The sequence below is a fragment of the Verrucosispora sp. WMMA2121 genome (assembly GCF_027460185.1).
GTDB classification, from domain to species: Bacteria; Actinomycetota; Actinomycetes; order Mycobacteriales; family Micromonosporaceae; genus Micromonospora; species Micromonospora palythoicola.
In genome coordinates, this window is the sequence record NZ_JAPZBH010000006.1 from 3,907,847 (window position 1) to 3,963,746 (window position 55,900).

Consider the following 55,900-nt stretch of genomic DNA (forward strand, 5'->3'; position numbering starts at 1 on the left):
GGGCCAGGCTGAGGCGGATGCGCCGGCCGTCCCGGGCGACGACGAAGTCCCGCAGGTCCCGGTCGAAGCCGTCGAAGAGGTCACCGAGGTCGCTGGCCGGGTCGGCGTCGGACACCTGGAACCCGGCGTACTCCAGCGCGGCCCGGACGTCGGCGGCCGCCGCGGCGGCGGCCCCCTCCACGTCGGCGAAGAGGTCGACGTCCTCGGTGGGGCGGGTGACCAGTCCGTACGCGGCCCAGGCCACCCCGCCGCCGAGCACGAAACGGTGCGGCCCGGCGACGGTCAGCGCGACCCGGGCCACCTCCCGGTAGAACTCGTGGGGGTGCGCGTCGGGGGAAGCCCCGGTCACGCCGACCGGAGACCCGGGTGTCGGCTCTCCCACGCCAGCCGTACGCCCCGGGGCAGATTGAGCAGTCGCCACACCCGGCGCAGCGTCCGTCCGTCGACCAGCCGACGCAGGTCCTCGGCGTTCGTGGTCTCGCGCAGCACGTTCTCGTACAGCCAGAGCAACTGGTCGGGGTCGGCGAGGTCGAACGCCCGGTCGGCGCACCACATCAGTCGCACCGGCAGTTCCACCACCCCTCGGGTGGGCCCGCGCAGCTCGGCGAGGGTCCGGGCCACCACGGCGGGCCGGCCGGGTCGGGCCAGGTGCGCCACGCCGGTCGTGGTGGGGGAGACCGCCTGCATGGTGTCAGGGTAACCCCAGATCGGTTCGATCCGAACTGATGACCTGGTTTGTGGTGGGGTGCGGTTGGGGTGGGTTGCGGTTGGGGGTGTGGCCCGCCGTGCCCGGCTCCGGGCGGTCAGGCTTGATCCCTGCGCCGGGCACGGCGGGCCACACCCCCGTCGTCCGTGAGCTGCCCGCCCCACCCCGGACTTCCCCGTTGATCATGAGGTTGGCGGCGTTTTTGATCTCTAGAACTGCCGCTACCTCATGGTCAACGCTGTCGGTGCTGTCGGTGCTGTCGGTGCTGTGGGGTGTGGGGCGTTGCGGGGGTTGGGCGTGGTGCCCGGCTCCGGGGGTGGTCGGGCTTGGCCGCTGCGCCGGGCGGTCAGCTTTGGTCCGTGCGCCGGGCGCGGCGGGCTCGCATCGTTCCTTGTCGTGCGGGCGGGGTCAGCCATGGGTGTGGATCTTGGTGCGATTGTGCCCTTGGGTGGGCGTTGTCGGACCAAGATTGCGGGGTGTCGGGGGGTTTGGGGTGGGTGTCGGGTTCCGGGGGTCCGCTCGGGGTGGAATGGGTGCGGGGTCGGGGACGTTGGACATCCCTGAACGGCCGAGGAAGACACCGCCCGCCCAGGCGGGTGCTGGCCCCCGGGAATGATGGCGGGTCGGCGGTCGTTGGACATGGTCCCGGCGATGCGAAGCGGCGGATACGCCCCGCGTGCTGGATGACTTTCCCCCTTTCTTTGAGCGCCTTTCTGGTGCTTGCGTGCGCCTGACCGATCCCCCTTGGTGTGGGTGTGCGTCGACCCCCGAATGGAGCTTTGTGATGAACACGATGCTGCGTAAGAGCGTGTTGGGTATCGCGGGTCTGGCCTTCACCGGTGGTCTGTTCGCCGGTCCGGTGGCCGCCCACGCCGACATCACCCCGGTCACCACCGCCCCGGTCGCGGCGGTGCAGGCCGACAAGCCCGACACCAGCAAGCTGCTGCCGCACGGCACCCCGTCCAACCAGTCGCACGTCGACCTGAACGACGAGCAGATCAGCAATGTGAAGGCGATCATCGCGGCGACGAAGAAGGCCGGCATGGACGAGCGTGCCGCGGTGGTGTCGATCGCGACCGCGTTGCAGGAGTCGAAGCTGGAGAACCTGGGTCACCTGGGTGACCGCAACGACCACGACTCGCAGGGCCTGTTCCAGCAGCGCCCCTCCTCCGGGTGGGGCACGGTGGAGCAGATCACCGACCCCGAGTACTCCACCCTGGCCTTCCTGAAGGGTTTGAAGCAGGTCGACGGCTGGCAGGACATGCCGCTGACCCAGGCCGCGCAGACCGTGCAGGTCTCGGCCTACCCCGACCACTACGCCCAGTGGGAACAGCAGGCCGCCGACCTCGTCGCCCAGCACTGGACCAGCTGACCACCACGAACATTCCTCCACAGGGGGAGCAACACCCCGCCGGCCGACACCCGAACCCGGGTGCCGGCCGGCGGGGTCCGCGGAGACCATCGGCTCCCTACTGTGGCGGCGGTCACGGCAGGGGTAGGAAGAAGCGGAGCGGGTAACCTGTTGACTCGGGTGTCGGTGTGTCAAGTGTCCCCGGGCCTCACCTAAATTGCCGTCGCGGAATACCGTTCGGCTGGAGCCGCGTCGCGCCACTCGCCGAGAGGCGACCTGCACACCGGCACCCTCGTCGCCCCCGGCCCGTTTCTCGGGCCGGGGGCGACGTCGTGTGTGGTTCCGGTAGGTGGGTCGCCGATCCCGGCCCGCTGTCCTAAGGTCGAGACCGGAGGTGTCGAGCGTGGGGCTGCGGGACAGGTTGCTGGGCTGGCCGGTCTACCGGCAGCTCACCGGCACCGACCCGTTGGGTCGGGGTGCCGCGGCGTGTTCGAGCCGCAGTGCCGAGTTGACCGCCCGCACGCAGGACGCCGACCGGGTCGCCCGTTCCGTCTGCCCGTACTGTGCCGTCGGCTGCGGTCAGCGGGTCTTCGTCACCGACGAGCGGGTCACGCAGATCGAGGGTGACCCGGACAGCCCCATCTCCCGGGGCCGGCTCTGCCCGAAGGGTGCCGCCAGCCGGAGCCTGGTCACCAGCCCGCTGCGCCAGACCACGGTGCGCTACCGGCGGCCGTACGGCACCGAGTGGGAGGACCTGGACCTCGACACCGCGCTCGACATGATCGCCGACCGGGTGCTCGCGGCGCGCGCCGACACGTGGGAGGACGTCGACGCCGAGGGCCGGCCGTTGAACCGCACCCTGGGGATCGCCAGTCTGGGCGGGGCCACCCTGGACAACGAGGAGAACTACCTCATCAAGAAGCTGTTCACCGCGATGGGGGCGCTTCAGATCGAGAACCAGGCCCGGATTTGACACTCCGCCACCGTCCCCGGTCTGGGGGCCAGCTTCGGTCGCGGTGGCGCGACGGACTTCCAGCAGGACGTGGCGAACGCCGACGTCATCGTCATCCAGGGTTCCAACATGGCCGAGGCCCATCCGGTGGGCTTCCAGTGGGTGATGGAGGCGAAACGGCGCGGGGCCAAGGTCTTCCACGTCGATCCGCGGTTCACCCGGACCAGTGCGGTCGCCGACGTGTACCTGCCGATCCGGGCGGGCACCGACATCGCGTTGCTGGGCGCGGTGGTGAACCACATCCTCAGCAACGAGTTGGATTTCCGGGAGTACGTGCTGGCGTACACCAACGCGGCGACGATCGTCAGTGACGACTTCGTCGACGCCGAGGACGCCGACGGGCTCTTCTCCGGCTTCGACCCGGCGACCGCCAGCTACGTGCAGGACAGCTGGCAGTACGCGGGCCACGAGCGGGACTCCGGCAGCGGGCACACGGCCCGGGAGCGGGAGACCGCAGCCGGGCTGCGCCACGAGTCGCACGGTGCTCCGGTCGCCCGGCAGGTGCAGCGGGACGAGACGCTGCAACACCCGCGCTGCGTGTACCAGATCCTCAAGCGGCACTTCGCCCGCTACACCCCGGAGATGGTGGAACGGGTCTGTGGCGTACCTCGGGAGAATTTCCTGGAGCTGGCCCGGGCCTGGACGGAGAACTCCGGGCGGGAGCGCACCGGCTGCCTGATCTACTCGGTCGGCTGGACCCAGCACACGGTCGGCGTGCAGTACATCCGCACCGGGGCGATCATCCAGCTGCTGCTGGGCAACGTGGGTCGGCCCGGCGGTGGGGTGCTGGCGCTGCGCGGGCACGCCAGCATCCAGGGATCCACCGACATCCCGACCCTGTTCAACCTGCTGCCGGGCTACCTGCCGATGCCGCACCATGCCCGGCATCCCGATTTCGACGCCTGGACGGACAGCATCCGGCACCCGGGTCAGAAGGGTTTCTGGGGCGGCGCCCGCGCCTTTGCCGCCAGCCTGCTCAAGGCGTACTGGGGGGACGCGGCCACTGCGGAGAACGACTTCTGCTACGGGTACCTGCCCCGGCTGACCGGTGACCACGGCACCTACCAGCAGGTGCTCAACATGATCGACGGCAAGGTGAAGGGCTACTTCCTGCTCGGCCAGAACCCGGCGGTCGGTTCGGCGCACGGTCGGGCCCAGCGGCTGGGTATGGCGAATCTGGACTGGCTCGTCGTCCGCGACCTGTTCATGATCGAGAGCGCGACGTTCTGGCAGCGCGGCCCGGAGGTCGCCACCGGTGAGATCGTGCCCGAGCAGTGCGCCACCGAGGTGTTCTTCCTGCCGGCTGCCTCGCACGTGGAGAAGGAGGGCACCTTCACCCAGACCCAGCGGCTGCTGCAGTGGCGGGAGAAGGCCGTCGACCCGCCCGGCGACGCCCGCTCCGAGCTGTGGTTCTTCTACCACCTGGGGCGCCGGATCCGGGCGAAGCTGGCCGGCTCTGCCCTGCCGCGCGACCGGGCGCTGCTCGATCTGACCTGGGACTATCCCACCCACGGCCGGCACGCCGAGCCGGACGCCGAGGCGGTGCTGCGGGAGATCAACGGGTACGACACGGCGACCGGCCGTCCGCTGTCGGCGTTCACGCAGGCCCGTGCGGACGGGACGACCGCGATCGGCTGCTGGATCTACACCGGCGTGTACGCCGACGGGGTCAACCAGGCGGCCCGCCGCCGGCCCGGACACGAACAGGACTGGGTGGCCGCCGAGTGGGGGTGGGCGTGGCCGGCGAACCGGCGGCTGCTCTACAACCGGGCCTCCGCCGACCCGCAGGGCCGCCCGTGGAGCGAGCGGAAGCGGTACGTGTGGTGGGACGCCGAGGCCGGCCGGTGGACCGGCCGTGACGTGCCGGACTTCGAGGCGACGAAACCGCCGTCGTACCGGCCGCCGGAGGGCGCCACGGGATCGGCGGCGCTGGCCGGTGACGATCCGTTCATCATGCAGTCCGACGGTAAGGGCTGGCTGTACGCGCCCAGCGGGGTGCTGGACGGGCCGCTGCCGACGCACTACGAGCCGGCCGAGTCGCCGGTGCGCAACCCGCTCTACGGCCAGCAGGCCAACCCGACGCGCAAGCGGTACGCCCATCCGGTGAACTCGACGAACCCGAGTCCACCACAGCAGCACGACCACGTCTTCCCGTACGTGTTCACGGTCAGCCGGCTCACCGAGCACCACACCGCCGGTGGGATGAGCCGGACCGTCGCGCCGCTGGCGGAACTGCAGCCGGAGATGTTCGTGGAGGTCTCCCCGGAGTTGGCGGCGCTGGCCGGGCTGACCCACCTCGGCTGGGCGCATCTGATCACCGCCCGGGCGGCGATCGAGGCCCGGGTGCTGGTCACCGATCGGCTGGTGCCGCTGGCCGTCGACGGTCGGGTGATCCACCAGCTGTGGCTGCCGTACCACTTCGGCTTCGAGGGGCTGGTCACCGGAGACTCGGCAAACGACCTGTTCGGCATCACCCTGGACCCGAACGTGCTGATCCAGGAGAGCAAGATCGGCACCTGTGACGTGCGGCCGGGGCGCCGGCCCACCGGGGCGGCGCTGCGAGACCTGGTGCAGGATTACCGCACCAGGGCCGGCATCGTGCCGGGTGCCGCACCGCCGGCGGTCACCCCCGGCGTACCGGTCGAGCCACCCGGGCCCACCGGCGACGGAGAGGGGAACCGCTGATGGCCGACCCGCCGCACCGGGCCGCCGCACCACCACGGTCGTCGCTGCCGAACACCGACCCGGCGGCCGCGGCCGGCTGGGTCGATGCCCCACCGCGGATGGGTTTCTTCACCGACACCAGCGTCTGCATCGGCTGCAAGGCGTGCGAGGTGGCCTGCAAGGAGTGGAACGGGGTACCGACCTCCGGGCTGGACCTGCTCGGCATGTCCTACGACAACACCGGCGCGCTGACGGCGAATTCGTGGCGACACGTGGCTTTCGTCGAACAGCCCCGACCGGCCGGTCACGGCACCGCGTCGTTCGCCGGGAACCCCACCGGCGACCCGGCCAGTGCGACCTCCGCCGCCCGCTCGGCCGACACCACGAACCCGACCGGAACCGAACCGGGTGTGCTGCCCGGCGAACCGCCGGCCGCCGCCCGGATGACCGAGTTCCTCGGCATGCCGGCGGCCGGTCCACCCGGACGCACCGGCAGCGCCGAAGGGCGCAGCGACTTCCGCTGGCTGATGATGTCGGACGTGTGCAAGCACTGCACCCGGGCCGGCTGCCTCGACGTCTGCCCGACCGGCGCGCTGTTCCGCACCGAGTTCGGCACCGTGGTGGTGCAGGAGGACATCTGCAACGGCTGCGGCTACTGCGTGTCGGCCTGCCCGTACGGGGTGATCGACCGGCGGGTGGACGACGGTCGGGTGTGGAAGTGCACGCTCTGTTACGACCGGATCGGCGCGGGCCTGACCCCCGCCTGCGCGCAGGCCTGCCCGACCGAGTCCATCCAGTACGGTCCCCTGGACGAGCTGCGGGAGCGGGCCGCCGCCCGGGTCGCCACGCTGCGGGAACGGGGGGAGACGCAGGCACGGCTCTACGGCCACGACCCGGACGACGGCGTCGGCGGCGACGGCGCGTTCTTCCTGCTGCTCGACGAGCCGGAGGTGTACGGCCTGCCGCCGGATCCGCAGGTCACCACCCGGGACCTGCCGGCGATGTGGCGCCGGGCGGGGCTGGCCGCGCTGGCCATGACGGTGGCGGCCGTCGGTGCGTTCCTCGGCGGTCGACGGTGAACCCGCACCGGCCGGCGGTCGGCGACAGATTCCGCCGCTTCCGGGCCGGCCGCCGTGGCGGTGAGGAACTGACCGTGCCGCCGGCGGAGTTCACCTCCTACTACGGCCGGCCGATCCTGAAACCGCCGGTGTGGACGTGGGAGATCGCCGCCTACCTGTTCACCGGTGGGCTGGCCGCCGGCTCGTCGCTGCTCGCGGCGGGTGGGCAGCTGACCGGGCGCGCCGAGGTTCGCCGCGCCGGCCGGTTCGCCGCGCTGGCCGCCGTCACCGCCAGCGCCGGCCTGCTGGTCAAGGACCTGGGCCGACCGGATCGGTTTCACCACATGCTGCGGGTGGCCAAGCCGACCTCACCGATGTCGGTGGGCACCTGGATCCTCACCGGCTACGGTCCGGCCGCCGGACTCGCCGCGGTCGCCGAGGTGGCGCCGCTGCTGCCCACCCGGGGTCCGCTGGGGTTGGCCCGGCGGGCGTTGCCGCCGGTCGGGCGGGTCGCCGGGCTGGCCGCCGCGGTGACCGCGCCGGCCTTGGGCACGTACACGGCGGTGCTGCTGGCCGACACGGCCGTGCCGTCCTGGCACGAGGCGTACCCCGACCTGCCGTTCGTCTTCGCGGGCAGCGCGTTGGCCAGCGGCGCGGGAGTGGGTCTGCTGGCCGTGCCGCCGGCGCAGGCCGGTCCGGCGCGCCGGCTGGCGGTGGCCGGCGCCGGGCTGGAACTGTTCGGCGCGCACCGGGTGGAGAATCGCCTCGGTCTGCTGGGTGAGCCGTACCGGACGGGTCGGGCCGGTCGGCTGCTGCGTGCCGGACGGGCACTGACCGTGGCCGGGGTGGCCGGGGCGGTGCTGGGCCGGCGTAGCCGACTGGTCTCGGCCGTCTCCGGTGCCGCGCTGCTGGCCGCCTCGGTGGCCACCCGCTTCGGGGTGTTCCACGCCGGTGTCGCCTCGGCCCGCGATCCGAAGTACACGGTGCTGCCACAGCGGGCCCGGCTCGACCGGCGGGCGGCCGAACCCGACCGGTGAGCGTGGTGTCGGCGCGGCCGCACGCCCGCCGCCGCACTGTGATCCAATGGCCGGTGGAGGCGTTCAGGCGGCTGGTGCCCCTCCCGGTCTTCAAAACCGGTGTGGTCCGGGATCCGGGCCAGGCGGGTTCGATTCCCGTCCGTCTCCGCCAGGCTGCGAGGAGATGAACCGATGAGCGACGGCGGCGCCGACCCGCGGCGCCGGGTGCCGCGTACCGACGTGTTGCTGGCCGAGCCGTCGCTGGTCGCGGCCGCCGTCGCGGTCGGCCGCGACCGGGTGCGCAGCGCGGTGCGGCAGGCGCAGGACCGGGCCCGCCGGGGGGAGATCGACCCGACCGGGGTACGCGACGCCGCGTTGGCCGCGTTGCCGCCGCCGGTGCCCCGGGTGGTGCTCAACGCCACCGGGGTGGTGTTGCACACCAATCTCGGGCGGGCCGCTCTCTCCGAGGCCGCGCTGGCCGCGGTGACCGCCGCCGCCGGGTACACCGACGTGGAGTTGGACCTGGGCACCGGGCGGCGCGCCCGTCGTGGGCGGGACGCGTTGGCCGCGCTCGCCGCCGCCGTACCCGCCGCCGAGGCGGTGCACGTGGTCAACAACGGTGCCGCCGCGCTGGTGCTGGCGGCCACCGCGCTCGCCGCCGACGCCGAGATCGTGGTCAGCCGGGGCGAACTGGTGGAGATCGGCGACGGCTTCCGGCTGCCCGACCTGCTCACCAGCACCGGCGCCCGGCTGCGGGAGGTGGGCACCACCAACCGGACCGCCCTCGCCGACTATGCCGCCGCCGTCGGGCCGCGTACCGGTTTCGTGTTGAAGGTGCACCCGTCCAACTTCCGGGTCACCGGTTTCACCTCGGCCGTGCCGGTACGGCGGTTGGCCGGGCTCGGTGTGCCGGTGGTCGCCGACATCGGCTCCGGGCTGCTGGTGCCCGACCCGCTGCTGCCGGACGAACCGGATGCCGCGAGCACCCTGCGGGCCGGGGCGGCGTTGGTCACCGCCAGCGGTGACAAGCTGCTGGGTGGTCCGCAGGCCGGGCTGCTGCTCGGCGCCGCCGACCTGGTCGAGCGGCTGCGTCGGCACCCCCTGGCGCGGGCGGTGCGGGTGGACAAGCTGACCCTGGCCGCCCTCGCGGGCACCCTCGGTGACCAGGACACCCCCACCCGTCGGGCGTTGCACGCCGACCCGGTGGTGCTGCGTCAGCGGACCGAACGGCTGCGCGACGCGCTCACGGCCGAGGGTCGCAAGGGTGAGGTGGTCCCGTCGGTGGCGGTGGTCGGCGGCGGCGGCGCACCCGGCGTCGAACTCGACTCGTGGGCGCTGAGCCTGCCCGAGCGGTACGCGGGCCCGCTGCGGGTCGGCGACCCACCGGTACTGGGTCGGGTGGTCCGTGGCCGGCTGCTGCTGGACCTGCGCTGCGTGCCCGAGCGGGCCGACGGGTTGCTGCGCGCGGCGGTGCTGGCCGTGTCGGGAGACGACTGACCATGCTGGTGGTGGCCACCGCCGGGCATGTCGACCACGGCAAGTCGACGCTGGTGCGGGCGCTGACCGGGATGGAACCGGACCGCTGGGCGGAGGAACGCCGCCGGGGCATGACCATCGACCTCGGGTTCGCCTGGACGGCGCTGCCGTCGGGTCGTACCGTCGCGTTCGTCGACGTGCCGGGGCACGAGCGGTTCGTGCCGAACATGCTGGCCGGGGTGGGTCCGGTGCCGGCCGCCGTGGTGGTGGTCGCGGCCGACGAGGGTTGGATGCCGCAGTCCGCCGAGCACCTGGCCGCCCTGGACGCGCTCGGCGTCGGGTACGGCCTGCTGGTGGTGACCCGGGTGGACCTGGCCGATCCGGCGGCGGCCCTGGCCCGGGCCCGGTCGGAGCTGGCGGGGACCTCGCTCGCCGGGGTCGAGGCGGTGCCGGTCAGTGCCGTGACCGGTGCCGGCCTGCCCGCGCTGCGGGCCGCGCTGGACCGGTTGGCCGACCGGATGCCGGCCCCGGTGCCCGACGCCCCGGTCCGCCTCTGGGTGGACCGCTGTTTCACGGTGCGGGGCAGCGGCACCGTCGTGACCGGCACCCTGGGCGCCGGGCGGCTGCGCGTCGGTGACCAACTGGAGTTGGCCGGCAGCGGCGAACCGGTGCGGATCCGGGGCCTGCATCGGCTCGGTGTCGCCTGCGACGAGGCGGTGCCGGTGGCCCGGGTGGCGGTGAACCTGCGGGGGGTGGCCCGCGACCGGATCAGCCGCGGCGACGCGCTGCTCACCCCGGGTCGGTTCCGCCCCACCGACCTGGTCGACGTACGCCTGGCCGGTGTCGCGGTGACCGAGCTGCCGGTGACGCTGACGCTGCACGTCGGTTCGGCCGCGGTGCCGGTGCGGATCCGTCCGCTGGGGTCGGACACGGCCCGGCTGCGGCTGAGCCGCCCGCTGCCGCTGCTGGTGGGGGACCGGGCGTTGCTGCGTGATCCGGGCCGCCGGTACGTCGCCGGGGCGGTCACCGTGCTCGACGTGTTGCCGCCGCCGTTGGCTCGTCGGGGTGCCGCGGCGGCCCGGGCGGCGGTGCTGGCCACCCTGGACGGTCGTCCCGATCTCGCCGGTGAGCTGGGCCGCCGCGGCCTGGCCCGGGTCGGCGACCTGGTCCGGGCGGGGGTGCCGGTGACCCGGTCGCCGGTGGCGGGTGACTGGCTGGCCGATCCGGATCACTGGCGGCGGTTGGGCGATCGGCTCGCGGTGGCCGTGGCCGAGCACGCCGCCGCGCATCCGCTGGCGGCGGGTGTCCCGGTCGAGCAGCTCCGCCGGCGCCTCGACCTGCCCGACCGGTTGCTTGTCGAGGCGCTGGTCCGGCCGCCGCTGCGGCTGGTCGCCGGTCGGGTGGTGGGACCCGGCACGGCGGCGCTGCCCGAGCCGGTGGCCCGCGCGTTGGCCCTGGTGAGCGAGGACTACGCGGCCCACCCGTTTCGCGCCCCCGACGCCGCGCGGCTCACCGCCGTCGGGTTGGGTGCCCGGGAGATCGGTGCGGCGGTGCGGGCCGGGGCGCTGCTGCGACTGACCGGTAACGTGCTGCTGCCGCCCGGCGCGCCGCAGCAGGCGGTGCGGGTGCTGACCGGGCTGCCGCAGCCGTTCACCCTCAGCGCCGCCCGGCAGGCGCTCGACACGACCCGCCGGGTGGCGGTTCCGTTGCTGGAGTTGCTGGACCAGCGGGGCCTGACCCGGCGACTGCCGGATGACGCCCGGGTGGTGGTGGATTGAGCGCATCGTCGCCCCGGAACCGGAGCCGGCACCTACCGTGACGGCATGGACCCCTCGGCGGTCTGGCGGGACCGGCAGCACCGGTGGCGGATCGAGGCGTACCGGGCGCCGGACCTGCGGTTCGCCGTCTACGCGACGAACGGCACCACCGAGTCCGCGCCGCTGTGGCTGTTCGGCATGTCGGCGTTGGCGCGGTGGCTGATGAGCCACAAGATCTCCCTCGACGATCTGGAGGTCGACTGAACGCTCCCTCCTGCGGGGGACATATATCGCCAAAACGCCCGATCGCGTCTGGTGGCGCGTACGGTGCCGACTGTGAAGGACCGAGGCATCCGGAAGTTCCTCGCGGTGCTCGCCGGCCTCGCCGTGATCTACTTCGGCACCACCGGCCGGTCGCCGGAGGAGGGGCGCGGCCTCTCCGGCGGGTTGGTGGTGCTGGCGTTGCTGGCGTCGCTGCTGGTGTGGTACCTGACCAGGCCCGGCGGCGACGCGGCGAAGTGACGACGCTCAGCGGGTGGCGGCGGCGCGGGTGATCTGCCCGGCCGACTCCTCACCGAGGGCGACCCGGACCAGTGCCGAGGCGAGCCGACCGAAGTCGACGTCGTCGACGAGCCGGGCCAACCGGTCCGTGGTGGCCGGCAGACCGAGCCGTCGCGCTCCGGCCACCGCCCGCCGGTCGGCGTACGGGCGCAGCTCCGGCCAGACCGACTGCACCTCGCGCAGGAAGATGTCCGCCCCGGTGGGTCCGATGCCGGGGAACTCGGTGAGCAGCCGGCGCAGCTGCCTCGGCTCGCCGGCCGCCTCCCGGTGCATCCGCCGCAGGTCGCCGTGCCAGCGGTCCAGGCAGAGCCGGGCGCCGGAGCCGAGCATCGTGGCGGTCCGCTCGTCGTAGCGGCGGTAGTGGCCGCGACCCAGTGCGTCGACCCGTTGCTGCCAGCTGGCGGCCTCCATGGCCTGCGGGGTGCGGTAGCCGGCCGCGAAGAGTTCCCGGGCCGCCGCCACCCCCACCTGCGCCCGGATCCGGGTGCTCAGCAGCGTGACCAGCACCAGCAGCTGATACAGCGGCGCCGGTCGGTCGGCCAGCGCGATGCCGGCCTCCTCGGCGTACGTACGGCGGGTCAGCAGGGTCCGCGCCAGCGCCCGTTGGTCGCCCATCCGCGGGGTGTACCCACCGGCGGCACGGTTAGCCCTCGCCGGGCTGACCGCGCCGGATTGCCGCCGACGGGGACGGGTAAGCCGCGGGTGAACGCGGCAGCTTGCCGCGTACCGGCGAAGGGAGAGCACCGTGACGAACCCGCAGCAGCAGGAACTGCGGCGCAACGCCCTCGGTGACACCAGCCAGGACAACAAGGGCCCCGATCCGGTGGGCCATCCCCGTAACCGTGGCTCGTCGCCGGGTGACACCGGCCGCAAGGTGCCGCACGGCCAGGTGTCGCCGTACGGTCCGAGCGGACCGGTCGCCGAGGACGACAGCGACCGGTAGCTGGACGCACTAGCTCGACGGCCGCAGCCGGTTCCAGGTGGCTGCGGCCGTCAGCCCGAAGGCGAGGTGCGGGCCGAGGTCGGCGAGCCAGTCGACGCGGCGCCAGGTGCGCGGATCGGTGACGCCGAGCAGGGTCAGCGATCCGTCCGTCAGTGTCATCACGCCTCCGCCGAGCAGGACGGCAGCCCGCAGCAGCGGCTGTCGGCGGCCCCGGGTCAGCAGGGCGAAGCCGGTGGCGGCGGCGGCACCGACGGCGTAGCCCATCAGCGCACCGAGGCCGCTGCGCCGGTTGTCCGCCTGTTGCGGTGAGCCCAGGGACAGATGGCTGATGCGGGCCACCTTCCCGGCGCTGCGCTCCGGCGTCTGGCTGGCCGGTCGGGCCCGGGCCGTCATGTCCAGGTAGGTCGCGATGTTGAGTGCGGTGGTGCCGACGGCCCCGGCGATGAGGCCGTCGGTCAGGTCGGTCGCCCTCACTTCTTCGGATCTCCGGGCTCGCGGTTGCCCTTGGGCCCGTAGGTCCGCTCGCCCCGCACGACGCCGCGCCGGCCCCGGTCCTCCCGCAGGATCCGGTTCGCCGCCTCGTCGGCCTTCTGGTCCGGGGTGTGTCGGCCCGAGCCGTCGATGGCGTTGCGGAGGCGGGCACGCTGCTTGTCGTAGGCGTTGCTGCCGGGTCGCGGTCCGGGCATGACTGTCTCCTTTGTTCGGCGCCTCGTCGTCGCGGCCTCGGTAGACCCGTTGGGTCGTGGCCGTGGCGTCGGCTCGCCGCCGGTGGCGGACGCGGCCCGTCTACCCGCCTGAACCGCCGTCAACCGTGCCGGCCGGTCATCGGGGCGGGCGTACCACCGCGACCGGACAGTGACTGTGGTGCAGCAGTGACTGGCTCACCGAACCCAGCAGCAGTCCGGTCACCTCACCCCGCCCCTGTCCACCGACCACCATCAGTTGCGCCTGGCGGGAGGCGTCGGTGAGCACCCGTGCGGCGCGACCCCGCACCGAGCTGCGGGTGATCTGCACCTCGGGGTACCGCTCGGTCAGCCCGGCGATGGACTCCGCCACCGCTCGGTCCTCGTCGGCCCGTAACTCGGACTCGTCGTACACCAGCGGCTGCATGTCACCCGGACCGGTGGACACCGGATGCCGGTAGGCGTGCAGCGCGAGCACCGCGGTATCGCGCAGCGCGGCCTCCTGGACGGCGAACTCCACGGCCCGGCGGGACAGTTCCGACCCGTCCACCCCGACCACCACGGCACCGTCGGCGCGCGAGGTGCCGCGCGCCACCAGCACCGGACAGTCGGCGTACGCGGCCAGCTTCACCGCGACCGAGCCGAGCACCAGCGCCGCGAACCCACCGCCGCCGCGGTCACCGACCACCACCATCGTCGCGGTGGACGCCTCGGCGAGCAGCACGGCCGTGGCCTCACCGTCGACGAGCTCGCCGGTGACCCGGAGCCCGGGAGCGGTCGCCTCGGCCTCGTCGACGGCGGTGGCGACCAGTTGCTCCGCGCGCGCTCGCAGCCCGCCGTCGGGGGCGCCCTGCGTGGCCGGACGGACGGGGGAGTGCAGCGTCGGCCAGATGAAGGCGTGTACCACCCGCAGCGGTCGGCCGCGGTGGGCAGCCGCCGTGGCGGCAAGTCGGAGCGCGGCGCGGGCGGACTCGGAGCCGTCCACGCCGACCACCACCGCCGCACCGCTGTCCGGGGTCACCGTCGCCTCCCGTGCTCGGTCGTCATCGGGACCGGTCCCGGTCAGTATCGCCGTCTCCCGGCGGCCGGCGGGGCGATACCGCCGAGGCGGTCGGCCGGGTGACCATGCGTGGATCCACCTCCGTATGATGCTTGCCCCAGAGCAAGTATTTTCGGAGGATGGTCATGGCGGATGCCCCCACAGGGATTTCCCGCGCCCTGCGTGAGGCCCCGCCCGACCGCGTGGTCGAAGCCGCCGACCTGGCCATCCGGTCGGCGCTCGGTGCGTCGGGCACCGCCGTCTACCTCGCCGACTACCGGATCAGCGGGTTGTGGCCGGTGCTCGACTCGCGCCCGGGCGGCGCGGCCGGCTCGGACGTCCAGGGTACGGTGCGGCGCTGCTTCAGCAGCCAGCAGCCGGTCCGGGAGTCCGGTGAGGACGGGCGGTGCCGCATCCACCTGCCGCTGACGGTGTGGGGCGAGCGGCTCGGCGTGCTCATGGTCGAGCTGACCGGCGAACCGACGGAGACGGTGGTGCGCGCGGCGGTCGACATGGCCGGGGATCTGGCCATGTCGCTGCGGGCGGCCGACCGGGAGACCGACCGCTACCGGCGGGTCCGGCGGCGGGAGCGGCTGAGCATGGCGGCGGAGCTGCAGTGGGAACTGCTGCCAGGGCGCAGCGTCAGCCACGACTCCTTCCACCTGGCGGGTCAGCTCGAACCGGCGTACACGGTGGGTGGTGACCACTTCGACTGGTCCCTGGACGAGGGGCGGCTCACCGTCACGGTGCTCAACGGCGACGGTATCGGCCTCGCCGCCGCGCTGTTGACGGCGGTGACGGTGAACGCGATGCGCAACGCCCGCCGCTCCGGTGGCGGCCTGGTGGAACAGGCCGAGCTGGCCTCCGACACGGTCTACTACCAGCATCGGGGCGATCGGCACGTGGCCACGCTGCTGCTCGAACTGGACTGTGCCAGCGGCCGGGTGCGGGCGGTGGACGCAGGCTCGCCGCATCTGGTGCGGGTGCGGGGCGGTGCGGTGTCCCGGGTCGCCCTGGAACAGCAGCTACCGCTGGGCATGTTCGGCGAGACCCGGTACGACCTCCAGGAGTTCGACCTCGACCCGGGGGACCGGTTGTTCGTCGTCTCCGACGGGGTGTGGGCGGCGGATCCGAGCGGCCGGGAGACGTACGGCGAGCGGGCGATGGCCCGGGCGATGCGGGCCACACGGTTACAGCCGCCGACCGAGGCGGTTGGTACGGTGATGCGCGAGTTGCAGAGCTTCCACGCGGACGCCGATCTGCGGGACGACGCGGTTGTCGTCTGTCTGGACTGGCGTGGCTCGGCCGGCCGGGATCTGGGTTGACCTACCGTGGGGCGGGTCGGTGTGGACAGCGGAACGATCGCAGGGGACATCGGGTGGAGCGACCGGATCTCAGCGCGGCGATGGACACGGCCGCCGAGGCGCTGGTGGGCGTGCTCGACTCGGCCGTGCACCGGCACCGGCTCGCGGTGTCGCCGACCCAGCTACGGGTGCTGTCCCTGCTCAGCGTCCGCCCGGAGACGAATGTCAACGGGCTGGCCGAGCTGCTGGACGTGGTGCCCTCCTCGGCCAGCCGGCTCTGTGACCGGCTGGAGGCGATCGGGCTGGTGCGCCGTACGGTCGACCCGCGGGATCGTCGGGAGGTGCGCCTTGCCCCGACCGCCGCCGCCGAGGCGCTGCTGGCGGAGGTGCGCTCACGCCGGCACGAGGCGGTACGGGCCGTCCTCGAACGGATGCCGGTCCGGGGACGGCAGGAGCTGCTCTGGGCACTTGTGGCCTTCGGGCGGGCGGCGACTGCGCAGGGCGCGGGCACCCGTAGCACCTGACCCTAGTATCCTAGGACGTTTTACGCGAAGTGACGCCAGTCACACTGCATCGATCGACGACCGACCCGCCACCTCTGGGCAGCGGAAGCATCACGACAGCCCGCTATAGTGGCAGCGCATCCGACCGGCCGGTGATCATCGACGATGGACGGCCGGGGCAGGAATCACAGGGGGCGCCGGCAGCAGCCGGCTGGATACGCGTACGACGCCGCGCGGCGGACCAGGGCCGCGGTGCCCGAGCGCGTCGCGGAGGAGGTTCGGTGTCGGGTCGGGCGGAGCGACCGCAGGCCCGCGGCGGCGATGGCCGGACATCCGACGACCGGGTGCTCACCTGGCCGAACCTGATCAGCTTCGTCCGCCTGCTGGGTGTGCCCCTGTTCCTCTTCCTGTTCCTGGTGGCTCGCGCCGACGTCGCCGCGATCGTGGTGCTGGCCGTCGGCGGCACCAGCGACTGGGTGGACGGCTGGATCGCCCGGCGGCTGGGACAGGTCAGCCGGCTCGGCGAACTGCTCGACCCGCTCGCCGACCGGCTCTACATCCTCGCCACCCTCATCGCGTTCACCGCCCGTGAGGTGGTGCCGTGGCAGTTCACCGCCGCACTGCTGGCGCGGGAGCTGCTGCTGCTGGGCTCGCTCGGCGTGCTGCGGCGACACGGCTACGGGCCGCCGCCGGTGCACTACGTCGGTAAGACGGCCACCTTCCTGTTGCTGGCCGCCTTTCCGATCCTGCTGCTGGCCGCGGTGGTTCCGGCGGCCGCGGCGACCGCCGGCGCGATCGGCTGGGCGTTGGCGTGGTGGGGTCTGGTGCTCTACTGGATCGCCGGTGTGCTGTACGTGATCCAGGCCCGGCAGTTGGTGCGGGCGGTACGCGAGCGGCAGGAAACGGTCGCATGAGCGCGCGGCGGCGAGCGGTCCATCGACTCAGCGCCCTGCTGCCGCACGGGGGAGGGCCGTCATGAGCGACGATCCCGGTCAGAGCCGGCGTGGGCCGAGGGGCTTCACCCCGGACTTTCTCACCGAGTTGTTCCGTAATCCCTTGGATCCGGGCTACGCCGACGCGGCGGCCCGACGGGCGAAGACCGGCCGTCCGGCCCGGTCGGGCTGGTCGGTGGGGCCGATCGGCCTGGTGGTGGTCGTGCTGCTCGGGTTCCTGTTCGCGGTGGCCTACCGGCAGACAGTGGCCGAGGAGCCGGGTCGTGCGCAGGCCCGCTCGGGCCTGGTGGCGCAGATCAAGCAGCGGCAGGGTGAGACCGACGCGCTGTCGACGCGGGCCGAGGAACTGCGCGAGGAGGTCAACCGGCAGCGGGAGGCCGCGTTGGGGGGTTCCCACGCGGCCCGGTTGCGGGAGCTGGAGGCGAGCACCGGCCTGGGGCGAGTGCGCGGTGACGGTGTGGTGGTGGAGTTGGCGGACGCGCCGGCTGGTCAGGACGCGCTCAGCGGCACCGACGCCGGTCCGGCCCAGGTGATCTACCTTGATCTGCAGAGCGTGGCGAACGACCTGTGGGGGGCCGGTGCCGAGGCGATCGCGATCAACGGGCAACGGTTGACGTCGACGTCGACGATCCGTTCCGCGGGTCAGGCGATCCTTGTCGACTTCCGTCCGGTGACCGGGCCGTACGAGGTGAGTGCGATCGGGCCGGACGGCATGCGTGAGCGGTACGAGGCCAGCGGGAGCGCGTTGACGATGCGCCAGGTGGCGAAGGTGACGGGGGTCTCCTTCGCGGTGCGCGACGCCGACGACCTCACGCTGCCCGCTGCTCCGGAGCCACGGCTACGCTACGCGGAGCCCGCGGTGAGTCCGAGCGTGTCGTCGTCGGGCGCAGACGAGTCGTCCGGCTCGGGTACGTCCCCCAGTCCCTCCGGAGGTGGTCGATGATCGCGGTGCTGGCCCTGTTGGCCGGTGTGCTGCTCGGGCTGTGGCTTGATCCCACGGTGCCGGCGGCGTTGCAGCCGTACCTGCCGATCGCGGTGGTGGCCGCGTTGGACGCGGTGTTCGGTGGGGTTCGGGCGAAGCTTGACCGCATCTTCGACGACAAGCAGTTCGTGGTGTCGTTCATCTCGAACGTGCTGGTGGCCGCGCTGATCGTGTATCTGGGTGACCAGTTGGGGGTGGGCGGTCAGTTGTCCACCGGTGTGGTGGTCGTGTTGGGGGTTCGAATCTTCGGCAACGTGGCGGCGATCCGTCGGCACCTGTTCCGGGCGTAGGTTTGTGGCGTGAATGACGAGCACACGCAGACGGGTACGGGGTGGCCGCAGCCGGCGGAGCCGGCGCGGCCGGACGGCCCGGCGGGAGAGCCGGATCCGCGTCCGGAGGCGCCGGATCCGGACGAGTTGAGTCCGTTGTCGCCGCAGGGTCACCCGGCGGAGGACGAGGAGCCGTCGGCCGCGCCGGACGGGTCGGGCTCGGCGGGCGCCGCCGAGCCGGCTGCGGCGGTGCCGCCGTGGCGGCGGTTGAGTTCCGCCGCGGTGATGATCGTGATGTTGCTGGGGCTGCTGGGGTTCACCCTGGCGGTGCAGCTGAAGATGACGACGACGGATTCGTCGTTGGCGGCGGCGCGGCAGGAGGATCTGGTCCGGATCCTGTACGACCTGGAGGCGCGGGAGATCCGGTTGCGGCAGGACATCGCCGCGTTGGAGGACAGCCAGCGGCAGTTGCGTTCGGGTGAGCAGGGGCGTCAGGCCGCGTTGGAGGAGGCGACCCGGCGGGCGGACGAGTTGGGCATTCTGGCGGGCACGTTGCCGGCGCGGGGTCCGGGTCTGACGGTGCGGTTCCAGGCGGGGACGAAGCCGATCTCGGCGGCGCGGGTGCTGGACGCGGTGCAGGAGCTGCGGGGCGCCGGTGCGGAGGCGATGCAGATCTCCGGTGGTGACCGGGCGACGGTGCGGATCGTGGCGTCGACGTATTTCCTGAACGGGGAGGGCGGGTCGTTGATCGTGGACGGGCGTCCGTTGACGGGGCCGTTCACGATCACGGTGCTGGGTGACCCGGCGACGATGCGTACGGCGCTCAACATTCCTGGTGGGGTGGTCGCGTCGGTGGCCGGTGACGGCGGTAACGTGATCGTTGAGGAGCGTGAGGTTGCCGAGGTCTCGGCACTGCACGATCCCCGCCCGATGGAACATGCCCGTCCGGTCTCCTGAAGGTCGGCGGGCGGCACCGGTTGGTCCGGTGTCGCGATGGATGAGGACGCTGCTGGTGATTCCTGAGGATCTGCGTTACACCGCCGAGCACGAGTGGGTGGCTGCCGCGGACGGTGGCGCCGTTCGGGTGGGCATCACCCATTTCGCGCAGGATGCTCTTGGCGACATCGTGTATGTGCAGTTGCCGGAGGCGGGGGCGGCGGTGGCGGCCGGTGAGTCGTTGGGTGAGATCGAGTCGACCAAGAGTGTGTCGGAGCTCTACGCCCCGGTGGCTGGGACGGTGTCGGCGCGCAACGAGGCGTTGGTCGACACGCCCGAGGTGATCAACAGTGATCCGTACGGCGCGGGCTGGTTGGTGGAGATCGCGGTGTCGGATCCGGCGGCGGTGGACGCGTTGTTGAGTGCGGACGCGTATCGCGAGTTGACGGAGAGCTGAGCTTCCTTGCTGTGCGGGCGGGGCGGTGTCTGCCGCGCGTCCGGTTGCCCTGTTTTTCGGCGCTGGCTAGGCTCGCCCAGTCGACCGAGAACCCATTAGTTGAGCGTCGCGGACAGCCTTTCGGGGCACGGAGAGCCAGCCGCCGGGTGGATGAGAGCCCGGCGGCCAGACCCGCCGTCTCCCGACGCCGACCGAAACAGATTCCGTGAGGTGGTCCCCATGACTCGCCCAGGCGACGAGTTCCCCCCGCTCGACGTCACGTCGACGCTCAATCTCGGTTCGCTCGAGGAAGCGCTGGAGGGGCCGGACACCGATGTGGTGCCGAGCCGGATGTCCGGTTCGCTGCCGCCGGGGATGGCACTGCTGGTGGTCCGGCGGGGGCCGAACGCGGGTGCCCGGTTCCTGTTGGATCATGACGTGACGACCAGTGGGCGGCATCCGGACAGTGACATCTTTCTCGACGACGTGACGGTGTCGCGTCGGCACGCGGAGTTCCACCGGGATGGTGGGACGTTCACGGTGCGGGACGTGGGCAGTTTGAACGGCACGTACGTGAACCGGGAGCGGGTCGAGGCGGCGACCTTGAGCAACGGTGACGAGGTGCAGATCGGCAAGTTCCGGGTGGTGTTCATCGCCGGTCCGCGCCCGGAGGGTGAGGCCGGCCGGGGGTGAACGAGCCTGCGGCCTCCAGGCCGTCCGGGGTGGGTGGCGCCCCGCCGTTGATGAGTATCGGCGAGGTGCTGGCCCAGTTGCGGGCGGATTTTCCGGACGTGACGATTTCGAAGTTGCGGTTTCTTGAGGCTGAGGGCCTGGTGGAGCCGCAGCGTACGGCGGCGGGTTACCGGAAGTACGGCTGGGACGATGTGGCGCGGTTGCGGTTCGTGCTGACCGCGCAGCGGGATCAGTATCTGCCGTTGCGGGTGATCCGTGAGCAGTTGGCGCGCTGGGACACCGATGGTGAGGTGCCGGAGGGTTCGCGTCCGGCGTTGGTGGCGGTGGGGCCTGACGGTGCGGTGCCGGGTCGTGGCGCGGCGTCGGCGGTCGAGTCGGCGCAGGTCCGGTTGGATCGTGCCGAGTTGGTGGCGCGTAGTGGGCTGGACGAGTCGACGTTGGGTGAGTTGGAGCGGCTCGGGCTGGTGGTGTCGGATCCGCCGGGGTGGTACGACGGCGATGCGTTGATCATTGCGCGGGCGGTGGCGGGTCTGGCCGCGTACGGGTTCCAGCCGCGGCATCTGCGGGGTTATCGGACGGCGGCCGATCGTGAGGTCGGTTTGTTCGCGCAGTTGGTGGCGCCGTTGGTGCGGCAGAGTGATCCGGCGGCGCGGGCGCGGGCAGCGGAGACGGCGCGGGAGTTGGTGGCGTTGTCGCAGCAGTTGCATGCGGCGTTGGTGCGGGTGGGGTTGCGCTCGACGTTGGGCCGGTGAGGTGCGTGTGCGTGCTGATCGGCCGGTTCGTGAGTGGCGTAGGCTTGCGGGGGTAACCCCTCTTCTGGCGCGGGCGTGGGTGCGTGCAGCGCATGCGACGGCCGTGTCGCGGTCCGTGTACCGTGCAGGGAAGGGCGCGGTGCGGCGTAGGTGACAACGACACGGAGGCGGCGGTGCGCGAGCTGAGCGTGGTCGGGGTTCGGGTTGAGTTGCCCAGCAACCAGCCGATCGTCCTGCTCAGGGAGGTCGAGGGGGACCGCTATCTGCCGATCTGGATCGGCGCGGTCGAGGCGACGGCGATCGCTTACGAGCAGCAGGGTGTCAAGCCGGCGCGCCCGTTGACCCATGATCTTCTGCGGGATGTGTTGGCGGCGTTGAAGGCGCCGTTGCGGGCGGTGGAGATCACCGAGTTGAAGGAGAACGTGTTCTTCGCTGATCTGTTGATCGGTGATGGGGTGCGGGTCTCGGCTCGGCCGAGTGATTCGATCGCGTTGGCGTTGCGGGTGGGTGCGCCGATTCGTTGTGCCGAGCAGGTCCTCAGCGAGGCGGGGATCGTGATTCCCGACGAGCAGGAGGACGAGGTGGAGAAGTTCCGGGAGTTCCTGGATCAGGTGCGTCCGGAGGATTTCGCCGGCTGAGAGTTCGGCCCTGCCGGTGTCGGTGGGAAGGCCGTGTGGGCGGTGACTGTCGGTTATGGTGATGGTCATCGCTGTCGATGCGCGGCGTGTCGCGACGGTTTCTCCGTGGTAACTCCTGGCGGTCGCTATAGGGTTGCCGTGTCGAGGGGTGCGCGTTCCGGAAGCGGCGTGGCACCGCACTGACGGGGAGGTTGTCCGGATGTACGAGCCGCGGGATTCCGATCAGGGTGCGGTGTCGGGTGAGCCGGGTGGGATGCCCGGGTCGGCAACTGACGGTGACGGTGCGGTGGGGTACCGGGGTGTGACGGCCTGCCACGCGGTGGGGATCAGTTACCGCCAGTTGGATTACTGGGCGCGTACGGCTCTGGTGGTGCCGAGTGTGCGGGACGCCTCGGGTTCCGGCACGCAGCGGTTGTACTCGTTTCGCGACCTGGTGGTGTTGAAGGTGGTGAAGCGGCTGCTGGACGCCGGGGTGTCGCTGCAGAACATCCGCAAGGCGATCGAGGCGTTGCGGTCGCGGGGCGTGGCGGATCTGGCCGGCATCACGTTGATCTCCGATGGGACGACGGTGTACGAGTGTCGTTCGCCGGAGGAGGTGGTCGACCTGTTGCAGGGCGGCCAGGGGGTGTTCGGCATCGCGATCGGTGGCGCGTTCAAGGAGATCCAGGGTTCGTTGTCGCATCTGCCGGCGGAGCCGGCGGCGGTGTCGGTGGAGCCGGGTCCGGCTGAGGTCGCCGAGGGTGGCGCGGTGGGCGACGAGTTGGCCGCGCGGCGGGCCCGGCGGCGGGCGGGTTGAGTTGGTCCACTGTGGTGTCCCGCGGTCGCGCTGCCGCTGGTGACGCTGTTCCGTCGGTCCAGGTTGTGCACTCTCGGTGACAGCGCCGGGTGGCTCGGGTGACGACCCGGAGTGAGTTTTGTGACTCTTCGTGTCTGGTTGTTGTCGGGAATCCGATGGGTCGCCGGTGACGGGGCGGGCGGGGCACGCTATCGTCCGACACGGTCTGCCGGCTGACGCCGCCGTGGGGTGGTGCAGACGTCGGCGGGTTGTCGTCGCGTGCGCTGACACCGCGCGTCCCCTCACGACGGAAGGAAACAACCGTGACGGTTACCGAAGAGACCGCTCCGGTCTCGCATTACGAGCGCATCGGTGGGGCGGCGGCGGTGAAGGCCGCTGTCGAGTTGTTCTACGACCGGGTGCTCGCCGATCCGGAGCTTGCCGGCTACTTCGCCGAGGTGGACATGGCGGGGCAGCGTCGGCACCTGGCGTTGATGCTGGCGGTGGTGCTCGGTGGTCCGAACGAGTACACCGGCCGGGACCTGGCGTCGGCGCACCGGCCGTTGAACATCCCGGTGGCGCACTACGTCAAGGTGGGTGAGCATCTGACGGCGACGTTGACGCTGCTGGGTGTGCCGGGTGACATCATCGCCGACGTGCAGGCGGTGCTGGCGCAGGTGCAGGACCAGGTGGTGGCCGGCGGGGACCAGGCGGGCGCCTGAGCGTGGACGTGCCCCGGCTCAAGCAGAGCTGGTCGCTGGTCGCCGAGCACGGTGACCAGGTGCCGCTCTACTTCTATTCGACGCTGTTCCTGGCGTATCCGGAGACCCGGCAGATGTTCCCGACGAACATGGCGGGGCAGCGGGATCGGCTGGTGACCGCGCTCGGGCACATCGTGTCCCAGGTGGACCAGGTGGACCGGTTGGTGGGTTTCCTGCAGGATCTGGGCGTCGACCACCGTAAGTTCGCGGTGCGGGCGGAGCATTACCCGGCGGTGGGTGAGGCGTTGCTGGCGACGCTGCGGCATTTCCTCGCCGATCAGTGGACCGACGAGTTGGCGCAGGACTGGGCGGCGGCGTACGGGCTGGTGGCGCAGGTGATGACCGAGGCGGCGCAGGCCGCTGAGGCGACGAGTCCACCGTGGTGGGCCGCGGAGGTGGTGGGGCACGAGCGGCGGGCGTTCGACGTGGCGGTGCTGACGTTGCGTCCGCAGTATCTGTTGCCGTTCACCGCTGGTCAGTCGATCGGGGTGTCGCATCCGGCGGTGCGGTCGTGGCGGTACTACTCGCCGGCGAACGCGCCACGTGCGGACGGCACTGTGGAGTTGCATGTGCGGGCCGCGCCGGGCGGTGCGGTGTCGTCCCGGCTGGTGTACGGGTGTGCCGTGGGTGACCAGGTGCATCTGGCCGCTCCGGTGGGTGACGGGTTGACGTTGCGGGCGGCCGGTTCGGCGGATCTGCTGCTGTTGGCCGGTGGTACCGGTTGGGCGCCGTTGAAGGCGTTGGTGGAGCAGGTGGCCGCGGAGGGGTCCCGGCGTCGGGTCGACGTGTACGTGGGGGCACGGTCACGCAGTGAGTTCTACGACGGTGACGCGTTGGAGAAGTTGACCGCCTCGTATCCGTGGTTGTCGGTGACGCAGGTGGTCGGGTTGGACCTGAACCGGCCGGGGGAGTTCGTGTATCCGGTGGACCGGGCGCTGGCCGACGGTGACTGGCGGTCCCGGCATGTGTACGTGTGTGGTTCCGACGACATGGTGTCGCACACGGTGGCGATTCTGACCCGGTCCGGCTTCCATGCCGGGCAGGTGCATCACGAGGGTCTGGGTAGGCACTGGTACGGCCCCTCGTGGCGGACGGCGGTGGGAGGCCCCGCTGTCTCTGACGATTCCGGAGGTGCCCGGTGAGTGAGCCTCGTGGCCGCGAGTGGCGGGCCGGTGCGGTGAGTGGGGTCCCGGTCGGCCGGTACGACGGTGGGCAGGTCGCCACTGGTGCGCAGGTGCGGATGACCGCCGACCGGGTGCGCCGGTGGGAGTTCGGGTCGTCGTCGTTCGGGCGGCGTGGGTACGACCAGAACGACGTGGACCGGTTCCGGGTGCAGGTGGCCGATGAGTTGGATCTGCTGTCGACGCAGGTGGCGAACCTGCGGGCGGAGAACGAGCGGCTCAACGACCATGTGGAGCTGCATCGTCACGGGGTGATCCCGAGTTCGGAGCCGGCGTCGAAGGTGCCGGCGGCCAAGGAGGTGAATCTGCTCTCGGCGGCCCAGCGGGAGGCCGAGCAGATCATCGCGCAGGCGCACGACTACGCGCGGCGGGTCGCCGAGTATGCCCGTACCCAGTACGAGAGCTATGTGCGGGCGGCGGTGGAGGAGGCCCGTCAGGAGGCGGAGCGGGTGGTGCAGGACTACCACGTGGCGGCGGGGCCGACGTTCGACGACGGGGTGGCCGCGCGGGAGGCACTGCGGATCTACGGCGAGATGATGATCTCGCATATGCAGGCGGCGGCGCGGCATCTGGACGACGGCAGTGAGCAGTTGTCCCGGACCATGGAGCGCATCGGCGCGCAGCCGGCGGCGGCCGGTGCGGCGGCGGCCCGGTCGTTGCCTCGGCACCAGCAGCGCTGACCCTAGACCGCCCGGCTCGCCGGGGTGCCACCGGTGGCGGTTCACCGCCGCCGCCGGTGGTGTTCGTCGCTGACGGTGGTGCTGGGGCACGATGGGTGGGTGCAGGAGCTGATCGAGCCGTTGGCGGGTCTGGTGGCCGCCGGTGGGGTGGTGGTGCTCAGCGGCGCCGGGTTGTCCACCGAGTCGGGCATTCCCGACTATCGGGGGCCCAGTGGTGTCGCGCGCCGGCACACGCCGATGACGTATCAGACGTTTCTGACCGACGCGGTGGCGCGTCGGCGGTACTGGGCGCGCAGTCACCTGGGGTGGCGGTTGATCGCCGGGGCGGCACCCAACGACGGGCACCGGGCGGTGGCCCGCCTGCAGCGGGGTGGGCTGGTGACGGGGATCATCACGCAGAACGTCGACGGGTTGCACGGCGCGGCCGGTAGCCGTGACGTGACGGAGTTGCACGGGCGGCTCGACGAGGTGGTCTGTCTGGGATGCCGGCGGCGCACGTCGCGGGCGGAGGTGGACGGGCGGCTGCGGGCGGCCAATCCCGGGTTCGTCGCCCACGCCGTCGAGGTCAACCCGGACGGTGACGTGGATCTCGCTGACGCGCAGGTGGCGGCGTTCCGTACGGTCGACTGCGTGGCCTGTGGTGGGCTGCTCAAGCCGGACGTGGTGTTCTTCGGTGAGACGGTGCCGGCGGCGCGGGTGCAGGCGTGTTTCGCGTTGGTGGAGCAGGCCCGGCTGCTGCTGGTGCTGGGGTCGTCGTTGACGGTGATGTCGGGGCGCCGGTTCGTGGTACGGGCGGCGAAGCGCGACGTGCCGGTGGTGATCGTGAACCAGGGGCCGACCCGTGGTGACGGGTACGCGTGCCTGCGGGTGCCGGCGCCGTTGGGGCGGGTGTTGCCGGCGTTGGCCGACCGGCTGCTCGGTGCCGCACCGTCGGCGGTGCCGGCGGTGCCGAGTCCGGTCGGCGGGTGAGCGGGGGGCGGGTCAGGGGGTTCGGTGCGGGCCGTCCGGCACGCTGGTAGCGTTGATCGCGCCGGTAGCACCGACGTGGGAGAGACCGCCTGGCGATCACCGGGGCGGCGCCGAAGGGGCAAATCCTCCCCGGAACCTCTCAGGCAGAAGGACCACGTCGGGTCAGGCACTGTGGAGCGCCCGCGGGTGTGACAGAGGGGGAGGGCCGACCTGTCGACCCCGCCCGCGCAGGAGCGCCCATGACCGCCGAGCATTTCGCCGACCGTCACATCGGTCCCGGTCCCGACGACGAGCGCCGCATGCTGGACACCGTCGGGTACGCCTCGATCGACGAGTTGATGGACGCGGCGATCCCCGAGGTGATCCGCTGGCACGGCCGGCTGGACCTGCCGCCGCCGGCCAGCGAACCGCAGGCCCTGGCGGAGCTGCGGGCCTTGGCGGCCCGTAACACGGTCGCCGTGTCCATGATCGGGTTGGGGTATCACGGCACCCACACCCCGGCGGTGATCCGCCGCAACGTGTTGGAGAACCCGGCCTGGTACACGGCGTACACGCCGTATCAGCCGGAGATCAGCCAGGGTCGGCTGGAGGCGTTGCTGAACTTCCAGACCATGGTGTCGGATCTGACGGGCCTGGCGACGGCGAACGCGTCGATGCTCGACGAGGGCACCGCGGCGGCGGAGGCGATGACCCTGGCGCGGCGGGCGTCGAAGGCCGGCAGCCGGGTGTACGTGGTCGACGCCGACGCGCTGCCGCAGACCGTCGCGGTGCTCGCCGGGCGGGCGGAGCCGCTCGGTATCGAGGTGCGGGTGCTGGACCTGGACGTCGAGCCGTTGCCGGCGGAGTTCTTCGGTCTGCACCTGCAGTACCCGGGGGCGTCCGGTGCGGTGCGCGACCACGCCCCGCTGGTGCAGGCCGCGCACGCGGCGGGTGCGCTGGTGACGGTCGCGGCGGACCTGTTGGCGTTGACGGTGCTGCGGTCGCCGGGGGAGATCGGCGCGGACATCGCCGCGGGCACCACGCAGCGGTTCGGGGTGCCGATGGGCTTCGGTGGGCCGCACGCCGGCTACCTGGCGGTGCGGGCCGGTCTGGAGCGGATGCTGCCGGGCCGGCTGGTCGGGGTGTCCCGGGACGCGGCCGGCGCGGCGGCGTACCGGTTGGCGTTGCAGACCCGTGAGCAGCACATCCGGCGGGAGAAGGCGACAAGCAACATCTGCACCGCGCAGGTGCTGTTGGCGGTGATGGCCGGCATGTACGCCGTCTACCACGGTCCGGACGGGTTGCGGGAGATCGCGGCCCGTACCCACCGGATGGCGGCCCGGCTGGCCGCCGGACTGCGGGCCGGTGGCGTCGAGGTCGCCGAGGTGGCGTTCTTCGACACGGTGACCGCGCGGGTGCCGGGTCGGGCGGCGCAGGTGGTCGCCGAGGCGCGGCGGCGTGGGGTGAACCTGCGGCTGGTCGACACCGACCGGGTCGGTGTCTCCTGCGACGAGACCACGACGGTCGAGCAGGTGGCCGTGGTGTGGGCGGCCTTCGGTGTCGACGGCGTCGACGGGGAGGTGCCCGAGGGGTTGCCGGCGGCCCTGGCCCGCACCAGTGACTTCCTGACCCATCCGGTGTTCCGCACCCACCGGTCGGAGACGTCGATGCTGCGGTACCTGCGTCGACTGGCCGACTTCGACTACGCCCTGGACCGGGGCATGATCCCGTTGGGGTCGTGCACGATGAAGCTGAACGCCACCATCGAGATGGAGCCGGTGAGCTGGGCCGAGTTCGCGGACATCCACCCGTTGGCGCCGGCGGAGCAGACCGCCGGCTACCGGGAACTGATCGGCCAGTTGGAGAGCTGGCTGGCGGAGGTGACCGGCTACGACGCGGTGAGTGTGCAGCCCAACGCCGGTTCGCAGGGCGAGTTGGCGGGGCTGCTGGCGATCCGCGCGTGGCATCGCAGCCGGGGTGAGCGGCACCGCGACGTGTGTCTGATCCCGTCGTCGGCGCACGGCACCAACGCGGCCAGCGCGGTGATGGCGGGGATGCGGGTGGTGGTGGTCGGCTGCGACGCCGACGGCAACGTCGACCTGGTGGACCTGGACGCGAAGATCGACGCGCATCGGGACACCCTCGCGGCGATCATGGTGACGTACCCGTCGACGCACGGGGTGTACGAGACGGGTATCGCGCAGTTGTGCGCGAAGGTGCACGACGCCGGTGGGCAGGTGTACGTCGACGGGGCGAACCTCAACGCGCTGGTCGGGTTCGCCCGGCCGGGCCGGTTCGGGGCGGACGTGTCGCACCTGAACCTGCACAAGACGTTCTGCATTCCGCACGGCGGCGGCGGGCCGGGGGTGGGTCCGGTGGCGGTGCGGGCGCATCTGGCGCCGTTCCTGCCGGGTGACCCGACCGGTGCGCCGGTGGACGGGCGGCCGGCGATCGCGGCGGCCCGCTACGGGTCGGCGGGGATCCTGCCGATCCCGTGGGCGTACCTGCGGATGATGGGCGCCGACGGTCTGGCCCGGGCGACCGGGGTGGCGGTGCTGGCGGCCAACTACGTGGCGGCGCGGCTGCGGGAGCATTTCCCGGTGCTGTACGCGGGCAACAAGGGCCTGGTCGCGCACGAGTGCGTACTGGATCTGCGGCCGGTGACGAAGGCGACCGGGGTGAGCGTCGACGATGTGGCCAAGCGGCTCATCGACTACGGGTTCCACGCGCCGACGATGTCGTTCCCGGTGGCGGGGACGTTGATGGTGGAGCCGACCGAGAGCGAGGACCTGGCCGAGCTGGACCGGTTCTGCGACGCGATGATCGCCATCCGGGCGGAGATCGACAAGGTGGGTTCGGGTGAGTGGCCGGCCGGGGACAACCCCCTCGCGAACGCGCCGCACACGGCGGAGATGATCGGCGGCGACGACTGGCCGCACCCGTACCCGAGGTCGGTTGGTGCGTGGCCGGCCGGGATGGACCGGGTGGGGAAGTACTGGCCGCCGGTGCGTCGGGTCGACGGCGGGTACGGCGACCGGAACCTGGTCTGCTCGTGCCCGTCACCGCAGGCCTACGAGAGTTGACCGGTCCGGTGCCGCGCCGACCTGGTCGTGGCGGTCCCTGACCGGGGGACTAGCCTGGGTCGGCGCGGGAAAGACGTCGTGACGGACCGTGACGGCGTCTCAGGCGGCGAGGGCGTGTCGGGCGGGGCCTCGGTGCGGTGCGATGCTGCTGCCGTCGGGCAGCAGCTCGCCGGTGTCCTCGAAGACGATGACTCCGTTGCAGAGCAGGCTCCAGCCCTGTTCACGGAAACAGGCGATGACCCTGGCGGCTTCCCGGTCGGTGGCTTCGGCGGAGGGACAGGTGGGTTGGTGCTGGCACATCGGGTTCTCCGGACTGTGGGGGCACTGTGTCATGGTTCACATGACCAGTGACGCACAGTACCAAGCGGAAGCGTGCCGCATCGACCGGATGTCCGCGTGGTGCGCGGGAAATCCGCTGAACGGATGAGCATGAACCGCCCAGACGTCGTGGAAGCGCTCCCACGGATGGCTGTCGATCCGCCCGCGGTTCCCGCGTCCTGCCGCGGCCGGCTCGTCGAACGGGCCCGCTGGCAGTGGCACCCCGCCGACGGCGGCGACCCGGCCGGGTACGCCGAACAGTTCCTCGCCGAGCACGGCCTGCACCTGCCGGACCTGGCCCGCCCGGCACGCCAGCACCACCGGCAGGGTGTCTGCGGGGCCGCCCTCTACGTCTCCGCCGCCGCCGGAGCCCTGCTGGCCGGCGGCGCACCCGGCGCACCCAACCCCACCGACCTGCCCGAGGTGGCCGTCGTCGTCTACGGCCACACCGAGGCGGCGCCGACGCGTCCCGACCCGCCGGCGCCGTGGTGGCGCGGCGCCTGGACCGAGAGCTGGAGCGCACGCCAGCACGCCGAGGCGGTCACCGCGATCCGCGAGGCCATCGGCCGCGGCGAGGTCTACCAGGTCAACCTCGTCGGACACGCCAGCGCCCCCTACACCGGCGACCCGGTCCCCGCCCTGGCCCGCCTCGGCCGGCTGCCCGGAGCCCGCTACGGCGGCGTCCTCACCGGCCCCGGCTGGGCCATCGGCTGCGCCAGCCCGGAAACCCTGGTCGAGGTCCGCGCCGGCACCCTCACCACCCGACCCATCAAAGGCACCCGGGCGGCCACCACCGCCGGCCGGGCCGACCTGCTCACCTCCGCCAAGGAACGCGCCGAACACATCATGATCGTCGACCTGGAACGCAACGACCTGGCCCGCATCGCCCGCACCGGCAGCGTCCGCGTCGACGAGCTGTTCGCCGTACGCCGCTGGTGCGACCTGTGGCAGGCCGAATCCACCGTCCGCGCCGAGGTCGCCGACGGACTCGGCCTGGCCGACCTGCTGCGCGCCGTCTGCCCCGGCGGCTCGGTCACCGGCGCACCGAAACTCGCCGCCCTCGACCACATCGCCGCCCTCGAACCCGTCGGCCGCGGCGCCGCCATGGGCGCCCTCGGCTGGATCGGGGCCGACCACATCGACCTCGGCCTGACCATCCGCACCGCCGCCGTCGACCGCACCGCCGTGCACGTCTGGGCCGGCGGCGGCATCACCTGGGACAGCGACCCGGCCGCCGAGGTCGCCGAAGCCGCCGCCAAGACCGCGCCGGTACGCGCCGCCCTGAGGTGAACCCGACCCGCACCGGCCGCCACCGCCCGATAACCTTGCCGACATGACGATGCGGGACATCCGAATCATCGGCGACCCGGTGCTGCGCACCCCCAGCGAACCGGTCACCAGCTTCGACACCGAACTACGTACGCTGGTCACCGACCTGATGGACACCCTGCTCGGCGCGCCCGGCCGCGCCGGCGTCGCCGCACCCCAGATCGGCGTCAACGTCCAGGTCTTCGTCTACAACGCCGACGGCCACCGCGGCCACATGGTCAACCCGACGCTGGAACTGTCCGACGAACTCCAGGACGACGACGAGGGCTGCCTGTCCATCCCCGGGCTGTACTTCCCGACCCCCCGCGCGCTGCACGCCACCGCCCACGGCTACGACCAGCACGGCGAACCCCTCACCATCGCCGGCAGCGGCTTCCTCGCCCGGGCCCTGCAACACGAGGCCGACCACCTCGCCGGCCGCCTCTACGTCGACACCCTGCGCGGCGAAACCCGCCGCCGCGCCCTACGCGAGATCCGCGCCGGCCGCTTCGACTCCTCCCGCCGCGGCTGAACCAGCCATCCGCGACCCCTTGCGCGCCACGAGCGTGAACTCGCCGTAGTCGGCCACCCGGGTGAACCCCAACCGCTCGTACAACCGCACCGCCACCGGATTGTCGGCCGCCACGTTCAACGTCACATGGTCGACCTCGGCGGCCAACAGCCCACACAGGCGAGCCACCACCGCCCCCGCCAGCCCCCGACCCCGCCAGCCGGGCCGGGTCGTCACGTTACCCACCGCCGCCACCCGGTGCGCCGCGGAGACGACATGCACGCCCGCCACCGCCACCAGCAGCTCACCGTCACGAACGCCCACGTACCGGCCGGTGTCCACCATCCGCGGGTCGAACCAGTTTCCCGGGTAGGCCGCCGCGTACAACTCGTGCAGCCGGGGCAGGTCCGCCCGACCCAGCACCTCACCGGCCGGCGTGACCGCCGCCAGCCGCGCCCGGTCGGTCAACGCCATCTTCCGATGCGGCCCCGCCGCGGTGACCCGGAACGTGCCGCCCAACGCCGACTCCAGGCCGGGGGACAGGTGCGCGGACAACCGCGCCGGCAGCACCGGCGCCACCTCACCCAGCAACGCCGCCACCGCACCGACCTGCGCCGGCCGCGCGAACGCCAGCAGCGTCGGCGGCACCGCTCCGTGATACAGCAGCACCACCGAATCGCCACGCCGGAACCACGACGTGTACGGCCAGAAGAAGTCGTCCAGATCGCCCAACTGGTAGGCGTGCAACACCGGATCCCGGCTCAGCAGACCCGCCAGGACGGCCCGGTCGTGTTCCGCACGCACCACCACCCGCCGATGATCACACGCACCGCGCCGGCACTGTCACCCGGCCACCCACTGGTCGTAACCCAACCGCGCCACCAACGCCAGCACCACCACCAGCAGCACCACCCGCACGAAGCCGGAACCACGCCGCAACGCCATCCGGGCGCCCACCGACGCCCCCGCGATGTTGCACACCGCCATCGCCGCGCCCATCAGCCACCACACATGCCCGGTGACCGCGAACACCGCCAGGGCACCAGCGTTCGTACCCGCGTTGACCACCTTCGCCATCGCCGAACCGTGCACGAAATCCGCACCCACCAGCGCGGTGAACGCCAGCACCAGAAACGTGCCCGTACCCGGACCGATCAACCCGTCGTAGGCGGCGATGCCCACCCCGGCCACCAGGACCGCCACCACCACCCGCGCCCGGGTCCGCCGCTGCGGCACCGCCAGCACCCCCAGCGCGGGACGCAGCACCACGAACAGCGCCACCGACACCAGCACCACGAGCACCACCGGCCGGTACGCCGACGGCGGCACCGCACCGGCCAACGCCGCGCCCAGGCCGGCACACACCACCGCCAGCGCCGCCGCCGGCCCCGCCACCACCCAGTCGATCTTCGTACGGCGGGCGTACGTCACCGCCGCCGTCGACGTGCCGGCGATCGCCGCCAACTTGTTCGTCCCCAACGCCGTCGCCGGTGGCAGCCCCGGAGCCGCCACCAGCAACGCCGGCAACAGCAGCAGCCCACCACCACCCACCACGGCGTCCACCCAGCCCGCCAGGGCAGCGGCGGTCAGCAGCGTCACCACGGTCGCCGGGTCCACCTCCACGAGCCGCCATTCTTCCCACTGCCGGCCCCACCACACCGCCGGCTGTGGCCAGCCTCACCGGCCCCGACGACGCCGCACCCAGATCCCCACCCCACCGACCGCGACAAACACCAGCACCGAACAGCACAACGCCCGCAGCATCGGGCAACTGTCCCACGCCGTCGCTAAGGTGACAGCGTGCGCCTGGCCACGTTCAACCTGCTGCACGGACGGTCCCTCGCCGACGGCCTGGTCGACCCGGCCCGGCTGGCCGCCGCCGTCGCCGCCCTCGACGCCGACGTCCTGGCCCTGCAGGAGGTCGACCGCGACCAGTCCCGCAGCGGCCACCTCGACCTCACCGCCATCGCCGCCCAGGCCGTCGGCGCACCCGAGCACCGCTTCGCCGCCGCCGTCGTCGGCACCCCCGGCGAGGCGTTCCGCCCCCTGAACCACGACGACGACGGCCACGGCGAACCCTGCTACGGCGTCGGCCTGATCTCCCGCCACCCGGTCACCAGCTGGCGGGTCACCCGACTGCACCCCGCCCCGGTACGCTCCCCGGTCTACGTGCCCGGCCCGGGCGGCGGCCTCATCCTGCTCCGCGACGAACCCCGCGTCGTGCTCGCCGCCGTACTGGACACCCCACACGGCCCGCTCACCGTCGCCGCCACCCACCTGTCCTTCGTCGCCGGCTGGAACGTCCGCCAACTCCGCCAGGTCATCCGCGCCCTGCGCGCCCTGCCCGCCCCCCGCATCCTGCTCGGCGACCTGAACCTGCCCGCCTGGGCCACCCGCGCCGTCTCCGGCTGGCACCTGCTGGGCCGCCGACCCACCTACCCGGCCGCACAACCCCGCGTCCAGCTCGACCACATCCTCGCCGACCGGCACGGCTTCGACCAGCTACCCCCGGTCGCGGCCGTGCGCACCCCGCTGTCGACCATCTCCGACCACCGGCCCCTGGTCGTCGACCTCGGCTAGCACCCGGGAAGCCACCCGCGTCAGAACACTTGGAGATCGCCGGTGCGCTGGACCCGTGCCTCGCCCAGGCGCAGCAGCATCGCAGCCCCGACGAACAGGGCGACGGTCAGCAACGCCAACCACCCCACCGGGACCGCCAGGTCACCGAGGTCCGCGCGATCCAACAACGCCCCCCGCAGCACCACCAGGCTGCTGGTCAGCGGAAACGCCAGGCCCACCGCTTTGATCCACACCGGCAGCGCGAACAACGGCAGGCGCACCCCGGCGACGAACCACAGCGGATCGTCCAGCAGCGTGTACAGAAACGCCGAGTCCCGAGAAAAGATCAACAAACTGTTCAGGAACGCGCCCCACGCCACCGCGGGCACCAACAACGCCACCGCCGCCACCACGTACATCCCCGGATGGGCGACGTCCAACACGTCGGCGGCGGCCGCCGCGGCCACCGCGAAACAGCCGAACAACCAGGCATTCTGCGTCAGCGCCGCGGCACCGTTACCGATCACCAACGCCATCCGGCTGGCGGGGGAGAGGAACAACGCCTCCAAGGTGCCGCTGACCCGCTCGAACGAGAAGTGCCACGCCGACTGGACCAGCGAGAAGAAAAACGTGTACGCCAACGCGCCAGCGGCGAGAAACGCCAGCAACCGGCGCGGCTCCGCGGCCACCGGCCACCGCTGCGGCGCCGCCGCGGACTCCATCACCGGCAGCACCGTGTAGTACGTGGCCGCCAGGGTCAGCAGTGGCCACAGCAGCATGGAGAACAACACCAACGGCTGCCCGAACAGCCGCCGGTGCTGCTTGAGCGCCTCGGCCGCGACGACCCGCAGAGCATGGCTCACCGCGCCACCACCGCCGGGCCGGCCAGGGTGAGGATCGCGTCCTCCAGCGTCGGTGGGGTGACGGTCAGCCCGGCGATCGCCCCGCCCCGCCGCACCACCGCCGTGACCACCGCCCCCACCAGATCCTCCGGGTGACGCAACGCGAACCGGGGCCGGCCCTCCTGGTCCACGTCGACGCTCAGCTCCGCGTCGTGCCGGGCGGCCAGCTCACGCAGCGCAGCCGTGACCGCCGGATCGTCCTCGGTGAGCACCAGCCGCACGGTGTGCCGGCGAACCGTCTGGCCCGCCAACTGCGCCGGACTGCCCTGGGCCACCAGCGACCCCCGGGCGATGAGGTACACGTGCCGGCACAGCTGCTCCACCTCGGCCAGGTAGTGCGAAGTCAGCAGCACCCCGACCCCGTCGGCGGCCAGCTGGGCGATCAACGCCCGCAACTGGTGGGCGATCGGCGCGTCCAGACCCAACGTCGGTTCGTCCAGCAGCAGGTACGCCGGGTCGTTGATCAGACCCCGGGCGATGACCAGCCGCTGACGCATGCCCCGCGAATACCGCTCCACCGGCACGTGCGCCGCCTCGGTCAGCCCCACCAGATCGAGCAGCTCCCCGATCCGGACCCGCAACCGGGCGCGCGGCACGTCGTACAGCTGGCCGAAGTACCACAGATTCTCCCGGGCGGTCAGCCGGTCGTACACCATCCGCTCACCACCGGAGATCACGTTGATCCGTCGGCGAACCTCACGAGCGTGCGCGACCACGTCCAACCCGTCCACGCGCACCGTGCCCGCGGTCGGCCGCAGCAGGGTGGACAGGATCCGGATGGTGGTGGTCTTGCCGGCACCGTTGAGACCCAACAGGCCGGTCACCTGACCGGGTGGGATTCGCAGCGACAGCCCGTCGACCGCCGCCACCGGCGCGACGGCCGGCCGGCGACGCCAGCCCCGCCAACGGCGGGCCGGAAAGGTCTTGCGCAGGTCGGTGGTGACAATGCCAGTGCTCATGCGCGCGCGCTCCGATGCAGCGCCCGCCGTTCGGCGGGCGCGAGAATGGACAACCCCACCAGCAGGTACGCCCCGCCCAGCAGGAGACAGACCGCGAATGCGGGCCAGGGGTCGACGTCGGCACCGGGCAGGGTGGCCGCCCGCAGCACCCGCAGCGCCCAGGTCACCGGCAGCACCTCACCGAGCCAGCGTGCCGCCTGCGGCAGGTAGCTGGTGGGGAAGGTGAACCCGCACAGCAGCGCCATCGCGGTGAACAGCGTGTTCTGGGTGATGTGCGCTTCACCGGCGGCCAGCATCAGCGCGCTCAACGGCACCGACATGCCGACCACCGCCACGGTCGCCGCCACCGTCGCGGCCAGCAACGTCAGCGGCTCGGGCACACTCAGCCGCACCCCCAGCACGCCGGCCACCGCGACCAGCACGGTTATCTCCGCCGCGGTGGTGCTCAACGCCTGCGCCGTCACCCCCAACAGGTACGGCAGCCGCCGCGCCGGGGTGAGCAACTGGCTCTCCAGGGTGCCCTCGCGGTACTCCGTGATCAGCGCCTTGGCCACCCACAGCACCATCCGGGTGGTGAAGGTCAGCGCGGCGGCGCCGATGGTGACGTAACCGAGATAGTCGGCACTTCCGGTGGCGGCGGTGAAACTCGCCCCGACCCGACCTCCCCCGATGGCCCGGTACGCCAGCATCGACACCCCGATGGTCAGCACCCCGGTCGCCAGCGTGCCGACGAAGTAGGTCCACGGGTAGGCGCGCAGAGTGACCCGCCAGTTGCGCACGAAGGTGGCCCCCATGACCGACACCGCCACACCTCCCGGTGAGTTCCCAAAGGGAACTTACTATGGAGGCGTGGCCCCGTACACCCCTACGCACCACTGAGGCAGGATCCGACCATGACCAACCGCCGCCGCGCCGACGACACCTGCGGCATCGCCCAGGCCGCCGCCGTCATCGGCGACTGGTGGAACATGCTCGTGCTACGCGAGATCGCCCGAGGCCACCACCGCTTCGACACCCTCGTCACCGAACTCGGCGTCTCCCGCAAAGTGCTGACCCAACGCCTGAACGACCTCGTCGACCACGACGTGCTCACCCGCCGTCCCTACCAGCACCACCCACCCCGCCACGAGTACGTGCTCACCGACCGCGGCCGCGCGCTGCTCCCCACCCTCGTCGCCATGCAGGACTGGGCCGACCGCTGGGTGCTCGGCGACGGCAGCCTCACCGCCACCACCAGCCCCGACGGGCCCGAGGCCACCCGCGTTCAGACCCTCGTCGGCACCCGGATACCAACCGACGTCACCCTCACCAGCGCCGACCACACACCCACCGACCCGGTCGCCACGACCCCCACCACCGTGCTGTTCACCTATCCCGGCACCGGCAACCCGACCCCCACCCCGCCACACTGGACAGACATCCCCGGCGCCGCCGGATGCACCCTGGAAAACCGGCTGTTCCGCCAGCAGTGGAACGACTTCACCGCCGCCGGCGCCACCGTCCACGGCGTCAGCACCCAACGCCCCGACGAACAGGCCGCCTTCGCCGCCGCCGAAGCCATCCCGTTCGACCTGCTCTCCGACACCGACCTACGGCTGACCGCCGCCCTACGCCTGCCCACCTTCCGCGCCGGCCAGCAGACCCGCCTCAAACGCCTCGTGCTGGTCGTCGACCAGAGCCGCACCATCACCTCCGTGATCTACCCGATCACCGACATCCCCGCCGCCGTCACCGACGCTCTGAACCTGGCCCGCCAGACCAACGGCTGACCGCGCCGCCCGCAACGCGTTGCGGAACAACACCGCCACCGTCACCGGACCCACCCCACCGACCCTCGGCGTGATCGCCCCCGCCACCCGCGCACACGACTCGTCCACATCCGGCAGCAACCGACGCCCCGCGTACCGCACCCCACCACCGACCACCACCGCACCCGGACGCACATGCTCCGGCCGCACGATGCCCGGCACACCAGCCGCCGCCACCAGAATCTCCGCCCGACGCGTGTACCTCGGCCAGTCCGCCACCCCCGTGTGCACCACCGTCACCGCCGCGTTCGCCGTCGACCGCTTCTGCGCCAGCAGCATCGCCAACGGCCGCCCCAACGTGGCCCCACGACCCAGGATCACCACCTCACGGCCGGCCACCGGAACCCCGTGCCAGGCCAACAACGCCTCGATCGCCGCCGGCGTGCACGGCAGCGGCCCCGGCAACCCCAACGCCAGCCGCCCCATGTTGACCTGATGCATCCCGTCCACATCCGAATCCGGGTCGAGAACCTCCAACGCCCGGTCGTAGTCCAGACCGCCGGGGATCGGATGCTGCAACAACACCCCGTGCACACCCGGATCGGCGTTGAAGTCGGCAAGCACCGAATGCACATCGGCCTGCGACGCCGTCGCCGCCAACCGCACGTGCGGCGACGCGAAACCCAGCTCCGCCGCCTGCCGCCGCTTGATCCGGATGTAACCGGCACTGGCCTCGTCGTCACCCACCAGCACCGTCGCCAACGTCGGCGTCACCCCCGCCGCCCGCAGCTCCGCCACACCCTCGGCCACCTGGGCCAGAATCGCCTCCGCCACCGGCGCACCCGGCAGCAACCGCGCGGTCATCGTCGTCGACATGACTCACCTCGCCCGTGGCGGGCCCAGGCGGACGACCCCCACGACGAGCTTCCCGATGGTCGATCCCATCCCCGATGCCGCCAGTCGCGTCGCCGCCAGCCTCGCACACCACCACCGACGGTGCCATCCACCTCCCACCGGTCAGTCAGCAGCCGGCAACAACCCGGCCAACGCCCGATACGTGCGGTTGGCCCGCACCGCCTCCCGCTGCTGGGCCGACGTCACCTCGATGTACGTCTGCGACGACGCCAACGACGCGTGCCCCAACAGCCGCATGATCTCGGCGGCCCCGGCACCGTCCTCGGCCAACCGGGTGGCGAACGTGTGCCGCAGCGCGTGCAACCGCGCTCCGCGCGGCACCCGGTCACCGATCCCGGCCCGCCGGTAGCAGGACTCCACCAGATACTGCAGACCACCCCGGCGCAGCGGCTCACCCTGCCGGTCGACCAGCAGCGGCGACACCTGGCGCAGGGTACGGGTGCCGAAGCGGCGGGCCCGGCTGTCGAGGTAGGTCGCCAGCACCGCGTCCAGGTCCGGCTCGACCGGCAGTACCCGGGGACGCCCACCCTTGCCGGTCACCTCGATCCGTCGCTCACCGGGACGACCGCCGAGCGAACCGACCCGCAACGCCAGCAACTCCGACAGCCGCAACCCCGCGCACAGCGCCAACGCCAGCACCGCCACGTCCCGCTCCGGCCACGGATCCCGCTGCCGACCCTCGGCCCGCGCGACCGAGGTGAGCAGGTGTTCCGGGGTGTCCTCGCCGCGCAGCGGCTTGGGCGTCGGCAGGGGAGTGCGGGGGCGTCCCACGGCCGGCATCGGATTACCGGACACCACCTGCTCGGCGACGAGGAAGGAGAAGAAGCCGTTCCAGGTCGACCAGGCCCGACCGACGGAGCTGGCCGCCCGTCCGGCGGCGAATCGGGCGAACGCGGCCCGCATCATCCTGGGGGACAGCGCGTCGACCGGCAGGTCGGTCGGGGGGAGGGGAGGGGTGGACAGTTCGGCGGCGAGCGCGGCGACGGCTGTCAGATCCCGCCGGTAGGCCGCCTGGGTATGGGGGGAGGGCTTGCGGGTCGCCCGGGCGGTCAGGAACTCCTCGATCAGTAGGACTACCGATTCGTCCTTTTTGTCATGCATAAGGGATATTATGCATGATTCTCACATTCCGCGCCCGTGGGGAGGGGAGCGTTTCTGTCAGGGGTCGGGGCTACGGTGCGATCACCGAATTCACCGTCACCGGAGGCGTGCCATGACGACCCTGCCCGAGCGACCCAATACGGCCCTGCTCGTCATCGACGTGCAGAACGGGGTGGTGGCGGGCACCCACAACCGCGACGGCGTCATCGCCAACATCAACACTCTGCTCGGCAGGGCCCGCGCCGAGGGCGTACCGGTCGTCTGGGTGCAGCACTCCGACGAGAGTCTGCCGCAGGGCAGCGATGGCTGGCAGGTCGTGCCCGAGCTGTTCCGCGAGGACGGCGAGGCGCTTGTGCACAAGCGCTACGGCGACTCGTTCGAGGACACCGAGTTGGAGACGGTGCTCGCCGAGCGCGGCGTGGGCCGGCTGATCGTCACGGGCGCGCAGACCGACGCCTGCATCCGGTCGACCCTGCACGGCGCGTTCGTCCGGGGGTACGACACGACGCTTGTGGGTGACGCGCACACCACCGAGGACCTGACCGCCTACGGTGCGCCGCCGCCGGAGCAGGTCGTCGCCCACACCAACCTCTACTGGGGTTTCCAGAAGGCACCCGGACGTCAGGGCGGCACCGTCGAGACCGCAGAGGTCAGGTTCGGCCCGACCAACTGACGTCCGTGCCTCGCGGGGGCGACCCAGCGAGGCGACTCTGGTCAGCTTTACATAATGTGCATTATCGAATCGATTGGCAGACCGTCGACGAGCGGGCGCTCACACCGCCGACGGTGCGGCAGCGACGTGAGTACGGCGACTCATGCTTTGCCACAAGGCGGCCATCATCCTCGCAACCATGACTGCTCGTCACCTGGTCGCTGCGGCGACAGCCACAGCTCTGGTGCTCACGCTCACGGCCTGCGGGTCGGACGCGCCCACACGCGACGAAGCCAGCCGGGAAGCGCAATCGGCAGCGGTCCGGCAGGCAAGCGCGTCGAGCGCAGAGCAGATCAGCATCCTGCTCTCCGACGTGGGCCGGGCGGCGCCGCTCAGGCCGGTCGCGGTGGCAACACGGGACATCTGCCATGCCGGGGACACAAATGTTCTGTGGGGCCACGACGAGTACCGCCTCAGTTGCAGTCTCAGCGAGATCAGGTACCTCGGGGCCGACGGCGACCTGCTCAAGGTGCTGCGGGAGGTCGACAAGCATGCCAGAGCCGCCGGCCTGGTACCGCACACCGACTCGGCGATCGAGGAGATCGAGGGGTACTACGCGGCGAACGGTAGGACCGAGGACGGGTTGCTGCTACCTCGGCCCGGGTTGGGCTACTCCGTCCCCGGGCAGGGCTGGACTGTCCAGGTTGGATGGTCACAGGACTGGGTTGCGCAGGCTGAGTGGTCCCGGCTCGGCGACCCCCTGAGCAGTCAACCCGTACCGGATCTCACCTGGCCGACGGTCTTCGTCGAGGCCCGATCGGTCGACCTCGACGCGCTACGGGACGGTCCACTGCGGCGGCACGAGCATATTGTCACCGTCTCCTCGCGGATCACGTACCACGAGGTGCCGTGGCCTGCCTGACGTTGAACGGGCACCTGCCGTCGACCGCTCAGCGGTGCTGTTCGTGGCCGGTGCGCTCGTCCACCATGTGGCGGGCGTACCAGTCGGGCCAGTCGGGGTCGGGGTGGCCGAGGTCCTTCTCGTGGCGGTCGTGCGCGGACGCCGCCCGGCGCAACGCCGCGGCCAGGTCGTCCACCGAGTCGTAGGTGGTCTGCATGTCGGCTCCCCTCCTGCGTCGAGTGGCCGCCGGGCACCTTCAGCGCGGTGGCGGCCTTCGCGGGTCTACCCGCCGGGCCGGAGTGCATTCCGGCGCCGGTGATGGTGCGACAGTGCACCGTTGGATGGTGGGGTCGGCGTAGGCGACGAGTACCGCCGGGCGGTCGCCGGGTCGCCAGGGGCGCAGGCGCAGTCCGTCGGCGTCGATGGTGGGTTGCCGGAGGCGGTGCAGGCGGCCGGGCGGGTGGCACGAGCGCGGGCATGGGCGGTCAGAGGCCGCCGCCGACGCGGAGGATGGTGCCGGTGGTGTAGGAGGCGTCGGGGCTGAGCAGCCAGGCGATGGCAGCGGCGACCTCGTCGGGTTCGCCGGGGCGGCCGAGTGGGATGCGGCTGGCGGCGCGCTCGGGTCGGTCGGGTTGGCCGGACAGCGCGTGGATTTCGGTGCGGATGATGCCGGGGGCGACGGCGTTGACGCGGATGCCCCGGGGGGCGAGTTCCTTGGCCAGGCCGATGGTGAGGGTGTCGGTGGCGGCTTTGACGGCGGCGTAGTGGACGTACTCCCCTGGGCTGCCGAGGGTGGCGGCGACGGAGGAGAGGTTGACGATGGCGGCGCCGTCGCCCATGCGGCGGGCGGCCTGTTGCGCGCAGAGGACGTAGCCGACGAGGTTGACGTCGACGACGCGGCGCAGGTCGTCGGGATCCAGGTCGGTGAAGGGCCCGATCGGGCTGGTGATGCCGGCGTTGTTGACCAGGCCGGTGAGGGTGCCGAGGTCGGCTGCGGCGTCGAACAGGGCGGTGACCTGGTCGGGGTCGCGGGTGTCGGCGGGTACGGCGATGGCGCGTACGCCGGTGGCGCGCAGGTCGGCAGCGACGGTGTCGGCGGCGGTGTGGTCTCGGCGGTAGCCGAGGGCGATGTGGTGGCCGGCGTGGGCGAGGCGGCGGGCGGTGGCGGCGCCGATGCCGCGGCTGCCGCCGGTGATGATGGTGACCTTGGTCAACGGACCTCTCCCCTGCCCCGAGCCGATGTCGGGGACGTTACCGGCGTGGTCGTGGTGGCGGGTAGCGCGGTGTGGCCGAGCGCACGGCCTGGCATACGCTCGCGGCGACGGTGTCGGTGGGGAGGGTATGTGGCGGGTGTGGGTGTCGGTGATCTGGTCGACGATTTCGAGTTGCCGGACGAGACGGGTCGGCCGCGGCGGTTGACGGAGTTCTTGGCGGCGGGGCCGGTGGTGTTGTTCTTCTATCCGGCGGCGATGACGCGGGGGTGCACGGCGGAGAGTTGTCACTTCCGGGATCTGGCGGCGGAGTTCGCGGCGGTGGGGGCGCAGCGGGTGGGCATCAGTCGGGATTCGGTGCGGCGTCAGGCGGAGTTCTCGCGGCTGCACGGGTTCGACTATCCGTTGTTGTCGGATCCGGACGGTGTGGTGGCGGATCGGTTCGGAGTGCGGCGGCGGCTGCCGTTGGGTCCGTTGAGTACGCGGCGGATGACGTTCGTGATCGGGGTCGATCGGCGGGTCGTCGAGGTGGTGCACAGCGAGTTGGGCATGCACGAGCACGCCGATCGGGCGTTGCGGGCACTGGGGGGCTGATCTTCGTGTTGTCGCTGGCGGCTGGTATCAAGGCAGGCGGCTGAACACGTGTACGAGGAATGAGGTTGGGCGATGGGTGCCGCTGGTCAGGGTTTGTCCGAGGACGAGGTGCGCGGCATCCGGGAGGCGTTGGCCGCGGGCCGCAAGCCGAAGGTGGTGTTCACGGCGGCGGCCGGTCAGATCGCCGGTCAGCTGGGTCAGGTGGTGGAGTTGACCGATCCGGCGGAGTCCGACGAGTTCGTGGTGGTGCGGTTCGGGCGCGACGAGTTGCCCTTCTCCCCCGCCGATGTGGCGGTAGCGCCGCGCGGCGCGGGTCGCCGGCCGGCGGAGTCGAAGGTGGAGTCGGCGCCGGTCGAGCCGGCGGCGGTGACGCCGGAGTTCGTGCTGGACCGGGTGCCGGAGCAGCGCCGCGAGGAGCAGCAGCGCCGGGAGGAGCAGTCGGGTCGGGAGGAGCCGAGGGTGGACGAGACGGTGGGGTCGAAGGTGGAGGCGAAGCCGGCTCGGCGGGCGGTGAAGGCGACGAAGCCGAGGGGGCCGGCGGGTCTGACGGTCACGTTGGCCTATGCCGAGGGCGAGTGGACGGTCGCGGCGCAGCAGGGCGGGAAGGTGTTGGCCAAGCCGTACGTGCTCAAGCCGGCGGAGGCGCTGCGGATGGTGGCGTTGGTGGACGTGCCGGGGGTGCACGAGGCGGTGGAGCAGATCTTGGCCGCCGAGCGGTCGGAGGCGGAGCGGCAGGCGGAGAAGTTGCGGGCGGAGTTGGCGGAGATCGAGGCCCGGTTGGCGGAGTTGCGTGAGGCGGGCTGAGGGTGTCGATCCGACCGGTGGCCCGGTCCGGCATCGCCTGCCGGGCCGGGCCACCGGCGTCTGTCAGAAGTAGTCGATGAGGTGGGCGGTGGGTCCGGCGGCGAGCAGGTCCAGGGCGCTCGGGTCGGATGTGCTGTGGTGCAGCAGTCCGGTTTCGGCGAGGGTGCGGGCGGTGGCGGTGCCGGTGTAGAGGCGGGCGAAGCCGCGTACGGTCAGGTGCAGGTCGGTGTGGTCGGTGCTGCGGTGCAGGTCTGCGTGGCCGTCGGCGACGGTGAGTCGCCAGGTGCCGGTGTTCCAGTCGGCGAGGTCGTCGGTGAGGGTGAAGGTGACCTGGCCGTGGGTGTGGGTGGGCCAGCCGCGGGTCTGTACGGCGCGGACGATGTCGACGGGTCGGTGCATCCAGGCGTCGCGTTCGTGTTCGCGGGCGCGTTCCAGGGGCAGGTGGGTGCTGATGGTGTCGCCGGGTAGTGGGGCCAGGCGCAGGGTCGGGGTGACGCTGTGCCAGCTGGCGAGGACGCCGACGAGGGCGCGGGCGGCGTCGGCGGTGGTGGCGAGGATGTCTTCGACGGTGAGGACGGCGTCGGGGCCGTAGCCGCGGCCACGGTCCCAGCCGGCGTACCCGAGCAGGTGTCCGTCGTGTTCGACGAGGGTGAGCCCGTCGTAGGGCAGTTCGTCGGTGGCGGTGAACCGGGGGTGGGTGCGGGTGAGCAGGCCGTTGCGGTGGTGGGCGACGCGGCGGTAGAGCTCGGCGGTGTTGGGCAGGTCGGCGGTGGTGCCGGCGCGGACGGTCAGCCGTGGGTCGGGGCGGTGTCGGGGCAGGGTGGCGGTGGGCAGGTCGAGGGTGCGGAGCTGTCCGGTGATCTCCCAGCCGCAGGCGCGGTAGGGGGCGGCGGTGGTGGGGAACAGCGTGCTGACGGCGGCGCCACGGTCGCGGGCGTTGCGGAGCAGGGTTTTCAGCAGGGCTCGGCCTACTCCGGTGCCGCGTGCCTCGGGGGCGACGGCGACGCCGGCGACGTCGGCGGCGGGTACGGCGTGTCCGGCCCACCACTGGTCGTCGTGCAGGTCGACGGCTTTGCCGATGAGGGTGCCGGTGGGGTCGAAGGCGCCGTAGAGGGTGCGGCCGGTGGGGTTGGGTGGTGGGGGTGGTTGCGGGTCGGAGCCGAAGGCGAGCCGGCCGAGCTGCCAGGCGTCGGTCAGGTCGTCGGGGGTGAGTTCACGCACGTCGGGCACGGGCCGACGATAACGGTCGTGGCGGTGCGGTCGACCGTGTTTTCCGGTGGGTTCAGGTGGTGGTGACGGGCTCGTGGTGGACCGGGAAGTTGACCGAGTTGGCGATGAAGCAGGTGTGGTGGGCGTCGTCGTGCTGGGCGGTGGCGATGTCGGTGGTGGTGGGGTCGGCGACGGTGACCCGGGGGCGCAGGGTGACCTCGGTGAAGTGGCCGTTGCCGGTGTTGTCGGTGGTCATGGTGCCGGTGGCGTGGTCGACGTAGTCGGTGACGACGATGCCCTTGTCGGCGCACAGGTGCAGGTAGGCGAGCATGTGGCACTGGGACAGGGCGGCCAGGAGGAGTTGTTCGGGGTTCCAGCGGGTCCGGTCGCCGTGGAAGGTGGGGTCGGAGCTGCCGGGGATGGGTGGGCGGCCGTCGGTGGTGATGTCGTGGTCGCGTCGGTAGTCGCGGTAGCCGCTGGTGCCGGTGCCGAGGTTGCCGGTCCAGGTGACGGTGGTGGCGTAGTGGTGGGCGCGGGCCATGGTCAGCCTTTCGGTTCGTTGTGGTGGGTGAGCAGGAGGTCGAGCAGGCGGACGAGTTCGTGGCGGTCGGTGGGGTCCAGTGGGGCGAGCAGGGTGTCCTGGGCGGTGTCGAGGGCGTGTTGCAGGTGGACGAGTTCGCGTTGGCCGGTGGGGGTGATGTGGACGATGTTGCGGCGTCGGTCGGTGGGGTCGGGTTGGCGGCGTACGAGGTGGCGGTCGGCGAGGTCGTTGACGGTGGCGACGATGTCGCTGCGGTCGATGCCGCTGTGTCGGCCGAGGTCGGCTTGGCTGGCGGGGCCGGTTTCGGCGAGGGTCGCCAGTAGTCGGTAGTGGTAGCCGCGGGCGTGGCGGGTGCCGAGTGCGGCGGTGACGAGGCGTGCGGCGTGGGCGGCGGTCTGGGTGAGCAGCCAGCTGGGGGTGGTGCGTAGTCGGCCGGGTGGGTGGGCGCTGGGGTGCTCCATGGGGGTGACTGTACGGCATTTCGTTGGCGGCACCCACGACCTGTGGTACGTTGGCCCGACCAATGTTGGCTCAGCCAATGAATAGGGGTTGACATGTCCACCACGCTCAACGGGCAGATCCTCGGTCGGACCCACTACGCCACCCGGGCGGTGCTGGAGCGGGAGTTGGGCCGCCTCGGGTTGACCTTCGTACAGGCGTTGCTGCTCAACGCGCTGGCCGCCGCCGATGTCCCGCTCCCCCGCGCCGAGGCCGCTCGTCGGCTGGTCGACGCCGTGAAGGTGCCCACCGCGACGGCACACGCCACGCTGGCCGAGCTGATCGCGGCGACACTGGTGGCGCCGCTGTCCACCGACGTCTCCCGGGTGGCGCTGACCCCGACCGGACGGCACACGCAGCAGTTGGTCGCCGCGGCTTCGGCCGAGATCGGAGCCCGGCTGTGGGCCGATCTTTCCGCCGACGACCTGGCGGTGGCGGCACGGGTGCTGGAAGTGGTGCGCCGCCGCGCCGAGCAGACCCTGACGGCGGCGTAACGGACGGGCGGGGCCCCGCCCGTCCGGCGGCCGGTCAGTGCTGCGGGATGTGGGCGACGCCGATGCGCTTGCGGAACACCCAGTAGGTCCAGCCCTGGTAGGCCAGCACGATCGGGGTGAAGAAGACCGCCACCCAGGTCATGATCGTGAGGGTGTAGGGGGTGGAGGCGGCGTTGGTGGCGGTGAGGGTGCCGGCGGGATCGAGCGTGGAGGGCAGCACGTTCGGGAACAGGGCGGCGAACAGGGTGGCCACGGCCAGCCCGATCGCCGTGGCGGTTCCGGTGAACGCCCAGCCCTCGCGGCGTACGGTGGCGGCGGCGAGGCCGCCGAGCAGGGCCAGGCCGGCGGCGACGGCGAGCACGACGGCAGCGGTGCTGGAGCGGATGGTCAGGGTCCAGCTCAGGAAGGCCACCGCGAGGACCGCGGCGGCGACGCCCAGGCGCACGGCGAGCGTGGCGGCGCGGTGGCGGATGTCGCCGACGGTCTTGAGGGCGACGAAGACGGCGCCGTGGGCGGCGAACAGCGCCGCGGTGGTCGCGCCGCCGAGCAGGGCGTACGGGTTGAGCAGGTTGAGCAGGCCGCCGACGTACTCGTGGTCGGCGTCCAGGGGTACGCCGCGCAGGATGTTGGCGAACGCGACGCCCCACAGGATCGCCGGGACGAGCGAGCCGAAGAAGATGGCGTTGTCCCAGCGGCGTTTCCAGGACACCTCGGGTCGCTTGTGGCGGTATTCGAAGGCGACGCCGCGGGCGATCAGGGCCAGCAGGATGAGCAGCAGGGGCAGGTAGAAGCCGGAGAAGAGGGTGGCGTACCACTCGGGGAAGGCGGCGAACATGGCGCCGCCTGCGGTGATCAGCCAGACCTCGTTGCCGTCCCAGACCGGCCCGATCGTGTTGATCATGACGCGGCGTTCCCGGTCGTCGCGGCCGAGCACGGGCAGCAGCATGCCGACGCCGAAGTCGAAGCCTTCGAGGATGAAGTAGCCGGTGAACAGCACGGCGACGAGGAGAAACCAGATGGTGGTCAGTTCCACGGTGGGCTCCGGACTCAGTAGGCGAAGGCGAGCGGGCGCTCGGCGTCGTCGGTGTCGTCGGGTTCGGGGGCCGGGGTGACGTCGGGTACGCCGGCTCTGGCGTAGCGGATCAGCAGTTTCACCTCGATGACGGCGAGGACGGCGTAGATGAGGGTGAAGGCGGTGAAGGAGGTGAGCACCTCGGTCAGGGAGACGCTGCGGGACACGCCGTCGCGGGTGAGCATCTCGCCGAAGACGATCCAGGGTTGGCGGCCCATCTCGGTGAAGATCCAGCCGAAGGAGTTGGCCAGCAGCGGCAGGATCGGCATGACCAGGCCGGCGCGCAGCAGCCAGGTGCTGTTCGGGACGGTGCGGCCCTTGCGTTGGGTCCAGAGCACCAGCAGGGCGATGGCGGCGGCGGCGAGCCCGAAACCGATCATCATTCGGAAGCTCCAGTAGGTGACCGGGATGATCGGGGTGTAGCTGCCGGCGCCGTACTGGGCGCTGTAGCTGGCCTGGAGGTCGTTGATGCCCTGCACAGTGCCGTTGGGGTCGCCGGTGCCGAGGTAGGACAGCAGGTACGGGATCTTGAGGGCGAACAGTTCCCGGCTGCCGTCCAGGCTGCCGATGGTCAGTACGGAGAACGAGGCGGGGCTCTCGGTGGTGTAGAGGCCCTCGGCGGCGGCCATCTTCATCGGCTGCACCTGCGTCATGATCTTGCCTTGGATGTCGCCGGTGATGACGACGAGGGCGGCGCTGGCGAGGGTGACCCAGGCGCCGAAGCGGGCTGCGAAGCGGTAGGCGGGGGTGTCGGCGCTGTCGCGGTTGCGGATCAGGTGCCACAGGGCGACGGCCACCAGCAGCGATCCGGCGACCAGGAAGGCGCCGGCGATGGTGTGCGGGAAGGTGATCAGGGCGACCTTGTTGGTCAGCACGGCGACGAAGTCGGTCAGCTCGGCTCGTCCGGTGTCCGGGTTGTAGCGGTAGCCGACCGGGTTCTGCATGAACGAGTTCGCGGCGAGGATGAAGTACGCCGACAGGTTGGTGCCGATGGCGGCGGCCCAGATGCTGGCCAGGTGCAGGCGTTTGGGCAGCCGGTCCCATCCGAAGATCCACAGGCCGATGAAGGTGGATTCGAGGAAGAACGCGACGAGGGCCTCGATGGCCAGGGGCGCGCCGAAGATGTCGCCGACGAAGCGGGAGTAGTCGCTCCAGTTCATGCCGAACTGGAACTCCTGCACGATGCCGGTGACGACGCCCATGGCGAAGTTGATCAGAAAGAGTTTGCCGTAGAACTTGGTGAGTTTGAGGTACTTCTCGTCTCCGGTGCGGTGCCAGAGTGTCTGCAGGATGGCGACCAGGACGGACAGGCCGATGGTCAGCGGTACGAAGAGAAAGTGGTAGACGGTGGTGACACCGAACTGCCAGCGGGCGACGTCCAACGCGTCCACCTGCGACCCCCAGCCAGTCGTACTACAAGACGTAGTAAATACTACTGCGCGTCGTACACGCAATGGCAGGGGCGGGTGGCCCGAACCGGACCGGGACCAATGACCCTGCTCACTCCTGCCGTACGACCCGCCCTGGGCGGTGCCTCGTCGGTTCGCCGTGCGATCATGTCCCGCTGATGGAAGCAGCCCACTCCCCCTGGCGTCCGCCGCTGATCTGGCGCGTCGCGTTGCTGCTGGCCCGCCTGGTCGTCGGGATGCTGGCCCGGCTGCGGGTCACCGGCGACATACCGGCCCGGCTGCGCGGCGGACCGCTGATCCTGGCCGCCAACCACATCAGCCCGTTCGACCCGATCGTGCTCGCCGCGGCCTGCCGGGCCCGCCGGGTGGCACCGAGGATCATGGCCACCGGCGGGCTGTTCCGGGCTCCGCTGATCGGCGTCGCGATGCGCCGCGCCGGGCACATCCGCGTCGACCGGGGCACCAGCGGCGTACACCGGGCCCTGGACGACGCCGCCGCCGCGGTGGCCGCCGGCGCGCCGATCCTGGTCTATCCGGAGGGACGCATCGGCCTGGACCCGGGCATGTGGCCCGAACGCGGCAAGACCGGTGCCGCCCGTCTCGCCCTGGCCTGCGGTGCGCCCGTCGTCCCGGTCGCCCAGTGGGGATCCCACGAGGTGCTGCCTTACCAGACCCCCAAGGGCCTGCTCGGCGGCATCGTCCGCGCGCTGGTCCGTCGCCCGACGGTACGAGTGCACTTCGGCGACCCGGTGGAGCTGACCGACCTGACCGGTGGCGCCCCGGGCGCCGCCCGACGTGCCACCGACCGGATCATCGACGCGATCACCGACACCCTCGCCCCGCTGCGGCCGGACGAACCCGACCGGCCCCGCCACGTCGACCCCGGCCGTCCGGTCGACCTCGCTCGCGTACACCGGCGCCGTCCCACCGCAGGCTGAGCGCTCGCCGCAAGCCCGGGCACGAGCCAGGCTCAGGTCGCCTTGCCGACGACGCTGAGGCCAGGGAAGGCTACCGCCCGGCATCCGGCAGTCACCGACGGGTATCGGATGGGCGTGGACGACGGGACGCACCCGGCGCGCAGCCGGCCAGCCACCAGGCGGTCACCCGGGCCAGGCATACTGCGCCGCGTGCCCACGACCGCGCATCCCTACCTCGACGCGCCCGCGCCGCTGGCCTTCGCCCACCGCGGCGGCGCCGCCGACGGCGACGAGAACACCGCCGCCGCGTTCGCCCGGGCGGTCGAGCTGGGCTACCGGTACGTCGAGACCGACGTGCACGGCACCGCCGACGGGGTGGCCGTGGTGTTCCACGACGACACCCTGGAACGGGTCACCGGACACCGTGGCCGGGTGGGCGCGATGCGCTGGGCCGATCTGGCCACCGTGCGGGTCGGCGGCTCCGCCGTGGTGCCCCGCCTCGACGAGGTGCTCGACGCGTGGCCGCAGGTGCGGTTCAACATCGACGTCAAGTCCGACGCCGGCGTGACGCCCACGGTGACCACCGTCGACCGGGCCGGTGCCGTCGACCGGGTGCTGCTGGCCTCGTTCAGCGACGCCCGGCTGAGCCGGCTGCGCGCGCTGACCGGCGGGCGGGTCGCCACCAGTCTCGGGGTACGCGGGGTGGCCCGGCTGCGGTGGGCCTCGTGGACCGGCCGGCCGCTTCGGTTGCCACCGTCGGTGGTCGCCGCGCAGGTGCCGGTGCGCTACGGCCGGGTGCCGGTGGTCGACCGTCGGTTCCTGCGGATGGCTCACCGGCTCGGTCTGCAGGTGCACGTCTGGACGATCGACGAACCTGCCGAGATGCACGAGTTACTTGATCTTGGTGTTGATGGCATCATGACCGACCACGTCGGCGTGCTGCGCGACGTCTACCGCAGCCGCGGCCACTGGGCCGCCTGAACACCTGGGCGGAGGACCCCCATGGCCGAGACGGTCACCCCGGCGGCGCAGGACGCGCCACCGCCCAGGAGCACCCGCCGCGAGCGCACCGGCTGGTACTTCTACGACTGGGCGAACTCGGCCTTCCAGACCACCGTCATCACGGTCTTCCTCGGGCCGTTCCTGACCAGCGTCGCCGAGGTCGCCGCCGGGTGCGAACTCGGCGCCGACGAGTGCGTCGGGTACGTGTACCCGCTGGGGATCAAGGTGGCCGCCGGCTCCTACTACCCGTACCTGATCTCGCTGTCGGTGCTGCTGACGGTCTTCGTGCTGCCGGTGATCGGCGCCATCGCCGACCGGTCGCTGCACAAGAAGCGGCTGCTGGCGGCCACCGCGTTCACCGGGGCCGCGGCGACCATCGGGATGCTCTTCGTCACCGGGGACCGGTACCTGCTCGGTGGGGCGTTGTTCGTCGTCGCCAACATCAGCTTCGGCGCGGCGATCGTGGTGTACAACTCGTTCCTGCCGCAACTGGGCGGTCCGGACGAGCGCGACGCCATCTCCAGCCGGGGTTGGGCGCTGGGGTACCTGGGTGGCGGTCTGCTGCTGGCGTTGAACCTCGTCGCCGTGCAGTCGTTCGACAACGGCACCGCCGAGCGCACCCTGGACCTGGCCCGCTGGTCGATCGTCTCGGCCGGGCTGTGGTGGGCGGCGTTCACCCTGGTGCCGCTGCGCTGGCTGCGGGAGCACCCCACCGCCGCCGCGCTGGCCGCGGCTGGCCGCGGCAACGTGCTCACCGACGGGTTCCGGCAACTCGGCCGCACCCTGCGGGAGATCAAGGCGTACCCGCTGACGTTGTTCTTCCTGCTGGCGTTCCTGGTCTACAACGACGGCATCCAGACCGTCATCACCCTGGCCAGCCAGTACGGCACCGAGGAACTGCGGCTGGGACAGAGCACCCTGATCGTGACGATCCTGCTGGTGCAGTTCCTGGCCTTCGGCGGCGCGTTGGGGCTGGGCGCCCTGGCCGGGCGGATCGGGGCCTGGAAGACGGTGCTGCTCAGCCTGGTGCTCTGGACCGGGGTGATCGTCGCGGCGTTCCGACTCCCCGCCGAGGCGCCGTTGCCGTTCATGGTGCTCGGCGCGGCGATCGGTCTGGTTCTCGGCGGCAGTCAGGCGCTGAGCCGGTCCCTGTTCAGCCAGCTGATCCCCGCCGGCCGGGAGGGCGAGTACTATGGCTTCTACGAGATCAGCGACAAGGGCACCAGCTGGCTCGGCCCCCTCGCGTTCGGCCTGGTGTTCCAGTTGACCAACTCGTACCGGGTGGGTCTGGTCTCCCTGCTGATCTTCTTCGTGGTCGGGTTCCTGCTGCTGGCGGCGGTGCCGATCCGGCGGGCCATCATCGCCGCCGGCAACACCCCGCCGCGGGTGCTCTGATCCCGGCGGGCGATGCGATGATCGACACCCCGGTCGGGGCAACCGCGCGGGCGCGGGTCACCGCGCACTAGGCTCCCGGTCCGTGACGACCGACGACGCCGTACCGACCTGCCTGGCCCGCCCGACCCTGCCCGGTGCGGCCGACAACCCGGCCGGGTGTGTCGCCGCCCGTGGCGTCGACGGACGACCGGCACACGCCGCCGCACTGCGGTTCTTCTGGGGGCCGATGGACTGCGGCAAGTCCACGATGGCGCTGCAGATGAACTACAACCATGCCCGGCAGGGACGTCGAGGACTGGTCACCACCCGCATCGACCGGTCACTCGGCCCGCAGGTGACCACCCGCATCGGGTTGGCCCACGAGGCCGTCGAGGTGACCGACGAGCTGGACCTGCGCACCCTGGTCCGCGACGCCTGGGCCGACGGGGTGCGGGTGGACTACCTGATCTGTGACGAGGCCAGCTTCTACGCCGTCGAGCACGTGGAGCAGATGGCCGACCTGGTCGACAGCTACGACGTCGACGTGTACGCCTTCGGCCTGGCGACCGACTTCCGCTCCAGCCTGTTCCCGGCGGCGCAGCGACTGTTCGAACTGGCCGACTCGGTGGCCCGGATCCAGGTCGAGGTGCTCTGCTGGTGCGGCCGCGAGGGGCTGCTCAACGCCCGCGTCGCCGACGGGCGGGTGGCCCGCGAGGGCGCACAGGTCGTCATCGGCGACACCGCCGACACCGCCGACGTGCGCTACCAGGTGCTCTGCCGCCGGCACCACCGCGCCGGTGACCTGGGCCCCGGCAGCGCCGCCACCGACACCTGAGCCCGCGCCCCCGCATAACGAAACGATCACCGCTGCGAACCTTTCCCCGGCCCCGGCCCCTTCTGGTGCATGACGGGAGCACCAACCAGGGGCCGCACCGGCCCGCGAACCGGCGGGGGTACCACACAGATGAGGTTCGCGTTGCGGCGTGCCCGGGCCACGAGGGGCCTGCTGCTGGCCGCTGCCGGGGCGGCGCTGGTGGCCACCGTCGCGCTCACCGGTCTGGCCGCGTACAACCGCGACGTCGTCGACTCCGGCACCCGAAACGTGCTGGCGGCGGCCACCGCCGAGGAACGGTCGGTGCTGGTCCGCGCGTCCGCCGGAGGTACCGACGCGGCGCTGCGGGACCGGGACGGCGCGTTGCGGCAGCGGGTCGAAGCCGACCTGGCCGGTCTGCCGGCGCGGGTCAGCGCCGCCGGGTACGCGGCTGGCCGGCAGTTGCGCGGCGACACCGGTGACGCTGTCGCCGACCGCAGCGGAGTCACCTACGCGTCGGTGATGTTCCTCGACGATCTGCCCGCGCACGCCCGGTTGACCTCTGGGGCGTGGCCGCGGACCGGGGCCGATCCGGTGCAGACCGCGATCGGCGCGGCCGCGGCGACGACGCTGCGGGTGGGGGTCGGCGACCGCGTCCCGATCACCGACGGGCTCACCGGGCGGGTCACCGAGGTCGTCGTGACGGGCGTGTTCAGCCCCGTGGACCCGGACGCCGCGTACTGGCGGCTGGCGCCGGAGACGAGCACCGGCTCGCTGTCGCAGGCGGCCACCTACGGCCCGATGACGGTGTCCCGGGACGACTTCGCCACCCACTTCCTGGCCAACGCCTCCGCCGGCTGGCTTGTCGAACCCGACCTGGCCGGGATCGGTCCGGCCGCCCTGGACCGGCTCGCCGACGCCGCCGCCCGCATCACCACGAGCAGTGCGGCCGACGCCGGCCTCGGCGACTCCGCGGTGGTCAGCGGTGACCTGGTGGATCTGGTGCGACGACTGGGCCAGGCCACCCTCGTCGGCCGGTCCGCCCTGGTCACACCGATGCTGCTGGTGGTGGTGCTCGGCGGGTACGCGCTGCTGCTCGTGGCGATCCTGCTCACCGAGCACCGCCGGGGTGAGACCGCGCTGCTGCGGGCCCGGGGCGCCGCCCGCTGGCAGGTGGCCGGGTTGACCGCCCGGGAGGCCACCCTGGTGGTGTTGCCGGCCGTGGTCCTCGCCCCACCGCTCGTCGTGGAGCTGCTGGGGCTGGCCGACCGGCTGCCCGGCCTCGCCGCCGTCTCGCTACGGCCGGACGGGGCCGACCCGGCGGTGTGGCTGGTGGCCGCGATCGCGGCCGCCGGCTGCGCGGTCGCGATGATCGGCCCGAGTCTGCGCCGAGGCGACAGTTACGTCGCCGACCTGGCCAGCCGGTCCCGCCCGAGCCGGCGGGGCGTGGTGCAGCGGGCCGGTCTGGACGTCCTGCTCGTGGGCCTGGCCCTGCTCAGCTGGTACCAGTTGAGCAGGTACTCGTCGCCGCTGTCCCGGTCGCGGGGCGGCGAGTTGGGGGTCGATCCGCTGCTGGCGGCCGCGCCGACGCTCGGCGTGCTGGCCGGGGCGGTGCTCGCGTTGCGGCTGCTGCCGCCGCTGGTGCGGCTGACGGAACGCTGGGTGGACCGCCGGCCGTGGACCGCCGTGCTGCTCGGCACCTGGCAGGCCGGCCGGCGCCCGCACGCCGGGCCGGTGCTGCTGCTCGCCCTCGCCGTGGCGGTCGGCACCCTGGCCTGGTCGCTCGCCGGGACAGCGCAACGGTCCCTCGACGACCAGGCCGCTCACCGGGTCGGCGCCGACCTGCGGCTGACCGAGACCACCGGTGCCGCCCCGGACGGCCGGGCCGAGCAGCTCGCCGACCTGCCGGGTACCCGGGCGGTCCTGCCCGCCTGGCGGGAGCCGGTACGGTTCGGCGCCGGCGCCGAACCGGCGACCATGGTGGCGGTGGACGCCGGTGCCGCGGACGGGGTGCTGCGGTTGCGTTCCGACCTGGCCGGCGGATCCACCGGCCGGCTGCTCGGCGACCTCGCGGACGCGCGGGTGCCGGCACCGGCGACGGTGTTGCCGACCGACACCCGGTGGCTGACCGGTCAGCTGCGTACCCGGGGTGTCGTCGACGTCGGCACGGGTGGGCGGATCCGCCATGAGGTCGTGCTCAGCGACGCCCGGGGCGAACACCGCCGGCTGGTCCTGGGCTCGACCGGCTGGGACGGCCAGCCGCTACGGTTCTCCGTCGAACTGCCGGCCGGCGACGGGCAGTGGCGGCTGGCCGGCTTCACCACCGAGACCCGCGGTGGCCCACGGCTGAGCCTCGACTGGCGGTTGTCGGACCTGCGGGCCAGCCCGGACACCAGCACCGGCACCCCGGTCGATCTGGGGGCGGACGGACCGTGGCAGGTGGTCGACCGGGCGGGCACCGCCACCGCGTCCACCGGCGCCGGCGCCACCCTGTCCGGCCGCTACGCACGTGACATGCCGGTGAGCTGGAATGCCCCGGACACCCCGGTGCAGTTGGCCGTCACCCGGCCGGCCGGCACGAACCCGGTGCCGGTGGTCGCCACCGCGGCGGCGCTGGACATGCTGCACGTCGACGTCGGGACGCAGACCCGGCTGTTCCTCGGCGGCGCCGAGGTCGATCTCGTCGTGGTCGACCGGGTCACGGCTCTGCCCGGTGACGTCGAGGACGCCGCGTTGCTTGTCGACCTGCCGTCGTTGCGTGGCCGGCTGTTCCACGCACACGGCATCGTCCGCTCGCCGCAGGAGTGGTGGGTGGCCGCCCAGCCCGGCGCGGCGGCACAGGTGGCCGGGGCAGCCGCCGCGCTCGACGGTCTGACCGTGCTGGATCGGCGGGACGTCGCCGACCAGCTGGCTCGCGACCCGTTCGGTGT

Annotated in this window: 59 protein-coding genes, 1 tRNA gene, 1 pseudogene and 2 riboswitches (2 of these 63 cut by a window edge); of the genes and pseudogenes, 40 read left to right on the forward strand and 21 right to left on the reverse strand. The window is 72.1% G+C overall.

Annotated features, from left to right (window positions below):
- Nucleotides 1-349 carry the 5' portion of a nucleotidyl transferase AbiEii/AbiGii toxin family protein gene (locus tag O7605_RS26460; RefSeq protein ID WP_269741686.1) on the reverse strand. It extends 323 nt beyond the left edge of the window, so only the first 349 of its 672 coding nucleotides appear in the window; it begins with the start codon at nt 347-349; its stop codon lies beyond the left edge, outside the window.
- A complete protein-coding gene (locus O7605_RS26465) occupies nt 346-687 on the reverse strand; it encodes a hypothetical protein (protein WP_269741687.1) in 342 nt (113 codons plus the stop codon). The genes O7605_RS26460 and O7605_RS26465 overlap by 4 nt, the downstream gene beginning before the upstream one ends.
- An 803-nt stretch (nt 688-1,490) precedes the next feature.
- Here O7605_RS26465 and O7605_RS26470 point away from each other — a divergent pair.
- The 9 genes from O7605_RS26470 to O7605_RS26510 all read left to right on the forward strand — a co-directional run bounded on the left by O7605_RS26470 (nt 1,491) and on the right by O7605_RS26510 (nt 11,562).
- Nucleotides 1,491-2,078, forward strand: a complete 588-nt coding sequence (locus tag O7605_RS26470; RefSeq protein ID WP_269741688.1) for a hypothetical protein — start codon at nt 1,491-1,493, stop codon at nt 2,076-2,078.
- A gap of 382 nt (nt 2,079-2,460) precedes the next feature.
- On the forward strand, nt 2,461-5,754 hold the full coding sequence (gene fdh / locus O7605_RS26475; protein ID WP_269741689.1) for a formate dehydrogenase: 3,294 nt from the start codon (nt 2,461-2,463) through the stop codon (nt 5,752-5,754).
- Complete coding sequence (locus O7605_RS26480) at nt 5,754-6,812, forward strand: 4Fe-4S dicluster domain-containing protein (protein ID WP_269741690.1); 1,059 nt, start codon at nt 5,754-5,756, stop codon at nt 6,810-6,812. Before fdh ends, O7605_RS26480 begins: the two co-directional genes overlap by 1 nt.
- Nucleotides 6,809-7,828, forward strand: coding sequence for an NrfD/PsrC family molybdoenzyme membrane anchor subunit (gene nrfD, locus O7605_RS26485; protein WP_269741691.1), 1,020 nt, complete (start codon nt 6,809-6,811; stop codon nt 7,826-7,828). Before O7605_RS26480 ends, nrfD begins: the two co-directional genes overlap by 4 nt.
- Before the next feature lie 55 nt (nt 7,829-7,883).
- Nucleotides 7,884-7,979, forward strand: a tRNA-Sec gene (locus O7605_RS26490).
- Between the two features lie 20 nt (nt 7,980-7,999).
- Complete coding sequence (selA, locus tag O7605_RS26495; protein ID WP_269741692.1) at nt 8,000-9,304, forward strand: L-seryl-tRNA(Sec) selenium transferase; 1,305 nt, start codon at nt 8,000-8,002, stop codon at nt 9,302-9,304.
- Between the two features lie 2 nt (nt 9,305-9,306).
- Nucleotides 9,307-11,061, forward strand: a complete 1,755-nt coding sequence (selB, locus tag O7605_RS26500; protein ID WP_269741693.1) for a selenocysteine-specific translation elongation factor — start codon at nt 9,307-9,309, stop codon at nt 11,059-11,061.
- A gap of 45 nt (nt 11,062-11,106) precedes the next feature.
- Nucleotides 11,107-11,304: a hypothetical protein gene (locus O7605_RS26505; RefSeq protein ID WP_093402430.1), complete on the forward strand. Its 198-nt coding sequence runs from the start codon at nt 11,107-11,109 to the stop codon at nt 11,302-11,304.
- A gap of 72 nt (nt 11,305-11,376) precedes the next feature.
- Nucleotides 11,377-11,562 (forward strand): hypothetical protein, encoded by a 186-nt coding sequence (locus tag O7605_RS26510; RefSeq protein ID WP_164449908.1) that lies wholly within the window; start codon nt 11,377-11,379, stop codon nt 11,560-11,562.
- Between the two features lie 6 nt (nt 11,563-11,568).
- Here the strand turns inward: O7605_RS26510 and O7605_RS26515 are convergent, their stop codons facing one another.
- Complete coding sequence (locus O7605_RS26515; protein WP_269741694.1) at nt 11,569-12,216, reverse strand: hypothetical protein; 648 nt, start codon at nt 12,214-12,216, stop codon at nt 11,569-11,571.
- A gap of 130 nt (nt 12,217-12,346) precedes the next feature.
- On the opposite strand from O7605_RS26515, the gene O7605_RS26520 reads away from it, so the two are divergent.
- Entirely contained in the window at nt 12,347-12,544 is a 198-nt protein-coding gene (locus tag O7605_RS26520; protein WP_269741695.1) for a hypothetical protein, read from the forward strand.
- Nucleotides 12,545-12,553: 9 nt separating this feature from the next.
- On the opposite strand, the gene O7605_RS26525 is transcribed toward O7605_RS26520, so the two are convergent.
- From O7605_RS26525 to O7605_RS26535, 3 genes are all read right to left on the reverse strand, one after another.
- Nucleotides 12,554-13,018 carry a hypothetical protein gene (locus O7605_RS26525; RefSeq protein ID WP_269741696.1) on the reverse strand — a complete coding sequence of 155 codons (465 nt, stop codon included), beginning with the start codon at nt 13,016-13,018 and terminating at the stop codon, nt 12,554-12,556.
- Nucleotides 13,015-13,230, reverse strand: coding sequence for a phosphatidylethanolamine-binding protein (locus tag O7605_RS26530; protein ID WP_269741697.1), 216 nt, complete (start codon nt 13,228-13,230; stop codon nt 13,015-13,017). Before O7605_RS26530 ends, O7605_RS26525 begins: the two co-directional genes overlap by 4 nt.
- Nucleotides 13,231-13,366: 136 nt before the next feature.
- Nucleotides 13,367-14,248: a universal stress protein gene (locus O7605_RS26535; protein WP_269741698.1), complete on the reverse strand. Its 882-nt coding sequence runs from the start codon at nt 14,246-14,248 to the stop codon at nt 13,367-13,369.
- A gap of 164 nt (nt 14,249-14,412) precedes the next feature.
- Between O7605_RS26535 and O7605_RS26540 the strand changes: the two genes are divergently transcribed.
- The 16 genes from O7605_RS26540 (at nt 14,413) to gcvP (ending at nt 29,160) form a co-directional block, all read left to right on the forward strand.
- Nucleotides 14,413-15,591, forward strand: coding sequence for a PP2C family protein-serine/threonine phosphatase (locus tag O7605_RS26540; RefSeq protein ID WP_269741699.1), 1,179 nt, complete (start codon nt 14,413-14,415; stop codon nt 15,589-15,591).
- Nucleotides 15,592-15,644: 53 nt separating this feature from the next.
- Complete coding sequence (locus O7605_RS26545; RefSeq protein WP_269741700.1) at nt 15,645-16,094, forward strand: MarR family winged helix-turn-helix transcriptional regulator; 450 nt, start codon at nt 15,645-15,647, stop codon at nt 16,092-16,094.
- Nucleotides 16,095-16,354: 260 nt separating this feature from the next.
- A complete protein-coding gene (locus tag O7605_RS26550) occupies nt 16,355-16,987 on the forward strand; it encodes a CDP-alcohol phosphatidyltransferase family protein (RefSeq protein WP_443083969.1) in 633 nt (210 codons plus the stop codon).
- A gap of 61 nt (nt 16,988-17,048) precedes the next feature.
- Nucleotides 17,049-17,969, forward strand: a complete 921-nt coding sequence (locus tag O7605_RS26555) for a DUF881 domain-containing protein (RefSeq protein ID WP_269741701.1) — start codon at nt 17,049-17,051, stop codon at nt 17,967-17,969.
- Nucleotides 17,966-18,298, forward strand: coding sequence for a small basic family protein (locus tag O7605_RS26560; RefSeq protein WP_093402419.1), 333 nt, complete (start codon nt 17,966-17,968; stop codon nt 18,296-18,298). Before O7605_RS26555 ends, O7605_RS26560 begins: the two co-directional genes overlap by 4 nt.
- 9 nt (nt 18,299-18,307) lie before the next feature.
- A complete protein-coding gene (locus O7605_RS26565) occupies nt 18,308-19,234 on the forward strand; it encodes a DUF881 domain-containing protein (RefSeq protein ID WP_269741702.1) in 927 nt (308 codons plus the stop codon).
- 55 nt (nt 19,235-19,289) lie between these two features.
- On the forward strand, nt 19,290-19,670 hold the full coding sequence (gene gcvH / locus O7605_RS26570) for a glycine cleavage system protein GcvH (protein WP_164449897.1): 381 nt from the start codon (nt 19,290-19,292) through the stop codon (nt 19,668-19,670).
- 219 nt (nt 19,671-19,889) lie between these two features.
- Nucleotides 19,890-20,342, forward strand: coding sequence for an oxoglutarate dehydrogenase inhibitor Odhl (odhI, locus tag O7605_RS26575; RefSeq protein ID WP_093402417.1), 453 nt, complete (start codon nt 19,890-19,892; stop codon nt 20,340-20,342).
- 50 nt (nt 20,343-20,392) lie between these two features.
- The gene (gene ftsR / locus O7605_RS26580) at nt 20,393-21,094 is read left to right on the forward strand and encodes a transcriptional regulator FtsR (RefSeq protein ID WP_269741703.1); all 702 of its coding nucleotides are present in this window, start codon (nt 20,393-20,395) and stop codon (nt 21,092-21,094) included.
- A 173-nt stretch (nt 21,095-21,267) separates the two neighbouring features.
- A complete protein-coding gene (locus O7605_RS26585) occupies nt 21,268-21,732 on the forward strand; it encodes a bifunctional nuclease family protein (RefSeq protein WP_269741704.1) in 465 nt (154 codons plus the stop codon).
- A gap of 199 nt (nt 21,733-21,931) precedes the next feature.
- Complete coding sequence (locus O7605_RS26590; RefSeq protein ID WP_164449894.1) at nt 21,932-22,528, forward strand: MerR family transcriptional regulator; 597 nt, start codon at nt 21,932-21,934, stop codon at nt 22,526-22,528.
- A 302-nt stretch (nt 22,529-22,830) separates the two neighbouring features.
- On the forward strand, nt 22,831-23,229 hold the full coding sequence (locus O7605_RS26595; protein ID WP_269741705.1) for a group I truncated hemoglobin: 399 nt from the start codon (nt 22,831-22,833) through the stop codon (nt 23,227-23,229).
- 2 nt (nt 23,230-23,231) lie between these two features.
- Nucleotides 23,232-24,410 carry a globin domain-containing protein gene (locus O7605_RS26600; protein ID WP_269741706.1) on the forward strand — a complete coding sequence of 393 codons (1,179 nt, stop codon included), beginning with the start codon at nt 23,232-23,234 and terminating at the stop codon, nt 24,408-24,410.
- Entirely contained in the window at nt 24,407-25,129 is a 723-nt protein-coding gene (locus O7605_RS26605; protein ID WP_269741707.1) for a DivIVA domain-containing protein, read from the forward strand. Before O7605_RS26600 ends, O7605_RS26605 begins: the two co-directional genes overlap by 4 nt.
- Before the next feature lie 99 nt (nt 25,130-25,228).
- Nucleotides 25,229-26,098 carry an NAD-dependent protein deacetylase gene (locus O7605_RS26610; RefSeq protein WP_269741708.1) on the forward strand — a complete coding sequence of 290 codons (870 nt, stop codon included), beginning with the start codon at nt 25,229-25,231 and terminating at the stop codon, nt 26,096-26,098.
- A 66-nt stretch (nt 26,099-26,164) separates the two neighbouring features.
- A riboswitch (glycine riboswitch) is annotated at nt 26,165-26,263 on the forward strand.
- 74 nt (nt 26,264-26,337) lie between these two features.
- Nucleotides 26,338-29,160, forward strand: a complete 2,823-nt coding sequence (gene gcvP / locus O7605_RS26615) for an aminomethyl-transferring glycine dehydrogenase (protein ID WP_269741709.1) — start codon at nt 26,338-26,340, stop codon at nt 29,158-29,160.
- Nucleotides 29,161-29,259: 99 nt separating this feature from the next.
- Here the strand turns inward: gcvP and O7605_RS26620 are convergent, their stop codons facing one another.
- Nucleotides 29,260-29,460, reverse strand: a complete 201-nt coding sequence (locus tag O7605_RS26620) for a DUF5999 family protein (protein ID WP_093402410.1) — start codon at nt 29,458-29,460, stop codon at nt 29,260-29,262.
- Between the two features lie 96 nt (nt 29,461-29,556).
- Between O7605_RS26620 and O7605_RS26625 the strand changes: the two genes are divergently transcribed.
- Both O7605_RS26625 and def read left to right on the forward strand, forming a co-directional pair.
- Entirely contained in the window at nt 29,557-30,768 is a 1,212-nt protein-coding gene (locus O7605_RS26625) for a chorismate-binding protein (RefSeq protein ID WP_269742755.1), read from the forward strand.
- 43 nt (nt 30,769-30,811) lie between these two features.
- Nucleotides 30,812-31,318: a peptide deformylase gene (def, locus tag O7605_RS26630; RefSeq protein WP_269741710.1), complete on the forward strand. Its 507-nt coding sequence runs from the start codon at nt 30,812-30,814 to the stop codon at nt 31,316-31,318.
- Here def and O7605_RS26635 read toward each other — a convergent pair.
- Both O7605_RS26635 and O7605_RS26640 read right to left on the reverse strand, forming a co-directional pair.
- Nucleotides 31,271-32,107, reverse strand: coding sequence for a GNAT family N-acetyltransferase (locus tag O7605_RS26635; RefSeq protein WP_269741711.1), 837 nt, complete (start codon nt 32,105-32,107; stop codon nt 31,271-31,273). The two genes, def and O7605_RS26635, sit on opposite strands and share 48 nt — an antisense overlap.
- 33 nt (nt 32,108-32,140) lie before the next feature.
- Nucleotides 32,141-32,920 (reverse strand): TSUP family transporter, encoded by a 780-nt coding sequence (locus O7605_RS26640; protein ID WP_269741712.1) that lies wholly within the window; start codon nt 32,918-32,920, stop codon nt 32,141-32,143.
- Between the two features lie 177 nt (nt 32,921-33,097).
- Here O7605_RS26640 and O7605_RS26645 point away from each other — a divergent pair, with 177 nt between their 5' ends.
- On the forward strand, nt 33,098-33,877 hold the full coding sequence (locus O7605_RS26645) for an endonuclease/exonuclease/phosphatase family protein (protein WP_269741713.1): 780 nt from the start codon (nt 33,098-33,100) through the stop codon (nt 33,875-33,877).
- Nucleotides 33,878-33,897: 20 nt separating this feature from the next.
- On the opposite strand, the gene O7605_RS26650 is transcribed toward O7605_RS26645, so the two are convergent.
- From O7605_RS26650 to O7605_RS26660, 3 genes are read right to left on the reverse strand one after another with little or no spacing between them, the layout of a single operon-like run.
- Nucleotides 33,898-34,719 (reverse strand): ABC transporter permease, encoded by an 822-nt coding sequence (locus tag O7605_RS26650; RefSeq protein WP_269741714.1) that lies wholly within the window; start codon nt 34,717-34,719, stop codon nt 33,898-33,900.
- Nucleotides 34,716-35,717: an ABC transporter ATP-binding protein gene (locus O7605_RS26655; protein WP_269741715.1), complete on the reverse strand. Its 1,002-nt coding sequence runs from the start codon at nt 35,715-35,717 to the stop codon at nt 34,716-34,718. Before O7605_RS26655 ends, O7605_RS26650 begins: the two co-directional genes overlap by 4 nt.
- Nucleotides 35,714-36,511 carry an ABC transporter permease gene (locus O7605_RS26660; RefSeq protein ID WP_269742756.1) on the reverse strand — a complete coding sequence of 266 codons (798 nt, stop codon included), beginning with the start codon at nt 36,509-36,511 and terminating at the stop codon, nt 35,714-35,716. Before O7605_RS26660 ends, O7605_RS26655 begins: the two co-directional genes overlap by 4 nt.
- A 99-nt stretch (nt 36,512-36,610) precedes the next feature.
- Between O7605_RS26660 and O7605_RS26665 the strand changes: the two are divergent.
- A pseudogene (locus O7605_RS26665) lies at nt 36,611-37,348 on the forward strand (winged helix-turn-helix transcriptional regulator); the annotation flags it as partial.
- On the opposite strand, the gene O7605_RS26670 reads toward O7605_RS26665, so the two are convergent.
- Complete coding sequence (locus tag O7605_RS26670) at nt 37,325-38,341, reverse strand: bifunctional 5,10-methylenetetrahydrofolate dehydrogenase/5,10-methenyltetrahydrofolate cyclohydrolase (RefSeq protein ID WP_332317153.1); 1,017 nt, start codon at nt 38,339-38,341, stop codon at nt 37,325-37,327. The pseudogene O7605_RS26665 and the gene O7605_RS26670 overlap by 24 nt on opposite strands.
- A gap of 14 nt (nt 38,342-38,355) precedes the next feature.
- Nucleotides 38,356-38,439: riboswitch (ZMP/ZTP riboswitch) on the reverse strand.
- A 43-nt stretch (nt 38,440-38,482) separates the two neighbouring features.
- On the reverse strand, nt 38,483-39,481 hold the full coding sequence (locus O7605_RS26675) for a tyrosine-type recombinase/integrase (protein WP_269741717.1): 999 nt from the start codon (nt 39,479-39,481) through the stop codon (nt 38,483-38,485).
- Nucleotides 39,482-39,593: 112 nt separating this feature from the next.
- On the opposite strand from O7605_RS26675, the gene O7605_RS26680 reads away from it, so the two are divergent.
- Both O7605_RS26680 and O7605_RS26685 read left to right on the forward strand, forming a co-directional pair.
- The gene (locus O7605_RS26680) at nt 39,594-40,154 is read left to right on the forward strand and encodes a cysteine hydrolase family protein (protein ID WP_269741718.1); all 561 of its coding nucleotides are present in this window, start codon (nt 39,594-39,596) and stop codon (nt 40,152-40,154) included.
- Nucleotides 40,155-40,332: 178 nt separating this feature from the next.
- A complete protein-coding gene (locus tag O7605_RS26685; RefSeq protein WP_269741719.1) occupies nt 40,333-41,055 on the forward strand; it encodes a hypothetical protein in 723 nt (240 codons plus the stop codon).
- A 28-nt stretch (nt 41,056-41,083) separates the two neighbouring features.
- On the opposite strand, the gene O7605_RS26690 is transcribed toward O7605_RS26685, so the two are convergent.
- Together O7605_RS26690 and O7605_RS26695 are read right to left on the reverse strand one after the other, a co-directional pair.
- Entirely contained in the window at nt 41,084-41,251 is a 168-nt protein-coding gene (locus tag O7605_RS26690; protein ID WP_269741720.1) for a hypothetical protein, read from the reverse strand.
- Between the two features lie 268 nt (nt 41,252-41,519).
- Nucleotides 41,520-42,248: an SDR family oxidoreductase gene (locus O7605_RS26695; protein WP_269741721.1), complete on the reverse strand. Its 729-nt coding sequence runs from the start codon at nt 42,246-42,248 to the stop codon at nt 41,520-41,522.
- Between the two features lie 129 nt (nt 42,249-42,377).
- On the opposite strand from O7605_RS26695, the gene O7605_RS26700 reads away from it, so the two are divergent.
- Complete coding sequence (locus O7605_RS26700) at nt 42,378-42,839, forward strand: peroxiredoxin (protein WP_269741722.1); 462 nt, start codon at nt 42,378-42,380, stop codon at nt 42,837-42,839.
- A gap of 72 nt (nt 42,840-42,911) precedes the next feature.
- Nucleotides 42,912-43,643 carry a hypothetical protein gene (locus O7605_RS26705; RefSeq protein ID WP_269741723.1) on the forward strand — a complete coding sequence of 244 codons (732 nt, stop codon included), beginning with the start codon at nt 42,912-42,914 and terminating at the stop codon, nt 43,641-43,643.
- A 63-nt stretch (nt 43,644-43,706) separates the two neighbouring features.
- Here the strand turns inward: O7605_RS26705 and O7605_RS26710 are convergent, their stop codons facing one another.
- The 3 genes from O7605_RS26710 to O7605_RS26720 are packed head-to-tail and all read right to left on the reverse strand — an operon-like array spanning nt 43,707 to nt 45,854.
- Nucleotides 43,707-44,873, reverse strand: a complete 1,167-nt coding sequence (locus O7605_RS26710; protein ID WP_269741724.1) for a GNAT family N-acetyltransferase — start codon at nt 44,871-44,873, stop codon at nt 43,707-43,709.
- A 52-nt stretch (nt 44,874-44,925) separates the two neighbouring features.
- Nucleotides 44,926-45,393, reverse strand: coding sequence for an OsmC family protein (locus O7605_RS26715; protein WP_269741725.1), 468 nt, complete (start codon nt 45,391-45,393; stop codon nt 44,926-44,928).
- 2 nt (nt 45,394-45,395) lie between these two features.
- Nucleotides 45,396-45,854 (reverse strand): MarR family winged helix-turn-helix transcriptional regulator, encoded by a 459-nt coding sequence (locus O7605_RS26720; RefSeq protein WP_269741726.1) that lies wholly within the window; start codon nt 45,852-45,854, stop codon nt 45,396-45,398.
- A gap of 93 nt (nt 45,855-45,947) precedes the next feature.
- Between O7605_RS26720 and O7605_RS26725 the strand changes: the two genes are divergently transcribed.
- A complete protein-coding gene (locus O7605_RS26725) occupies nt 45,948-46,385 on the forward strand; it encodes a hypothetical protein (RefSeq protein WP_269741727.1) in 438 nt (145 codons plus the stop codon).
- Nucleotides 46,386-46,419: 34 nt separating this feature from the next.
- On the opposite strand, the gene cydB is transcribed toward O7605_RS26725, so the two are convergent.
- Both cydB and O7605_RS26735 read right to left on the reverse strand, forming a co-directional pair.
- Nucleotides 46,420-47,418, reverse strand: coding sequence for a cytochrome d ubiquinol oxidase subunit II (cydB, locus tag O7605_RS26730; RefSeq protein WP_269741728.1), 999 nt, complete (start codon nt 47,416-47,418; stop codon nt 46,420-46,422).
- A gap of 14 nt (nt 47,419-47,432) precedes the next feature.
- Nucleotides 47,433-48,848, reverse strand: a complete 1,416-nt coding sequence (locus tag O7605_RS26735) for a cytochrome ubiquinol oxidase subunit I (protein WP_269741729.1) — start codon at nt 48,846-48,848, stop codon at nt 47,433-47,435.
- Nucleotides 48,849-49,024: 176 nt separating this feature from the next.
- On the opposite strand from O7605_RS26735, the gene O7605_RS26740 reads away from it, so the two are divergent.
- The 5 genes from O7605_RS26740 to O7605_RS26760 form a co-directional block, all read left to right on the forward strand.
- Nucleotides 49,025-49,804 (forward strand): lysophospholipid acyltransferase family protein, encoded by a 780-nt coding sequence (locus tag O7605_RS26740; RefSeq protein ID WP_269741730.1) that lies wholly within the window; start codon nt 49,025-49,027, stop codon nt 49,802-49,804.
- Between the two features lie 189 nt (nt 49,805-49,993).
- Nucleotides 49,994-50,764, forward strand: a complete 771-nt coding sequence (locus O7605_RS26745; RefSeq protein WP_269741731.1) for a glycerophosphodiester phosphodiesterase — start codon at nt 49,994-49,996, stop codon at nt 50,762-50,764.
- 21 nt (nt 50,765-50,785) lie between these two features.
- Entirely contained in the window at nt 50,786-52,180 is a 1,395-nt protein-coding gene (locus O7605_RS26750) for an MFS transporter (RefSeq protein WP_269741732.1), read from the forward strand.
- Between the two features lie 112 nt (nt 52,181-52,292).
- Nucleotides 52,293-52,994 carry a thymidine kinase gene (locus O7605_RS26755; protein WP_443084007.1) on the forward strand — a complete coding sequence of 234 codons (702 nt, stop codon included), beginning with the start codon at nt 52,293-52,295 and terminating at the stop codon, nt 52,992-52,994.
- Nucleotides 52,995-53,123: 129 nt separating this feature from the next.
- Nucleotides 53,124-55,900, forward strand: partial view of an FtsX-like permease family protein gene (locus tag O7605_RS26760; RefSeq protein ID WP_269741733.1) — the 5' portion only. 430 nt of this gene lie beyond the right edge of the window; the window shows 2,777 of its 3,207 coding nt (coding positions 1-2,777); its start codon is at nt 53,124-53,126; the stop codon falls past the right edge of the window.

Bases quoted from the DNA above. Each gene is read 5' to 3' on its own strand.
- O7605_RS26590 (WP_164449894.1), top strand. From the start codon at position 21,932: ATGTACGAGCCGCGGGATTCCGATCAGGGTGCGGTGTCGGGTGAGCCG.
- O7605_RS26660 (WP_269742756.1), bottom strand. From the start codon at position 36,511: ATGGGGGCCACCTTCGTGCGCAACTGGCGGGTCACTCTGCGCGCCTAC.
- selA (WP_269741692.1), top strand. From the start codon at position 8,000: ATGAGCGACGGCGGCGCCGACCCGCGGCGCCGGGTGCCGCGTACCGAC.
- O7605_RS26505 (WP_093402430.1), top strand. From the start codon at position 11,107: ATGGACCCCTCGGCGGTCTGGCGGGACCGGCAGCACCGGTGGCGGATC.
- O7605_RS26470 (WP_269741688.1), top strand. From the start codon at position 1,491: ATGAACACGATGCTGCGTAAGAGCGTGTTGGGTATCGCGGGTCTGGCC.
- O7605_RS26465 (WP_269741687.1), bottom strand. From the start codon at position 687: ATGCAGGCGGTCTCCCCCACCACGACCGGCGTGGCGCACCTGGCCCGA.
- O7605_RS26715 (WP_269741725.1), bottom strand. From the start codon at position 45,393: ATGGCCCGCGCCCACCACTACGCCACCACCGTCACCTGGACCGGCAAC.
- O7605_RS26480 (WP_269741690.1), top strand. From the start codon at position 5,754: ATGGCCGACCCGCCGCACCGGGCCGCCGCACCACCACGGTCGTCGCTG.
- O7605_RS26555 (WP_269741701.1), top strand. From the start codon at position 17,049: ATGAGCGACGATCCCGGTCAGAGCCGGCGTGGGCCGAGGGGCTTCACC.
- O7605_RS26540 (WP_269741699.1), top strand. From the start codon at position 14,413: ATGGCGGATGCCCCCACAGGGATTTCCCGCGCCCTGCGTGAGGCCCCG.
- selB (WP_269741693.1), top strand. From the start codon at position 9,307: ATGCTGGTGGTGGCCACCGCCGGGCATGTCGACCACGGCAAGTCGACG.
- O7605_RS26705 (WP_269741723.1), top strand. From the start codon at position 42,912: ATGGGTGCCGCTGGTCAGGGTTTGTCCGAGGACGAGGTGCGCGGCATC.
- O7605_RS26680 (WP_269741718.1), top strand. From the start codon at position 39,594: ATGACGACCCTGCCCGAGCGACCCAATACGGCCCTGCTCGTCATCGAC.
- O7605_RS26655 (WP_269741715.1), bottom strand. From the start codon at position 35,717: ATGAGCACTGGCATTGTCACCACCGACCTGCGCAAGACCTTTCCGGCC.
- O7605_RS26515 (WP_269741694.1), bottom strand. From the start codon at position 12,216: ATGGGCGACCAACGGGCGCTGGCGCGGACCCTGCTGACCCGCCGTACG.
- def (WP_269741710.1), top strand. From the start codon at position 30,812: ATGACGATGCGGGACATCCGAATCATCGGCGACCCGGTGCTGCGCACC.
- O7605_RS26725 (WP_269741727.1), top strand. From the start codon at position 45,948: ATGTCCACCACGCTCAACGGGCAGATCCTCGGTCGGACCCACTACGCC.
- O7605_RS26530 (WP_269741697.1), bottom strand. From the start codon at position 13,230: ATGCCCGGACCGCGACCCGGCAGCAACGCCTACGACAAGCAGCGTGCC.
- O7605_RS26620 (WP_093402410.1), bottom strand. From the start codon at position 29,460: ATGTGCCAGCACCAACCCACCTGTCCCTCCGCCGAAGCCACCGACCGG.
- O7605_RS26675 (WP_269741717.1), bottom strand. From the start codon at position 39,481: ATGCATGACAAAAAGGACGAATCGGTAGTCCTACTGATCGAGGAGTTC.
- O7605_RS26740 (WP_269741730.1), top strand. From the start codon at position 49,025: ATGGAAGCAGCCCACTCCCCCTGGCGTCCGCCGCTGATCTGGCGCGTC.
- O7605_RS26685 (WP_269741719.1), top strand. From the start codon at position 40,333: ATGACTGCTCGTCACCTGGTCGCTGCGGCGACAGCCACAGCTCTGGTG.
- gcvP (WP_269741709.1), top strand. From the start codon at position 26,338: ATGACCGCCGAGCATTTCGCCGACCGTCACATCGGTCCCGGTCCCGAC.
- O7605_RS26560 (WP_093402419.1), top strand. From the start codon at position 17,966: ATGATCGCGGTGCTGGCCCTGTTGGCCGGTGTGCTGCTCGGGCTGTGG.
- ftsR (WP_269741703.1), top strand. From the start codon at position 20,393: ATGAGTATCGGCGAGGTGCTGGCCCAGTTGCGGGCGGATTTTCCGGAC.
- O7605_RS26720 (WP_269741726.1), bottom strand. From the start codon at position 45,854: ATGGAGCACCCCAGCGCCCACCCACCCGGCCGACTACGCACCACCCCC.
- O7605_RS26670 (WP_332317153.1), bottom strand. From the start codon at position 38,341: ATGTCGACGACGATGACCGCGCGGTTGCTGCCGGGTGCGCCGGTGGCG.
- odhI (WP_093402417.1), top strand. From the start codon at position 19,890: ATGACTCGCCCAGGCGACGAGTTCCCCCCGCTCGACGTCACGTCGACG.
- O7605_RS26750 (WP_269741732.1), top strand. From the start codon at position 50,786: ATGGCCGAGACGGTCACCCCGGCGGCGCAGGACGCGCCACCGCCCAGG.
- O7605_RS26690 (WP_269741720.1), bottom strand. From the start codon at position 41,251: ATGCAGACCACCTACGACTCGGTGGACGACCTGGCCGCGGCGTTGCGC.